At 63.8% G+C, this 56,149-nt stretch carries 53 protein-coding genes, 1 tRNA gene and 1 riboswitch (2 of these 55 cut by a window edge); of the genes, 21 read left to right on the forward strand and 33 right to left on the reverse strand.

The annotated features are described in order from the left end of the window. The 3 genes from dnaK to pabB form a co-directional block, all read left to right on the forward strand. A protein-coding gene (dnaK, locus tag F757_RS0112830) for a molecular chaperone DnaK (protein WP_027211737.1) crosses the window boundary here: on the forward strand, positions 1-27 show its final stretch. Its footprint begins 1,938 nt before the window's first position; only the last 27 of its 1,965 coding nucleotides appear in the window; the start codon falls outside the window, past its left edge; it ends in the stop codon at positions 25-27. A gap of 270 nt (positions 28-297) precedes the next feature. Continuing rightward, a complete protein-coding gene (gene dnaJ, locus F757_RS0112835) occupies positions 298-1,437 on the forward strand; it encodes a molecular chaperone DnaJ (RefSeq protein WP_025601559.1) in 1,140 nt (379 codons plus the stop codon). Between the two features lie 25 nt (positions 1,438-1,462). Then, the gene (gene pabB / locus F757_RS0112840) at positions 1,463-3,358 is read left to right on the forward strand and encodes an aminodeoxychorismate synthase component I (RefSeq protein ID WP_027211738.1); all 1,896 of its coding nucleotides are present in this window, start codon (positions 1,463-1,465) and stop codon (positions 3,356-3,358) included. A 223-nt stretch (positions 3,359-3,581) separates the two neighbouring features. On the opposite strand, the gene panB is transcribed toward pabB, so the two are convergent. The 7 genes from panB to F757_RS0112875 form a co-directional block, all read right to left on the reverse strand. Beyond that, on the reverse strand, positions 3,582-4,397 hold the full coding sequence (panB, locus tag F757_RS0112845; RefSeq protein ID WP_027211739.1) for a 3-methyl-2-oxobutanoate hydroxymethyltransferase: 816 nt from the start codon (positions 4,395-4,397) through the stop codon (positions 3,582-3,584). Positions 4,398-4,429: 32 nt separating this feature from the next. Further along, positions 4,430-5,110: a deoxynucleoside kinase gene (locus F757_RS0112850; protein ID WP_013338103.1), complete on the reverse strand. Its 681-nt coding sequence runs from the start codon at positions 5,108-5,110 to the stop codon at positions 4,430-4,432. After that, on the reverse strand, positions 5,107-5,640 hold the full coding sequence (gene folK / locus F757_RS0112855; protein WP_027211740.1) for a 2-amino-4-hydroxy-6-hydroxymethyldihydropteridine diphosphokinase: 534 nt from the start codon (positions 5,638-5,640) through the stop codon (positions 5,107-5,109). The genes F757_RS0112850 and folK overlap by 4 nt, the downstream gene beginning before the upstream one ends. Before the next feature lie 49 nt (positions 5,641-5,689). Continuing rightward, a complete protein-coding gene (gene pcnB, locus F757_RS0112860; RefSeq protein ID WP_027211741.1) occupies positions 5,690-7,288 on the reverse strand; it encodes a polynucleotide adenylyltransferase PcnB in 1,599 nt (532 codons plus the stop codon). Continuing rightward, positions 7,285-7,971, reverse strand: coding sequence for an HAD family hydrolase (locus tag F757_RS0112865; RefSeq protein WP_027211742.1), 687 nt, complete (start codon positions 7,969-7,971; stop codon positions 7,285-7,287). Before F757_RS0112865 ends, pcnB begins: the two co-directional genes overlap by 4 nt. Next, on the reverse strand, positions 7,964-8,707 hold the full coding sequence (gene hda / locus F757_RS0112870; protein WP_013338107.1) for a DnaA regulatory inactivator Hda: 744 nt from the start codon (positions 8,705-8,707) through the stop codon (positions 7,964-7,966). Before hda ends, F757_RS0112865 begins: the two co-directional genes overlap by 8 nt. 70 nt (positions 8,708-8,777) lie before the next feature. Further along, positions 8,778-9,854, reverse strand: coding sequence for an AI-2E family transporter (locus F757_RS0112875; RefSeq protein ID WP_027211743.1), 1,077 nt, complete (start codon positions 9,852-9,854; stop codon positions 8,778-8,780). Between the two features lie 148 nt (positions 9,855-10,002). On the opposite strand from F757_RS0112875, the gene purM reads away from it, so the two are divergent. Beyond that, positions 10,003-11,070, forward strand: coding sequence for a phosphoribosylformylglycinamidine cyclo-ligase (gene purM, locus F757_RS0112880; protein ID WP_013338109.1), 1,068 nt, complete (start codon positions 10,003-10,005; stop codon positions 11,068-11,070). A 205-nt stretch (positions 11,071-11,275) separates the two neighbouring features. Here the strand turns inward: purM and miaA are convergent, their stop codons facing one another. Beyond that, positions 11,276-12,229 carry a tRNA (adenosine(37)-N6)-dimethylallyltransferase MiaA gene (miaA, locus tag F757_RS0112885; RefSeq protein ID WP_027211744.1) on the reverse strand — a complete coding sequence of 318 codons (954 nt, stop codon included), beginning with the start codon at positions 12,227-12,229 and terminating at the stop codon, positions 11,276-11,278. A gap of 43 nt (positions 12,230-12,272) precedes the next feature. Beyond that, positions 12,273-14,345, reverse strand: a complete 2,073-nt coding sequence (mutL, locus tag F757_RS0112890) for a DNA mismatch repair endonuclease MutL (RefSeq protein WP_027211745.1) — start codon at positions 14,343-14,345, stop codon at positions 12,273-12,275. A gap of 194 nt (positions 14,346-14,539) precedes the next feature. Between mutL and F757_RS0112895 the strand changes: the two genes are divergently transcribed. After that, positions 14,540-15,205 (forward strand): DedA family protein, encoded by a 666-nt coding sequence (locus F757_RS0112895; protein ID WP_027211746.1) that lies wholly within the window; start codon positions 14,540-14,542, stop codon positions 15,203-15,205. A 114-nt stretch (positions 15,206-15,319) separates the two neighbouring features. Here the strand turns inward: F757_RS0112895 and F757_RS0112905 are convergent, their stop codons facing one another. The 10 genes from F757_RS0112905 to ydfG all read right to left on the reverse strand — a co-directional run bounded on the left by F757_RS0112905 (position 15,320) and on the right by ydfG (position 22,783). Then, complete coding sequence (locus F757_RS0112905; RefSeq protein WP_027211747.1) at positions 15,320-15,694, reverse strand: hypothetical protein; 375 nt, start codon at positions 15,692-15,694, stop codon at positions 15,320-15,322. Positions 15,695-16,038: 344 nt separating this feature from the next. Then, positions 16,039-16,114 (reverse strand) — tRNA-Lys (locus tag F757_RS0112910). A gap of 330 nt (positions 16,115-16,444) precedes the next feature. After that, positions 16,445-17,194, reverse strand: coding sequence for a tol-pal system protein YbgF (gene ybgF, locus F757_RS0112915; protein ID WP_027211748.1), 750 nt, complete (start codon positions 17,192-17,194; stop codon positions 16,445-16,447). A gap of 19 nt (positions 17,195-17,213) precedes the next feature. Continuing rightward, positions 17,214-17,723: a peptidoglycan-associated lipoprotein Pal gene (gene pal, locus F757_RS0112920; RefSeq protein WP_013338115.1), complete on the reverse strand. Its 510-nt coding sequence runs from the start codon at positions 17,721-17,723 to the stop codon at positions 17,214-17,216. Between the two features lie 31 nt (positions 17,724-17,754). Next, on the reverse strand, positions 17,755-19,047 hold the full coding sequence (gene tolB, locus F757_RS0112925) for a Tol-Pal system beta propeller repeat protein TolB (protein ID WP_013338116.1): 1,293 nt from the start codon (positions 19,045-19,047) through the stop codon (positions 17,755-17,757). A 137-nt stretch (positions 19,048-19,184) separates the two neighbouring features. After that, on the reverse strand, positions 19,185-20,213 hold the full coding sequence (gene tolA, locus F757_RS0112930; RefSeq protein ID WP_027211749.1) for a cell envelope integrity protein TolA: 1,029 nt from the start codon (positions 20,211-20,213) through the stop codon (positions 19,185-19,187). Beyond that, positions 20,210-20,656: a protein TolR gene (gene tolR, locus F757_RS0112935; protein ID WP_013338118.1), complete on the reverse strand. Its 447-nt coding sequence runs from the start codon at positions 20,654-20,656 to the stop codon at positions 20,210-20,212. Before tolR ends, tolA begins: the two co-directional genes overlap by 4 nt. A gap of 10 nt (positions 20,657-20,666) precedes the next feature. Next, a complete protein-coding gene (tolQ, locus tag F757_RS0112940; RefSeq protein WP_006047860.1) occupies positions 20,667-21,344 on the reverse strand; it encodes a protein TolQ in 678 nt (225 codons plus the stop codon). A 157-nt stretch (positions 21,345-21,501) separates the two neighbouring features. Beyond that, positions 21,502-21,978 carry a tol-pal system-associated acyl-CoA thioesterase gene (gene ybgC / locus F757_RS0112945; RefSeq protein ID WP_027211750.1) on the reverse strand — a complete coding sequence of 159 codons (477 nt, stop codon included), beginning with the start codon at positions 21,976-21,978 and terminating at the stop codon, positions 21,502-21,504. 58 nt (positions 21,979-22,036) lie between these two features. Beyond that, positions 22,037-22,783 carry a bifunctional NADP-dependent 3-hydroxy acid dehydrogenase/3-hydroxypropionate dehydrogenase YdfG gene (ydfG, locus tag F757_RS0112950; RefSeq protein ID WP_027211751.1) on the reverse strand — a complete coding sequence of 249 codons (747 nt, stop codon included), beginning with the start codon at positions 22,781-22,783 and terminating at the stop codon, positions 22,037-22,039. Positions 22,784-23,021: 238 nt separating this feature from the next. Then, positions 23,022-23,130, forward strand: a riboswitch (ZMP/ZTP riboswitch). A gap of 166 nt (positions 23,131-23,296) precedes the next feature. On the opposite strand from ydfG, the gene glyA reads away from it, so the two are divergent. The 7 genes from glyA to F757_RS0112985 all read left to right on the forward strand — a co-directional run bounded on the left by glyA (position 23,297) and on the right by F757_RS0112985 (position 28,205). Then, entirely contained in the window at positions 23,297-24,544 is a 1,248-nt protein-coding gene (glyA, locus tag F757_RS0112955; protein WP_027211752.1) for a serine hydroxymethyltransferase, read from the forward strand. Between the two features lie 6 nt (positions 24,545-24,550). Next, on the forward strand, positions 24,551-25,033 hold the full coding sequence (nrdR, locus tag F757_RS0112960; RefSeq protein ID WP_027211753.1) for a transcriptional regulator NrdR: 483 nt from the start codon (positions 24,551-24,553) through the stop codon (positions 25,031-25,033). Between the two features lie 205 nt (positions 25,034-25,238). Then, positions 25,239-25,799, forward strand: coding sequence for a GspH/FimT family pseudopilin (locus F757_RS0112965; RefSeq protein WP_027211754.1), 561 nt, complete (start codon positions 25,239-25,241; stop codon positions 25,797-25,799). 83 nt (positions 25,800-25,882) lie between these two features. Then, positions 25,883-26,320, forward strand: coding sequence for a type IV pilus modification PilV family protein (locus tag F757_RS0112970; RefSeq protein WP_035466750.1), 438 nt, complete (start codon positions 25,883-25,885; stop codon positions 26,318-26,320). Next, the gene (locus F757_RS0112975; RefSeq protein WP_027211756.1) at positions 26,317-27,129 is read left to right on the forward strand and encodes a PilW family protein; all 813 of its coding nucleotides are present in this window, start codon (positions 26,317-26,319) and stop codon (positions 27,127-27,129) included. Before F757_RS0112970 ends, F757_RS0112975 begins: the two co-directional genes overlap by 4 nt. A 119-nt stretch (positions 27,130-27,248) precedes the next feature. After that, positions 27,249-27,764: a pilus assembly PilX family protein gene (locus F757_RS0112980; RefSeq protein ID WP_232221400.1), complete on the forward strand. Its 516-nt coding sequence runs from the start codon at positions 27,249-27,251 to the stop codon at positions 27,762-27,764. 9 nt (positions 27,765-27,773) lie between these two features. Next, a complete protein-coding gene (locus tag F757_RS0112985; protein ID WP_027211758.1) occupies positions 27,774-28,205 on the forward strand; it encodes a type IV pilin protein in 432 nt (143 codons plus the stop codon). A gap of 31 nt (positions 28,206-28,236) precedes the next feature. Here F757_RS0112985 and F757_RS0112990 read toward each other — a convergent pair whose 3' ends face one another. From F757_RS0112990 to F757_RS0113000, 3 genes are all read right to left on the reverse strand, one after another. Beyond that, entirely contained in the window at positions 28,237-28,701 is a 465-nt protein-coding gene (locus F757_RS0112990; protein WP_013338127.1) for a DUF3318 domain-containing protein, read from the reverse strand. Between the two features lie 138 nt (positions 28,702-28,839). Then, a complete protein-coding gene (locus F757_RS0112995; RefSeq protein ID WP_027211759.1) occupies positions 28,840-29,226 on the reverse strand; it encodes a phage holin family protein in 387 nt (128 codons plus the stop codon). Between the two features lie 135 nt (positions 29,227-29,361). After that, a complete protein-coding gene (locus F757_RS0113000; protein ID WP_006047848.1) occupies positions 29,362-29,664 on the reverse strand; it encodes a DUF883 family protein in 303 nt (100 codons plus the stop codon). A 339-nt stretch (positions 29,665-30,003) separates the two neighbouring features. Here F757_RS0113000 and F757_RS0113005 point away from each other — a divergent pair, with 339 nt between their 5' ends. Further along, the gene (locus F757_RS0113005; protein ID WP_027211760.1) at positions 30,004-30,642 is read left to right on the forward strand and encodes a peroxiredoxin; all 639 of its coding nucleotides are present in this window, start codon (positions 30,004-30,006) and stop codon (positions 30,640-30,642) included. A gap of 131 nt (positions 30,643-30,773) precedes the next feature. Here F757_RS0113005 and F757_RS0113010 read toward each other — a convergent pair whose 3' ends face one another. Next, entirely contained in the window at positions 30,774-31,964 is a 1,191-nt protein-coding gene (locus F757_RS0113010) for an acyl-CoA dehydrogenase (protein WP_013587212.1), read from the reverse strand. Positions 31,965-32,057: 93 nt separating this feature from the next. Between F757_RS0113010 and F757_RS0113015 the strand changes: the two genes are divergently transcribed. Next, positions 32,058-32,843 carry an IclR family transcriptional regulator gene (locus tag F757_RS0113015; RefSeq protein WP_027211761.1) on the forward strand — a complete coding sequence of 262 codons (786 nt, stop codon included), beginning with the start codon at positions 32,058-32,060 and terminating at the stop codon, positions 32,841-32,843. Between the two features lie 272 nt (positions 32,844-33,115). Here the strand turns inward: F757_RS0113015 and F757_RS0113020 are convergent, their stop codons facing one another. Next, positions 33,116-33,949, reverse strand: coding sequence for an EAL domain-containing protein (locus F757_RS0113020; protein WP_027211762.1), 834 nt, complete (start codon positions 33,947-33,949; stop codon positions 33,116-33,118). Between the two features lie 251 nt (positions 33,950-34,200). On the opposite strand from F757_RS0113020, the gene F757_RS0113025 reads away from it, so the two are divergent. The 3 genes from F757_RS0113025 (at position 34,201) to fahA (ending at position 38,272) form a co-directional block, all read left to right on the forward strand. After that, the gene (locus F757_RS0113025) at positions 34,201-35,565 is read left to right on the forward strand and encodes an MFS transporter (RefSeq protein WP_027211763.1); all 1,365 of its coding nucleotides are present in this window, start codon (positions 34,201-34,203) and stop codon (positions 35,563-35,565) included. 62 nt (positions 35,566-35,627) lie between these two features. Then, a complete protein-coding gene (gene hmgA / locus F757_RS0113030) occupies positions 35,628-36,974 on the forward strand; it encodes a homogentisate 1,2-dioxygenase (protein ID WP_035466738.1) in 1,347 nt (448 codons plus the stop codon). Next, positions 36,971-38,272: a fumarylacetoacetase gene (fahA, locus tag F757_RS0113035; protein ID WP_027211765.1), complete on the forward strand. Its 1,302-nt coding sequence runs from the start codon at positions 36,971-36,973 to the stop codon at positions 38,270-38,272. Before hmgA ends, fahA begins: the two co-directional genes overlap by 4 nt. 60 nt (positions 38,273-38,332) lie before the next feature. Here fahA and F757_RS0113040 read toward each other — a convergent pair whose 3' ends face one another. Both F757_RS0113040 and F757_RS0113045 read right to left on the reverse strand, forming a co-directional pair. Beyond that, positions 38,333-39,499, reverse strand: coding sequence for an MFS transporter (locus F757_RS0113040; RefSeq protein ID WP_027211766.1), 1,167 nt, complete (start codon positions 39,497-39,499; stop codon positions 38,333-38,335). Positions 39,500-39,669: 170 nt separating this feature from the next. Continuing rightward, the gene (locus tag F757_RS0113045) at positions 39,670-40,494 is read right to left on the reverse strand and encodes a crotonase/enoyl-CoA hydratase family protein (protein WP_027211767.1); all 825 of its coding nucleotides are present in this window, start codon (positions 40,492-40,494) and stop codon (positions 39,670-39,672) included. 101 nt (positions 40,495-40,595) lie between these two features. Between F757_RS0113045 and F757_RS0113050 the strand changes: the two genes are divergently transcribed. Further along, positions 40,596-41,210 (forward strand): plasmid fertility inhibition factor family protein, encoded by a 615-nt coding sequence (locus F757_RS0113050; RefSeq protein WP_027211768.1) that lies wholly within the window; start codon positions 40,596-40,598, stop codon positions 41,208-41,210. A gap of 80 nt (positions 41,211-41,290) precedes the next feature. Here F757_RS0113050 and F757_RS0113055 read toward each other — a convergent pair whose 3' ends face one another. Beyond that, a complete protein-coding gene (locus tag F757_RS0113055) occupies positions 41,291-42,289 on the reverse strand; it encodes a 2-hydroxyacid dehydrogenase (RefSeq protein ID WP_027211769.1) in 999 nt (332 codons plus the stop codon). 814 nt (positions 42,290-43,103) lie between these two features. Here F757_RS0113055 and aspT point away from each other — a divergent pair. From aspT to F757_RS0113070, 3 genes are all read left to right on the forward strand, one after another. Beyond that, positions 43,104-44,786 carry an aspartate-alanine antiporter gene (gene aspT / locus F757_RS0113060; RefSeq protein ID WP_027211770.1) on the forward strand — a complete coding sequence of 561 codons (1,683 nt, stop codon included), beginning with the start codon at positions 43,104-43,106 and terminating at the stop codon, positions 44,784-44,786. A gap of 93 nt (positions 44,787-44,879) precedes the next feature. Continuing rightward, positions 44,880-46,544, forward strand: a complete 1,665-nt coding sequence (locus F757_RS0113065) for a bifunctional aspartate transaminase/aspartate 4-decarboxylase (RefSeq protein ID WP_027211771.1) — start codon at positions 44,880-44,882, stop codon at positions 46,542-46,544. 177 nt (positions 46,545-46,721) lie between these two features. After that, positions 46,722-47,945 (forward strand): pyridoxal-phosphate-dependent aminotransferase family protein, encoded by a 1,224-nt coding sequence (locus F757_RS0113070; RefSeq protein ID WP_027211772.1) that lies wholly within the window; start codon positions 46,722-46,724, stop codon positions 47,943-47,945. 186 nt (positions 47,946-48,131) lie between these two features. On the opposite strand, the gene tssH is transcribed toward F757_RS0113070, so the two are convergent. The 6 genes from tssH to tssC form a co-directional block, all read right to left on the reverse strand. Further along, positions 48,132-50,918, reverse strand: a complete 2,787-nt coding sequence (gene tssH / locus F757_RS0113075) for a type VI secretion system ATPase TssH (protein ID WP_027211773.1) — start codon at positions 50,916-50,918, stop codon at positions 48,132-48,134. Positions 50,919-51,175: 257 nt separating this feature from the next. Further along, positions 51,176-51,661, reverse strand: coding sequence for an Hcp family type VI secretion system effector (locus F757_RS0113080; RefSeq protein ID WP_013338144.1), 486 nt, complete (start codon positions 51,659-51,661; stop codon positions 51,176-51,178). Positions 51,662-51,674: 13 nt separating this feature from the next. Continuing rightward, positions 51,675-53,507, reverse strand: a complete 1,833-nt coding sequence (locus F757_RS0113085; protein ID WP_027211774.1) for an OmpA family protein — start codon at positions 53,505-53,507, stop codon at positions 51,675-51,677. Beyond that, positions 53,507-54,178 (reverse strand): DotU/TssL family secretion system protein, encoded by a 672-nt coding sequence (locus F757_RS0113090; protein ID WP_027211775.1) that lies wholly within the window; start codon positions 54,176-54,178, stop codon positions 53,507-53,509. Before F757_RS0113090 ends, F757_RS0113085 begins: the two co-directional genes overlap by 1 nt. Then, positions 54,175-55,521, reverse strand: coding sequence for a type VI secretion system baseplate subunit TssK (tssK, locus tag F757_RS0113095; protein WP_027211776.1), 1,347 nt, complete (start codon positions 55,519-55,521; stop codon positions 54,175-54,177). The genes F757_RS0113090 and tssK overlap by 4 nt, the downstream gene beginning before the upstream one ends. A 130-nt stretch (positions 55,522-55,651) precedes the next feature. Further along, positions 55,652-56,149: the final stretch of a type VI secretion system contractile sheath large subunit gene (gene tssC, locus F757_RS0113100; RefSeq protein WP_027211777.1), read on the reverse strand. It continues 1,056 nt past the right edge of the window; 498 of the gene's 1,554 nt are visible here — the last part of the coding sequence; its start codon lies beyond the right edge, outside the window — the gene reads right to left on this strand; it ends in the stop codon at positions 55,652-55,654.

Genomic DNA, 56,149 nt, shown 5'->3' on the forward strand with positions numbered 1-56,149 from the left:
GAGTTCAAGGAAGTCAAGAAGGACTAAAGCCAGGTCGCATTCCGACCGTAAAGCCGCACACGGGTCAAGTGTGCGGCCCGGCTGCACAAGGAACCGCGCCTCATCCGGCGCGGCAACGTGCAAGAGCGGTTATCACGCCTGGCGAGCCTTTTGGGCTCTCCGGGCACATTTGTTTTATGGAGGGCGTTGTTTTTGGCCGCATTCATGCGGCATGAAACAGCGGCCGGACGAGTCGTGAGACTCCAGCATTCAAGAGGAGCCACCGCGCGGCACTCTCGCGGGGGGCGTTGAACCGATATGGCGAAACGGGATTACTACGAGGTTCTGGGCGTCGCAAAGAACGCGAGCGACGACGAAATCAAGAAGGCTTATCGCAAACTCGCGATGAAGCACCACCCCGACCGCAATCCGGGCAACAAGGATGCGGAAGAGCATTTCAAGGAGGTGAAGGAAGCCTACGAAATGCTCTCGGACTCGCAAAAGCGTGCCGCATACGACCAGTATGGGCATGCGGGCGTCGATCCGAACATGGGCGGCGCCGGCGCGCAGGGCTTCGGCGGTTTTGCGGATGCATTCGGCGATATTTTCGGCGACATCTTCGGCCAGGCAGCCGGTGGCGCGGCACGCGGCGGCGGCCGTGCGGGCCCGCAGGTGTATCGCGGCGCCGACCTGCGCTACAGCATGGAAATCACGCTGGAGCAGGCGGCGCATGGATACGACACGCAAATCCGCGTGCCGAGCTGGGTCTCGTGCGAAGTCTGTCACGGCTCCGGCGCGAAGCCCGGTACCAAGCCGGAAACGTGTCCGACCTGTAGCGGCTCCGGCGCGGTGCGCATGTCGCAAGGTTTCTTCAGCATCCAGCAGACGTGTCCGAAGTGTCACGGCACCGGCACCTATATTCCTGAACCGTGTGCTCACTGCCACGGCGCGGGCAAGGTGAAGGAAACCAAGACGCTGGAAGTGAAGATTCCGGCAGGTATCGACGACGGCATGCGTATCCGTTCCGCCGGCAACGGCGAGCCGGGCATCAACGGCGGGCCGTCGGGCGATCTGTACGTCGAGATCCACATCAAGCAGCATTCGGTCTTCGAGCGCGACGGCGACGACCTGCATTGCCAGATGCCGATTCCGTTCACCACGGCGGCGTTAGGCGGCGAAATCGAAGTGCCCACGCTGGCGGGTCGCGCGAGCTTCACGGTGCCGGAAGGCACGCAGTCGGGCAAGACCTTCCGGTTGCGCGGCAAGGGCATCAAGGGTCTGCGTTCGAGCATTGCGGGCGATCTTTACGTGCACGTGCAGGTCGAAACGCCGGTCAAGCTGACGGAATCGCAGCGCGACCTGCTCAAGCAGTTCGAAAAAGCGTTGGTGGAAGGCGGCGCGCGGCATAGCCCGCAAAGCAAGAGCTGGTTCGACCGGGTGAAGAGCTTCTTCGATTAACTGCGGTTTGAAGTTGGCGGCAAGCATGACGGCAGATGAGCGCGGCGCGGTGTTTGCATTGCTGGATGACTGCGACGCGTCGGCGGCGCGCCGCTCGAGCCGTCTGTACACGGGTTTCGTGCATGAGCGCGTGTGTGCAGACGTCGCGCAGCTCGAGGCCGTATGCGAGGCCGCCCAAGCGGACGCGCGCTCGGGCCTCTTCGCCGTTGTGCTTGCCGACTATGAGTTCGGCCGGCATCTACTCGGCGGAGCATCCGCTCCGTCTTTGAAAACGCAGCATGGCAATGCCACGCTGCGTTTTTTGTTATTCGAGCGCTGCGAAAAGCTCTCCCGCGACGAGGTCGACGCGTGGCTCGTCCAGCAGGACGGCGGGCTTGCCGAACCGTCGGCGGCGGGTACGGCCAATGTGCGCGAAAGCGTGGAGCCGCAGGAGTTCAACGCGGCCATCGGCGCCATTCACGCGGCCTTGCGCGCGGGCGACTCGTATCAGGTCAACTACACATACCGGCTCAGCTTCGACGTGTTCGGTTCGCCTGCCGCGCTGTATCGGCGCTTGAGAGTGCGTCAGCCGGTTCGCTACGGCGCACTGATCGCGCTGCCCGGCGGCACGTGGGTGTTGTCGTGTTCGCCGGAGCTGTTCGTCGAAAAGCAGGATGCGACCTTGCGTGCGCGTCCGATGAAAGGCACGGCGCCCCGTTCCGCAGATCCGGCGACGGACCGTGCCGCTGCCGAGTTCCTGCGCAGCGATCCCAAGAATCGCGCTGAAAACGTGATGATCGTGGATCTGTTGCGTAACGATCTGTCGCGCGTCGCGCAGACCGGCACGGTTAAGGTGCCTGCGTTGTTTTCCGTCGAGCCCTATGCATCGGTCTGGCAGATGACGTCGACAGTGCAGGCCGCGCTGCGGCCCGGCACGTCGTTCGCCGCGATATTGCGCGCGCTCTTTCCATGCGGCTCGATCACCGGCGCGCCGAAGCATCGCACGATGCAGTTGATCGACGCGATCGAGAGCACACCGCGCGGGCTTTATACCGGAGCGATAGGCTGGCTCGACGCGGCGCCCGAGCCCGGGCAGGCAGGCGCTGGGGAGCAGGTTTGCGGCGACTTCTGCATGTCCGTTGCGATTCGCACGCTGACTTTGGAGCCCAGCGCGCAAAGCGGCTTGCTGCGCGGCACGATGGGCATAGGCGCGGGCATTGTGCTGGACAGCGTGGCCGAGGACGAATACGCGGAGTGTCGATTGAAAGCGCGCTTTCTGACCGGCGCCGAGCCCGGCTTCGAGCTTTTCGAAACCATGTACGCGACGCAGGAGGCAGGCGTGCGTCATCTGTCGCGCCATCTCGCAAGATTGTCGGCTAGCGCGGCGACCTTTGGCTTTGCATTCGACGAGCAAGCTGTTCGCGCGCAAATCGCGGAAAAATGCGCGTCTTTGTCGTCGCTCACGCCGCACCGGATGCGCCTCGCGCTAGGCAAGAGCGGCGCGACGCAAATCACGGCCGCGGTGTTGACGCCGTTGGCCGAGTCGAGCGTCGGCGTGTTGCTTGCAACCGAGCATGGCTTCGCGGCCCTGCAAGCCGGCGATCCGCTGCTGCGCCACAAGACCACGCGCCGCGCCGAATACGACCGCGGCTGGCGCGAAGCCGAGGCAAGAGGCGCCTTCGACACGCTGTTCTTCAACGAACGCGGTGAATTGACGGAGGGCGGCCGATCGAACGTATTCGTGAAGCTTGACGGACGCTGGTGGACGCCGCCGCTCGACTCGGGCGTGCTGCCGGGCGTGATGCGAGGCGTTCTCCTCGAGGAAGACACGAGCCTGCAAGCAGCTGAAAGAGTGCTGACACACGAGGACGTGTTGAATGCGCAAGCGCTAATGATCTGCAATGCGCTGCGTGGGGCAATGCCGGCGCGGCTTGTTCGTTAAAGCGCGGACCGGGCGGCAGCAGCTTGCATAACGAGACGGTGGAGCGATAAGTGCTCGATGCATGAGCGCCTGAACGCTGCGACCGCGGCGAGCACGCTTTTTAGCTCATCAACCCTGGGAGCATCCAGCCTGCACGTTCGCCACAGTCGCGGCTTGCGCGGCACGCCCGGCGCGCCGACCGACATCACGGCTCCCGGTCAATATCCGCGCCGCCGACCTGTGCTCAAAAAGTGTGCTCAGGCCCAGGAAACGTCCCATCCTTCACTGCGCGCACATAGGCTTCCACCGCCGCGAGGATGCTCGGCTGCCCGTGCATGAAGTCCTTCACGAAGCGCGGGCGCTTGCCCGGAAAAATCCCCAGCATGTCGTGCAACACGAGCACCTGACCCGAGCAATCGAGCCCCGCGCCGATGCCGATGGTCGGAATCCGCAACTGCTTCGTGACCTCGCTCGCGAGCAGCGTCGGTATTGCTTCCATCACGATGAGTTGGGCGCCGGCCGCCTGCATCGCCAGCGCGTCGCGCAGCAACTGGCTCGCACCCTGCTCGGTCTTGCCTTGCACCTTGAAGCCGCCGAACGCGTGGACCGACTGCGGCGTCAGGCCAACGTGCGCGCATACGGGAATCGAGCGTTCGACCAGAAAGCGCACGGTGTCGGCGAGCCACTCGCCGCCTTCGAGCTTCACCATCTGCGCGCCAGCGCGCATCAGTTCGACTGAACTTTTATAGGCTTCTTCAGGCGTGCCGTAAGTGCCGAACGGCAGATCGGCGACGATCAGCGCCGCGGGCCGCGCACGCGCCACACTGGCCGTGTGGTACGCAATGTCCGCGAGCGAAACCGGCAGCGTGGTGGTCTGCCCTTGCAACACATTGCCCAGCGAGTCGCCAATCAGGAGAACGTCGACGCCCGCGCGCTCGAGGAGCGCCGCGAAGCTCGCGTCGTAGCAGGTGAGCATGGCGATCTTCTCGCCGGCGTCGCGCATCGCCTGCAGTTTCGGCACGGTGATCGCGTTGCGGCTCGTTTCCTGCAAATAGGTCATGGTCAATCCGTTGAAAGAGAGGCATGCGCTGCTTAGAGCGACGTGCCTTTGACAAAGAATTCCTTGCGTCCGCGCATGGTTTCGATGCGTTCGGCGAGTAGCGCAAGGTCCGCGTCGGAGTCGAGCGGATTCAGATGTTCGGCATTGACCGTGAGCACCGGCGTGCGGTCGTAGTGGTAGAAAAACTGGTTATACGCGTCGCAGAGCGCATGCAGATATGCATCGGAAATCTGTAGCTCCATAGGCACCGCGCGCTTCTGGATTCGCGAGAACAGCACCTCGGGGCTCGCCTGCAGATACACGACGAAGTCCGGCGCTGGTGCGCTCACCTCGAGCCGCGCGGCAAGCGCCCGGTACAGATGCCACTCGTCTTCCTGCAGCGTAAGGCGCGCGAAGATGTCGTTCTTCTGCGTCATGAAATCCGCGATGAGCGGCGTGCCCTCCATATGCGCGGCACTGACTTCCTGCGCCTGTTGCGCGCGTTGCAACGCGAAATGAAGTTGGGCGGGCAGCGCATAACGCGCAGTGTCGCGATAAAAACGTTCGAGGAAAGGATTGTCCTGGGGCCGCTCGAACAATTCCTGCATCGACCAGCGTTGCGCGAGGCGCCGGGCAAGCGATGTCTTGCCGACGCCGATTGGCCCTTCAATCGCGAGATAGCCGAACGGAGGCCGCAATTGCGGCGCGGTCACGGTGAGAGGCGGTGAATTCATTCGCAGCGGCCCTTGCCGGCGTTGAGTGCGTTGAGCGTCAGGCACTGACAGGGCCCTTTGATTTTCTCGATGCGTTGCGCGCGCACGCCGTCGAGCAGCGCGTCGGCGCGCCCGTGCCGCGGAATGACGAGCGCGGCGTCGATTTCGACGAGCGGCACCAGTGCAAACGCGCGTTCCACGAGGCGGGGATGCGGAACGATCAGGTCGGCTTCGTCGATGGATTGATCGCCGTAGAGCAGGATGTCGAGATCGAGTGTTCGCGGTGCGTTGCGAAAGGGCCGCTCCCGGCCGAACTGATGCTCGATCTTATGGCACAGCGCGAGCAGATGCCGCACGGGCAGCGTCGTGTCGATCTTCACGACGCAGTTGAAATAGTCGTCGCCGCCCGCGTCGATCGGGGCAGTGCGATACAGGCTCGACTTGGCGAGCACGGTGATGGTGTGCTGTTGTGCGAGGCACACCACCGCGTCTTTCAGGGTCTGGCGCGCGTCCCCGAGATTCGCGCCGAGGCCGAGATAAGCAACCGTCATGGCATAACTTCCTGCAACTAACGTTCGACGGCTTCAGCGAAACGCTGCGTCAATCTTCGCGCGGGCTGTCGTGGCCCGCTTCGGTATCTGCGCGTTCGGCTGGCATGCCGTCCTCCATTCCGTCGCCCGATTTGCGGTTCCTGGCGCCACCGCCGCGCCGCCGTCGTTTTCTGGGGCTTCGGTCCTTCCCGCCTTGCGTGAGCAGTGCTTCACGCGCCGCGGCGTCTCCTTCTATGAACTCCGTCCACCACGCTCCGACCGACTCGTCGAGTTCGCCCGACTCGCAGCGCAACAGGAGGAAATCATACCCCGCTCTAAATCTTTGGTGTTCCAGCAGCTTCAGCGCGCTTCTTCCCGAGCGTTTCTCGAGGCGCAACTGCAAGCCCCAGATTTCGCGCATGTCCGACGAGAACCGCTTGTGGATGGCGAGTTTCTCGGTTTGCATGTCGAGCACTTCGTCCATCGCGCGATGCAGCGCGGGCACCGGATATTCGCCGTTCGCCTCGAACTTCTGCCAGCGCTGCTGTACGTCGTGCCACAAAAGTGTGGCGAAAAGAAAACCGGGCGACACCGGCTTGCCGGCACGCACGCGCGCGTCGGTATTGTTGAGCGCAAGCGTGATGAATTTTTCGCCAGTAGGCTGTTCGAGCACCACGTCGAGCAGGGGCAGGAGCCCGTGATGCAGACCTTCCTGACGCAAGCGCTTCAGGCACGCCAGAGCGTGACCGGACAGCATGAGCTTGAGCATCTCGTCGAACAGACGCGCCGCCGGCACGTTGTTGATCAGATCGGCCATGCTCGCGATCGGCTCGCGCGTCGCCCCGTCTATTTCAAAGTCGAGTTTGGCGGCAAAACGCACCACCCGCAGCATGCGCACCGGATCTTCGCGATAGCGCGTGGCCGGATCGCCGATCATGCGCAGCAGACGCGCGCGCACGTCGGCCATGCCGTTGTGATAGTCGAGCACGGTCTCCGTGGCCGGATCGTAATACATCGCGTTGATCGTGAAGTCGCGGCGCGTGGCGTCTTCGTGTTGCTCGCCCCACACGTTGTCGCGCAGCACGCGGCCGCTTGCGTCAACTGCGTGGGTGCGGCGGTCAAGTTCGTCGCGCTTCAGGCGCCGCGGCGGCGCAGCGTCCGCCGCAGGCGGATCGACCAGCGCGCGGAACGTCGAGGTTTCGATGATCTCCTGGCCGAACTGCACGTGTACGATCTGAAACCGCCGGCCGATGATGCGCGCGCGGCGGAACAGCTTCTGCACCTGTTCGGGCGTGGCGTCGGTCGCGACGTCGAAGTCTTTCGGCTTGATGCCAAGCAGCAGGTCGCGCACCGCACCGCCGACGATAAACGCCCGGTGCCCAGCCTGTTGGAGCCCTTCGGTCACCCGAATCGCGTTGCGCGAGATCAGCGCGGGGTCGATGCCGTGCACGTCGTGCGGAATGATGACCGGCACGTCCGGGTCGCGCACCGCCTTGGCGGGCGCGCCGCCGCGGGCCGGCTTGCGGCGCGCGCGGCCTGCACCGGCGGCGCCTGCTGCATTGCGTGCCGGTGCGCTGCCGGCTTCGTCTGCGTCGGCTTCAGCCGGCAGCGTGTCTTCGGCGGATGCTGTGTCCTGCCCGAATAGCTTGCGAATGAGTTTTTTGATCACGTGGGTTGAAAGAGTTCGAGGATGCGCCAGCCTTTGGCCTCTGCATGGGCACGCAATGTGTCGTCGGGATTGGTCGCGATCGGGTCGGTGACCTTTTCGAGCAGCGGAATGTCGTTGTGCGAATCGCTGTAGAAATAGCTGCGCTCGAAGTCGCTCCAGTTCTTGCCGAGCGACGCGAGCCATGCCTCGGTGCGCACGATCTTGCCTTCCTTGTAGCTCGGCGTGCCGGTGGGGCGGCCGGTGTAGGCAGAGTGCGGCTGGCCGTCGACGGTTTCGGCTTCGCAGGCGATCAGCGTGTCCACGCCGAATGCGCTTGCGATGGGACGGGTGATGAATTCGTTCGTGGCCGTGACCACGCAGCACAGGTCGCCGGCTTCGCGGTGTTGCTTGACCAGTTCGACGGCCGCAGGAAGGATGGCCGGGGTGATCACCTCATGCATGTACTGCGCGTGGAAGTCGGCGAGTTGCGCGCGCGTGTATTTGGCGAGCGGTGTGAGCATGGCGATCAGGTAGGCGTGAATGTCGAGCTTGCCGGCCTTGTAGTCGGCGTAAAAGCGGTCGTTTTCACGGGCGAAATTTTCGGCGTCGACCATGCCGTGTTTCACCATGAAGCGACCCCATTCGTGGTCGCTGTCCGTAGGAATGAGCGTGTGGTCGAGGTCGAAGAGTGCGAGATTAGCCATGGGGGTCTATTTTACTTGAAGCGGCGGACGACGCGGCGGGCGCCTCCTGGGCGGGAGAAGCCAGCATCGTGCGCAAAAGCGGCAGCGTGACCGCGCGCTTCTGTTCCAGCGAAAAACGGTCGAGTGCGTCGAGGAGCGCCATCAGGCTCGGCATGTCGCGGCGAAAATGCGTGAGCAGATAGGCGGGCACGTCGTCGGCGAGCATGATGCCGCGCTCGCGCGCCGCGCGCTTCAGTACCGCCGCCTTGGCCTCGTCGGGCAGCGGCGCGAGGTGGAACACGAGGCCCCAGCCGAGCCGCGTGCGCAGGTCCTCGCGCACCGTCATGCCGATGGGCGGCGCGTTGCCGGTGGCGACGAGCGCGCTCGTGGGGTGCGCGCGCACCTCGTTGAAGAGGTTGAACACGGCGATCTGCTGTGCGGCGGAAAGGGCGTCGCAATCGTCTATTGCATAGAGCGCCACGCGCGGATCGAAACCGAACGCGGCGAGGCTGCTTTGCGGACCCGCGAAACGCGCATGGCCCGGCGGCGCTTCATGCACCAGCGCCTGCAGCAGATGCGTGCGGCCGCTGCCCGCTTCGCCCCACACGTAAAAGGTCCGATCGGCGAGCGGCCCGGCGGCGAGCGCGCTGTCGAGCTCGCGCAGGCGCGTGACCAGTTCGGCGTTCGCGCCGGCGAAAAAATTGTCGAATGTCGATGGCGGCGGAGTGCCGAGATCGAGCGTCAGTTGACGAAGCACAGTAGGTTAATGCCGAAAGTAGGGCTCGCGCCGCGAGGCGCCGCACGAGCCGGAACAGCGAAGCAAAAAATCAGTTGTTGTACAGCGTGCTTTCCAGATAGCTTTGCCGCAGCTCGCGCACCGCCACCGAGAGAATCGCGCTTACCGGCAACGCGAGCAGCACGCCGAAAAAGCCGAACAACTGACCGAACGCGAGCAACGCGAAAATCACCGCGAGCGGATGCAGGCCGATGCGCTCGCCAACCAGACGCGGCGTGAGGAAAAAGCTCTCGACGATCTGCCCCACGCCGTAAATCAGCGCGACGGCGCCGAAGCCGTACCAGTTGCCGAACTGCAGCAACGCCGCGAGCAGCGCGAGCGCAAGGCCGGTTGCGAAGCCAACGTACGGAATGAACACCGCGAGCCCTGTGAAAATGCCCACCGGCAGCGCGATCTCGAAGCCGGCGATAGACAGCGCGGCCGCATAGAACACGGCCAGCACGCCCATTACAAGCAACTGGCCGCGCAAGTATTGCGAGAGCATCTGGTCCATGTCGCGCGCGAGTTGCAGCGTCTTGTCGAGCCAGCGCCGCGGCACCACGCTTTGCACGCGCAGCAGCATGCGGTTCCAGTCGTACAGCAGATAGAACAGCACGAGCGGCACCATGATCAGGTTGCCGATCACCGCCATCATGACGTTGCCGCTCGTCACGATGGAGGTCCACGCATAGCGCGCGACGGTCTGCGCGCTGCCTTCGAGCTGTCCCATCACGAGATCGCGCACGCTTGCGAAGTCGAGCGAATCCGCGAGGCCGAGCAGCGCGAGCTTGGGTTGCAGCCATGCATTGACATGGGTGAAGAGCAACGGCACCTGCTGGCGCAACTGCGGCCCTTCTTTCTGGATCACGGCGAACACCAGCAGCACGAGCAGCGTCATCAGCAGCGTGAACAGCAGCATCATCAGCAAGGCTGCGAGCGCGCGCGGTACGCGCCGGCGCACCATCCACGCGACGCCCGGCTGCAGGATGTACGCGAGAATCGCGCCGAGCAGAAAAGGCGTAAGAACCGGGCTGAGCAGCCACAGCAGAATGCCGACGCCGAGCGCAATGGCGAGCCAGATGAAGGCGCGGCGCTGCACCGGAGTCAGTATCGGGGCGTTCTGTTGCAAAGTTGTTTCCCTGGTGTCGTTGGAACCGGATGAGCAAATTCCAGCCAGCCGGCCCGCAACGCTGTATGGACCGCAGTCAGCGCCAAGCGCCAACTCTGGATCGGCATCGGGTAAAATCGCATTTTACCGACCTTCGAGCACTCCCCCCATGAATCAACCGAAATCCGCCCCGAATTCCACTGATTCGGCCCAAGGGTTGTCGTACCGCGACGCTGGCGTGGACATCGACGCGGGCGACGCGCTGGTCGACGCAATCAAGCCTTTCGCCAAAAAGACCATGCGCGACGGCGTGCTCGGCGGCATCGGCGGATTCGGCGCGCTGTTCGAGGTGCCGAAGCGGTACAAGGAGCCGGTGCTCGTGTCGGGCACGGACGGCGTGGGCACCAAGCTGCGCCTCGCGTTCCAGTTGAACAGGCACGACACCGTGGGCCAGGATCTGGTCGCGATGAGCGTGAACGACATTCTCGTGCAAGGCGCGGAGCCGCTCTTTTTCCTCGACTACTTCGCGTGCGGCAAGCTCGACGTGGGCACCGCAGCCACGGTCGTGAAGGGCATCGCGCAGGGTTGCGAGCTGGCGGGGTGCGCGCTGATCGGCGGCGAAACGGCTGAAATGCCGGGCATGTATCCGGACGGCGAATACGACCTGGCCGGCTTCGCAGTCGGCGCGGTGGAGAAAAGCAAGATTATCGACGGCAGCACGATTGCCCCGGGCGACGTAGTGCTGGGTCTCGCCTCGAGCGGCATCCATTCGAACGGTTTTTCGCTGGTGCGCAAGATTATCGAGCGCGCGCAGCCCGATCTGAACGCGGACTTCGACGGCCGTTCGCTTGCCGACGCACTGATGGCGCCCACGCATATCTACGTGAAGCCGCTGCTCGCGCTGATGCAGCAGATCGCCGTGAAGGGCATGGCGCACATCACGGGCGGCGGGTTGGTCGAAAACATTCCGCGCGTGCTGCGCGAGGGCTTGACGGCCGAGCTCGATCATCGCGGCTGGCCTCTGCCGCCGCTCTTTTCGTGGCTGCAGAAGCACGGCGGCGTGGCCGACGCGGAGATGCATCGCGTATTCAACTGCGGTATCGGCATGGCAGTCGTGGTATCGGCTGCGGATGCGGACGCCGCAATCGGTCTGTTGTCGGCCGCGGGCGAGCAGGTCTGGAAAATCGGCGTGATTCGCGAGAGCGCGGCTGGTGAAGCGCAGACGGTTGTCGTCTAACTGAGTTTTATGGGCGCCTGTGACACGCCCGTGTCATAGGCCCGTTCATAGGCGCGCTGTAAAGCGCCACAGCCTGCATGGCGTGAAGGTCGTCGTCGCCGTGCAGGCTTCCGGATTTTGGCCGCACGATCGCGCTAGCGGGTCGGGTATGGCCGCGTCGAGGAAGCCGGATCGCGTTCCATTGCACGATTGCGCTATCGCGGCATCAAGCCCCGATCAGTCTTTCGACTACCTCGAGCACCCGCGCCGTCGCCTGCGGGTCGCAGCAGTCCACCACCACCCGCTCATTCATGCCGCGCAGCCATGTGAGCTGCCGCTTGCACAATTGCCGGGTCGCAAACACGCCCTTGTCGCGCATGGTCGAATAGTCGACCACGCCGTCCAGATACTCCCAGACCTGCCGGTATCCGACGCAGCGCATCGACGGCATGTCCGGCGACAAGTCTCCGCGTGCGCGCAGCTGCACCACTTCATCGACGAAACCGTTGGCCAGCATGGCGTCGAAACGCTGTTCAATGCGCGCGTGCAGCACGCTCCGCTCGGACGGCTCAAGCGCAATCGGCACGAAGTGCCACTGGGCCGCAGCCTCATCGGTGCGGGCCGGGGCCGCGAGCAGTGCCGACATCGGTTCGCCGGTTAGCAGGAACACTTCGAGCGCGCGCTGGATGCGCTGCGAATCGTTAGGCGCGAGGCGCGCCGCGGTCGCCGGATCGACGGCCGCCAGCCGCGCATGCAGCGCGGGCCAGCCGTCGCGCGCGGCGTCGGCGTCGAGTTGCGCGCGCACGGTGGCATCGGCGGCGGGCAGGTCGTTGAGCCCTTGCGTCAGCGCCTTGTAGTACAGCATCGTGCCGCCGACGAGCAGCGGCAGCCGCCCGCGCGCGCTGATTTCGGCGCTCAGGCGCAACGCGTCGGCGCGAAATTGAGCGGCTGAATAGGCGTCGGCCGGATCGACAATATCGATCAGATGATGCGGCGCGACCGCGCGTTCCTCGGCGCTTGGCTTGGCGGTGCCGATGTCCATGTCGCGATAGACCAGCGCCGAATCGACGCTCACGATTTCGACCGGGTGCCTTGCCGCCAGCGCGAGTGCGGCCGCCGTCTTGCCGGACGCGGTCGGGCCGAGCAGACAGGGAACCGGTGTGGACTTGCGTGCGCTCATGAGGACGCCGCCGCTCGCGGCGCAGGTCGCGGAAAACGCACGGTCACTGTCCGCGCATGAACAGGCGGTCGAGATCGGCGAGCGTCAATTGATACCACGTGGGACGCCCGTGGTTGCATTGATCGGCGCGCTCGGTCGCCTCCATCTGACGCAGCAGCGCGTTCATCTCATCGAGCGTGAGACGACGGTTCGCGCGCACCGCGTGATGGCAGGCGAGCGTGCCGAGCAGTTCATGCTGACGCTCGGTCAACACGCGTGAGCCGCCGTACGCATGCAGATCCGACAGAACAGCGCGCGCCAACGCCTGCAGATCGGCGTCCTTGAGCAACGCGGGCACCGCGCGGATGGCAAGCGTGGTCGGCGACAGCACGGCGAGATCGAAGCCGAGTGCGTCGAGCGTGGCGCGCTCTTCTTCGACTGTGCCGATTTCCACCGCGTCGGCCTGCATGGTTTGCGGAATCAGCAGCGGCTGCACGGCAATCGAGCGATCGGCAAGCGCATTCTTGAACTGCTCGTAGAGAATGCGCTCGTGCGCTGCATGCATATCGACGATGACGAGGCCGTGCGCGTTCTGCGCGAGTACATAGATGCCGTGAATCTGGCCGAGCGCGAAACCGAGCGGCTGGTCGTCGGCGGGATTGAAGGCGGGCGGCGCGTAGGGCGCCGACGGGCTGTAGGGCGACGGGCCTTCGGCGGCGGAATCGCGCGCTTCGAAAAGCGTCGCAGCCTGCGGCGCGCCCGCCTGGGTGTCTTTGCGGCCGAACAGGGCGTCGTAGAAGGCAAGGGGCTGCGCGACCGGGAGCGTGCCTTGGGTCATGCGCGACTGGCGCAGCCACGTATTGCCCGGCTGCGACTGCGACCCGTTGAAGCCACCGGTTGCCGAACCGGCTGATGTGTTATGAGCGAAGCCGCCTGCGCTGCCCGCGCCATTCGCGGTGTTCATTGCTCCTGCTGCGCCCGATCCGACACCGGCCACTGGCGACGCGCCGAACGAGACCGCTCCGCCAGCGGAAGCCTGCAGATGCGCTGCGTGGCCGCCCGCGGTGGTCTCCGGCGACGCGCCCGCATGGCGCGCCAGCGCCCGCTGAACGGCGTGGAAGACGAACTGATGGATCGAGCGCGAGTCGCGAAAGCGCACTTCGATTTTCGACGGATGCACGTTCACGTCCACCGCTTCGGGCGGCAAATCGAGAAACAGCACATATGACGGGTAACGGTCGCCGTGCAGGACGTCTTCATAGGCGGCGCGCACCGCATGCGTGAGCAGCTTGTCGCGTACGAAGCGCCCGTTGACGAAGAAGTATTGCTGGTCCGAGCGCCCGCGGCTCGCGGTCGGCAGACCCGCGCAACCGTAGACGGCGAGCGGGCCGGCGGATTCGTCGAGCGGCAGATGAGCCGTCGCGAAAGTTTCGCCGAGAATCTTCGCGACCCGCACCGGCGGTTCGCTTGCGTTCCAATGCTCGACGGCCTTGCCGTTGTGCAGCACCGAAATCGCGACGTCCGGGCGCGCGAGCGCAGCGCGGCGGATCTGTTCGAGGCAATGACCAAGCTCCGTCTGTTCGCTCTTCAGGAATTTGCGGCGCGCCGGCGTATTGAAGTACAGCTCGCGGACTTCGATGGTCGTGCCTTGCGCGCCCGCTGCCGGGCTCAGAACACCGGTTTGCGCATCGACGCGCACCGCATGCGGCGCCTCGGCCGTGCGGCTCGTGATAGTCATTTGCGCGACCGACGCGATGGAAGCCAGCGCCTCGCCGCGAAACCCCAGCGTGGCGACCGCCTCCAGCTCGGCGAGCGAGCGGATCTTGCTCGTCGCGTGGCGCATCAGGGCGAGCGCCAGTTCGTTCTCAGGAATACCGCAGCCGTCGTCGGTCATCGAAATACGTTTGACGCCGCCTTCGTCGAGCAGGATGCGCAGCGTGCGCGCGCCCGCATCGAGCGCGTTCTCGAGCAACTCCTTGACGACCGAGGCGGGCCGCTCGACCACTTCGCCGGCGGCAATCTGACTGATGAGCTGATCAGGCAGCGGCTGGATTGCGCGCAGCGGCCGTGGGACTGGCGCGGCGGCAGCAGCGGTCGGGGCGTCGGCGCGGGCGGCCGTTTCGGAGAATTCGGACATGGCCAAATTATAGCGATTTGAGCGCAGCGGCCGCCAAATGGCGGAAACATGCCCGAGATTTTTCAGGCTCGCCCGGGCACTTTCGGTATCATGACGCGGTCAATTTGGGGCGTCAGGCGATGCCCGACGCTATCGCTCGCAGATCTTTGCCGAACGCCCCGCCGCAATCACTCTCGCTTCATAAAGGACGCTTTTTGGACACGCTGCTACATCTCGCCAACCTTGTGCTGCACATCGACAAATTCCTCGGAGAATTCATCCACGTGTACGGCGCCTGGGTTTATGCGGTGCTGTTCCTGATCGTTTTCTGCGAAACCGGGCTCGTGGTTCTGCCGTTTTTGCCTGGCGATTCGCTGCTGTTCATAGGCGGGGCATTCTGCGCGTCGGGACAGATGAGTCTGGGGCTGCTGATCTTGCTGCTGCTCGTTGCAGCCACCACCGGCAATACCGTCAACTATATGATCGGGCGAGCCATTGGTCCGAAGGTTTTCAACTCGCGCATTCCCATGCTGGAGCGTTTCCTGGACCGGCGCGCGCTGCAGAAAACGCACGACTTTTATGAAAAGCATGGCGGCAAGACCATCGTGCTCGCGCGCTTCATTCCGATCGTGCGGACGTTTGCCCCGTTCGTCGCAGGCGCTTCGGAAATGACGGTCAGCCGCTTTCAGCTTTTCAATATTGCTGGCGCGCTGTTCTGGGTGCTGCTGCTCGTGCTGCTTGGGTATTTCTTCGGCAACATCCCATTCATTCGCCAGTATTTGAATGTGATCGTGCTGGTCGGCATTGGTGCCGCGATTGTGCCGGTCGTGCTCGGCGCGTTGTGGAAGATGATGCGCAAGAACGCGTCAAAGCCAGGTTGAGAGGGAGGACGCGCGGTCTACTCGCCGCGTTGGCAGCATGAAGAAACGGCGTTGCGATTTTTTCGCGACGCCGTTTTTGTTTGCGGGCTTCGCACGCTCGAACGGCTGCGCCGCTCACATCGGCAAATGAGATTTCGAATAGGGCGATGTAGGGATGACGAGCCCTGCGCGCGGACTTGCTTTGGCCGACCGATTGCGGCGGCGCACGCTGTTCCAGGCGAAGGCCACAATGACAGTCAACGCGTAAGCCGCGGTGCGGGCGACAAACGCCGATTGCGTGCTGAACTGGCCGTAGCGCGTCCGGGCGTCGGCGAATACGAGAAAGGTGAGCGCGGCGTCCAGCAGCACCGCTGCGCATGCCAGCGCGGCAAACACGCGCGGACCGTTCAGCGCAACGCCAGGGATCAGCCGATTGCAGACATGGCACGCGATGAGCACGATCGCCAGCAATGCAAAATTCGAGACGATATCGAACAGAAAATTGGTCATATCCATGAAATGAAGGCGCCGCGCATTGCGGTGTTGCGGGAGCGTCTGCCCGCGCTGATGGACAGCGGCCGGGCCAGACGGCGGCGATCATTGCACGTCTTTATGTCTCAATAAATGCTCAGATTCGCAGTCCGTAGCGTTGTCGGAATGCGCGAAGTCGGGCGGGCGAAAGGGCGGGACTTGGTGCGGGAAATGTCCCAAAGCGCTGTCAGGTTTCGACTTTCTGGCTTATGGATTCTTGCTTGGAAGGGGCGTCGACAAAACGCGGATCCGTTGCAGACGGAAACCGCGACGCAAAAAGAAAAGGGCTTACGACGCTGACGCGTGTAAGCCCTCGAATCTTTTGGTAGGCCGTACGGGATTCGAACCTGTGACCAACGGATTAAAAGTCCGCTGCTCTACCAGCTGAGCTAACGACCCAAAAGAGAAGCGAAATTATAGCGACGGCCCTGCGGGGCTGTCAACCCATTGGGCGTATCCGGCAACGGCAGCACCCGCGGGAAGCAGTTCAGATAGTGAAAAGCCCGGGCACGGAGACCCGGGCTCTTCAGCGAGAGGCGCGCGTGACTATCTTGTCTGCACGTAGACACTGCGCGTTACTGCCAACTGCTAAACGCCACTAGTGAGCACGATTACGGGAACGCAACCACCGAACCGTAACTGCGCCAACACAAACAGCCAACGCAACCAGCCAACGCAATCAGCCAACACAGCGAACGCAACGAGCCAGCGGCCCCTGCAACCGCCAGCCTACTTGATCTGCGACAGCTTGCTTTGCGCCGACTGTGCAACGTTCGAGCCGCCATATTGCGCAACGATCTGCTCGAGCGTCTTCTTGGCCGCAGCCTTCTGGCCTTGCTCGATCTGATTGTTGGCAATTGCCAGCAATGCTTCCGGCGCCCGCGGATGCTGTGGATAATTCTTCACCACACCCTGCCAGGTCGCCGTCGAACCCTTGTAATCGCGCAATGCATACAGTGCATTGCCGAGCCAGTACTGCGCGGTCGGCTGATACGGGCTGTTCGGAAACTTCGCGATGAAGCTGCGGAATGATGCCGCAGCGCTCTTGAAGTCGCCATTGCGAAACTGCTGTGAAGCCGCGTTGAACGCATCGGTTTCGCCCGGCTGGACCTCGCCCTGGACGCCGTCCACCGTTTGTTGCTGCGGCTCGAACTTCTTCAGGCGCGTGTCCAGATCGGTGTAGTAGTCCTTCTGCTGTTTTTGCAGCGTGGCGAGCTGATTGCCCATGTCCTCGTTCTGCCCGCGCAGCGTCGCGACCTGCTGGTTGAGCTGGTCGAGACGGTTGGACTGATCGAGGATGGTGCGCTGGGCCGCCGACAACTGGCTCGACAGACTGTCAGTCTTCGCCCGCAGATCGAGAATGGCCTGGCGGGCCTGATCGTCGTCGAAGATGCCGGCATGCGCGGGCACAGCCACGAGGACCGTGCTCGCGACACAGGCCGCTGCGGCAAACCGCGGCCAGAGGAAACGATGCGTCATTCGGCTCATCACCCGTTACTTACTGTTGATACACGAGATCGGCGCGGCGGTTTTGTGCCCACGACGATTCGTCATGACCCGTGGCTTGCGGCTTTTCCTTGCCGAGGCTCACGGCTTCCATTTGCGAGTCCGTCACGCCCATCAGCGACAGCGAGCGACGCACGGCCTCAGCACGCTTCTGGCCGAGCGCCAGGTTGTATTCGCTGGTGCCGCGCTCGTCGGTGTTACCCTGGATCAGCACGTGGCGTTGCGGATGGCTCTTCAGGTATTGCGCGTGTTGTTGCAGCAGCGACTGGTAGTCGTCCTTCACCGAGTAGCTGTCGAAATCGAAGTAGATGCTGCGCTTCGCGAGCGGGCTGTTCGGGTCGTTCAGCGGGTCGACGTTCACTTGCGCGACATCGTTCGGGTTCGGCTGCGTGGAGACAGCGCCGCCCTTGTTAGCGTTTTCATCAAGCTTGACGCCCGAATGGCACGCGGCCAGTGCACCGACCATCAGAACTGCAAATGCGAAGCGAAGTTTGGACATCATTTTTTACTCTCCTTGTGTTATTGCATCAACGTTATTGCATGAATGGGCCCCAGGACGGCTCGCGTACGCTGCCCCCCTGCACTGACAGGACCTGCCGGGTGCGACCGTCGGTCGAAACCGCAGCCAATACGCCACGGCCGTTCACCTGAGTGGCGTAAAGAATGTACTGACCGTTCGCCGCAAAGCTCGGCGATTCGTCATGTGTCGTGTCCGTCAGGCCGGTGGCGGTTCCGCCTTGCAGGTCCTGGATATACAGCTTGAAGCCGCCGCCGACGCGCGAAATATACGCGAGTTGTTTGCCGTCGGGGCTCACGCGCGGGCTCGTGTTGTAGCTGCCGGTGAAGGTGACGCGCTGCGCGGCGCCGGCGCTTTCGCCCTGCGCCGACATCTTGTAGATCTGCGGCTGGCCGCCACGGTCGCTGGTGAAATAAATGGTCTGGCCGTCCGGCGAGAAAGTCGGCTCGGTGTCGATCGAGCTGCCCTGCGTGAGGCGGCGCAGGCCGCTGCCGTCCGCATTGACCGCAAAGATCTGGGTGTTGCCCGTACGCGAGAGCGCCACGGCGAGCGTGCGCCCGTCCGGCGACCATGCAGGCGCGCTGTTATTGCCCTTCTGATCCGCCACGACAATGCGGCGGCCCGTGGGCAGATCGTGAATGTAGACGATCGGTTTCTTCTTCTCGAACGAGACGTAAGCGACCTTGGTGCCGTCAGGCGACCAGGCCGGCGAGATGATCGGCTCAGGGCTGGAGAGTGCGATGTGCGCGTCCTGGCCGTCAGAATCCGAGATTTGCAACTGATAGCGGTTGCCCGTCTTGATGACGTACGACAGGCGCGTGGCGAACACGCCGCGGCCGCCCATCAGCTTCGCGTAGATGTAGTCGGCCACTTTATGTGCGCTCATGCGCAGGCCGCTCTCGGGGCTCACCAGCACGAGGCCGCCGAGGCTTTCGCCCTTGACCGTGTCGTACAGCTTGAAGCGCACTTCGTACTGGCCGTTCGGCAGGCGGTTCACACTGCCGGCGACGAACGCATTTGCGCCTTTCGCCTTCCAGCTGCCGAGGTCGACCGAAGCCGTTTCTGGCACGGGCGCAGAACCCGCGTCGATATTCGTGAATTTGCCGCTGCGTTGCAGATCCTGACGCACGATGGTGCTGACCTGCTGCGGCGAGTTCGCTTCATTGGCGAAATTCGCCGTTGCGATCGGAAACTGGGTGGACCCGACGCCCGTGACGAGCACGTTGAGTTGCGCGTTCGCGGCGCCGCCGACGGCGATCAGGCACGACGCTACAAGTGTCCGCAGGCCTAGCTTGGTCATCAAACTCATGCTGTATGGTTTCCCCAAAAACGGTTTTACTAAAGCTTCGCGACAGCAGACAGACCGGAAAAGAAGTATTTCGTTCCCAGGTGCGCCGCGCCGGGCGGGGCGCGGTGTCTGCCGTCAAGATACTGTCAGGCTTGCCATCAGCCTGCCGGCCGCAACGTGATCCGGAAGCTCGCCGGTGTCTTTCCGTCGATGTCCTGAGGCATTGGATCGGAGCGCTGAACTGCCCGCAGCGCCGCATCGTCCCAGGCCGAGTTGCCGCTGCTGTGCGCGATGGTTGCGCTCAACAGCGTGCCGGTCGGCGAGCAGCGAACTGCGATAACGGTCTCGAGGCCCTCCGTCTCGCCGCCCCACGTAATGTTCGGCCGCACTACACGGCGCACCTTGTCCGCATAACCGGGCGAAGCCGCGGTGCCGCCCGAGCCGCTGCCCGTGCCGCTCTTGCCGAGGCCATTGCCGGTGGAGCCCGGAGGTCCTGCCATGCCTTGCATCTGCGCGAGCCGCGCGCGACGTTCGGCGTCGAGCTTCTTCGCTTGCGCCGCGGCTTCGGCCTGAGCCTTGGCCTTTGCCGCCTTTTGGGCCTCCGCCTTTTTCTGCGCTTCGGCTTCAGCCTGCTTTTGCGCCTCGGCCTGCTTCTGCTGTTCGTCTTGCTGTTCCTTCAGTTGCTGCTTTTTCTGCTCGGCGAGCTGCTGTTGACGCAGCTTCTCCGCCTGTTGCTGTTGCTGTTGCTGTTGCTTCTGCTTTGCTGCCGCGGCCTTCTGTGCGGCCTGTTCGGCCGCAAGTTCCTGCTGACGCCTGGCTTCCGCTTCCTGCTGAGCTCGCAGCTTCTCCTGACGCTGCTGTTCGGCGAGTTGTGCCTCGCGCGCGGCTTCCTGTTGCTTGCGTTTCTTCTCTTGCAGCGCGATGTCGGCCTGTTCGTCGCGCACCGGTGGAGCAGGGGCGACCGGCACAGGCACCGGCGGTGGCGTGACGGGGCGCGGAATGGCGCTGTCCGGCACCTCCGTCCACAACTCGGCTTCCGCGCCCTCCGGCGTGCTGTTCTGCCACTGGATGCCGTGATACAGGAAGAACCCGAGCAGCGCATGCATCACCAGCGCGAACACAAAGGCTCGCCCGGTGCCGCGTTCACGCGGTGGCTGGAGCGGATATTCGGTGTTCTTACGGATCATTGCGATTTGACGAGCAATCCAACGCGTTTGACGCCTTGAGCCTTCAGCTCGGACATCACATTCATCACGGCTTCATATTTCACGGTCTTGTCGGCTGCGATCACGACGGGCTGGTCGGGATGCGACTGCGCGCGATCGGCGATGAAGCCGTTGAGGCCCGCTTTCGTCATGTCCTCCTGCTGCTGCGCGCCGGAGTCGTCCTTGTACTTGACGCTCATGTTGCCGTCCGCGCGGATGTTGACGATCACCGGCGGTGTTTGCTGCTGCGGCGCCGCGCCGCCGACGGTCGGCAGATTGACGATGGACGGCGCGACGAGCGGCGCGGTCACCATGAAGATGACGAGCAGCACGAGCATCACGTCGATATACGGCACGACGTTGATGTCGGACATTGCGCGGCGCGAGCGGCCGCCGCGCATGCTGGAGGAGCGAGAGCCTGCCATCGTGGACTCCTTAGTGCGCCTGGCGCTGCAGGATGTTCGAGAATTCTTCGATGAAGGTCTCGAAGCGGATCGCCAGACGGTCGATGTCGTGCGCGTAGCGGTTGTACGCGACCACGGCCGGAATCGCGGCGAACAGGCCGATGGCGGTGGCGGTCAGCGCCTCGGCAATACCTGGTGCGACGTTCGCGAGGGTTGCCTGCTGCACGTTGGCGAGTCCGCGAAACGCATTCATGATGCCCCACACGGTACCGAACAGACCGATATACGGGCTTACCGAACCCACTGACGCGAGAAACGCCAGGTTTGCTTCGAGCACGTCCATTTCACGCTGGAATGCCGCCCGCATTGCACGCCGGGCGCCGTCGAGAATAGCGCCTGGGTCGTTCAGCCGTTTTTCCTTGCCTTTGAGGAATTCGCGCATGCCGGATTCGAAAATACGCTCCAGCGCGCCGATGGTGTGGCGGTTGTTGGCAGCGCTCTGATAAAGCGCCTGCAAGTCGCCGCCCGACCAGAAATCGCGTTCGAAACGCTCAGTTTGCGCGCGGGCGCGGCGGATCGCAAACCACTTGCGGAAGATGAAAGTCCACGACAACAGGGACAACAACAGCAGGAGCGCCATGACGGCCTGCGCCAGCAGGCTCGCATTGAGTACGAGAGAAACGATCGACAGATCTTGTGTAGTGTTCATAAAGGTTCGTTTTAACGTCCCGAAAGGGGGCGTCCGGCTTTGCAAGGCCACACGAAGCTTGCCGTGAGCAAAACGGAAGCATCGGCTGTACTGCAAGCCGAACCATGCTTGGTGCTGCTTGATCGATGCGAGTTCACTGGCCCCGTAACAACGGGAGTCAGCCTGGGTTCGTTGACACGCCGCCGCTCGCGCCCGGTCCGCGCCGCAAGGCGGCGAGAACCGGCGGCGGGATCGGCGCGGGGCGCAACCCCGTGCGCCCTACGCAGCCGACCCGGACCGAGCCGGTAGCAAGCAATGTGCCGCCCCGCCAGGCTTCCTGCGCGAAGTCGACGGACGCTTTGCCGAGGCGCTCGATGCGGCTCACCACTTTGACAATGTCGTCAAGACGCGCGGGCGCCCGATAGTCGACAGCCGTGCTGCGGACAATGAAGATTGCGCCCGTTTCATCGGCAAGCCGGTTCTGGTCGATCCCGCAGGCGCGCAGCCATTCGGTGCGCGCCCGTTCAAAAAACTTCAGGTAGTTCGCGTAAAACACGATGCCGCCGGCGTCGGTATCTTCGTAATACACGCGGATGTCCCACGTGTGGCCGATTTCCGTGCCGGGCTGGCTTGTCGTCATATTCATGCGGCGCATTTTACCGGAACGCACACCGCGAGGTCTGTTTCAAGATGTGCGCGCGCTTGGGCGGGCTTCAGCCGCGATGAACGCTCAAACCGGCGAACGATTGCGCGACCGGCATCAGTTCGATCGTGTTGATGTTGACATGGGCTGGACGCGTGGCGATCCAGTAGATCGAGTCGGCGATGTCTTCGGCCGTGAGCGGCTGCACGTTTTCGTAAACCTTGCCGGCTTTTTCGTCGTCGCCGCGATAGCGCACGTTCGAGAACTCCGTGCCGCCGCACAGCCCTGGTTCGATGTCGGTCACGCGCAGCGCGGTGCCGGCCAGGTCGGCACGCAGATTCAGGCTGAACTGCCGCACGAAAGCTTTGGTCGCGCCGTAGACGTTGCCGCCGGGGTAGGGCCAGTGCCCGGCCACCGAGCCGAGGTTGAAGATATGACCGCGGTTGCGCTCCACCATGCCGGGCAACAGCGCATGCGTGACCTGAACAAGGCCGGTGCAGTTCGTTTCGATCATGGTCTGCCATTCGTCGAGGCTCGCCTTGTGAGCGGGCTCGACGCCGAGCGCGAGGCCGGCATTGTTGACCAGCACGTCGATGGCGGCGAATTCCGCGGGCAACGCTGCCGGGACCGCTTCTACGGCCGCGCGGTCCCGCACGTCGAGTTCGTACGGCAAAAGCGCGTCGCCCAGCTCGTCGGCGAGCGCTTGCAGACGGTCTTTGCGGCGTGCGGTGGCGACGACGCGGTGGCCGCCCTTTACGAAGGCACGAGCGATGGCGGCGCCGAATCCTGCGGACGCCCCGGTGACGAACACGATCATTGCAGTTCCCTGGTCGGTAGGAGAGAAAGGTCCCAAGCCTACTTCCAATGCGGCGCTGCGGCAAGGATGAACGAGTCGCAGAAGCCGCGTCGCGAGGCGCGCGCAAGCTCCGTGCGGCAGGCCCCCACGGGACGGTTCCGCACTGCCCGGGCCGCCGTCCAAAGCCCCTTGGGCGGCGGCCTGCGCGGCAGCGCAAAGCCGGTTGCCTATTCGATCCTCTTCCAATAAACTAACGCGCTCATCCCTGCGTAACTGGCGATAGAACCGATTCAACCAATCGGATTCAAGGTGGAAGAACCCACCGTGAAGCGCGGGGTGCCGTTTTGCCGTTCGCCTGGGCAGCCGTGATCCGCGCGCATTTATCTGCGCTGACGGTGGCTGGCCTGCCTCGCGTGTGCGGCGACTCTCCCCCCGCCACGTCACGGCTGGCCCAGCCGCCAGCAGCGCCGCGTACCCTCTACGCAAGATTCGGCGCAAGATCCGGTCAACCTGAACACATTCAACGGAATCCGTATGTTTGACAGAGCCCAAAGCACCATCGCCAACGTCGACCCTGAACTCTGGAAGGTGATCGAGCAGGAAAACCGCCGTCAGGAAGAGCACATCGAACTGATCGCGTCGGAAAACTACACGAGCCCGGCTGTGATGGCTGCGCAAGGCTCGCAACTCACCAACAAGTACGCCGAAGGGTATCCGGGCAAGCGCTACTACGGCGGCTGCGAATATGTCGACGTGGCCGAGCAGCTTGCTATCGACCGGGTCAAGCAACTGTTCGGCGCGGACGCGGCCAATGTGCAGCCGAACTCCGGCTCGCAGGCAAACCAGGGTGTGTTCTTCGCCATGCTCAAGCCGGGCGACACGATCATGGGCATGAGCCTCGCGCACGGCGGCCACCTGACTCACGGGTCGCCCGTCAACATGTCGGGCAAGTGGTTCAACGTGGTGAGCTACGGCCTGAACGAAGCCGAAGACATCGACTACGACGCTGCCGAAAAGCTGGCTCAGGAACACAAGCCGAAGATGATCGTCGCAGGCGCGTCGGCGTTTGCGCTGCGTATCGACTTCGAGCGTCTGTCGAAGATCGCCAAGTCGGTCGGTGCGTACTTCATGGTCGACATGGCGCACTACGCCGGCCTGATCGCCGCGGGCGTCTATCCGAACCCGGTGCCGCACGCCGACTTCGTCACCACCACCACGCACAAGAGCCTGCGCGGCCCGCGCGGCGGCGTGATCCTGATGAAGGCCGAGTTCGAAAAGCAGATCAACTCGGCAATTTTCCCGGGCATTCAGGGCGGCCCGCTCATGCACGTGATCGCCGGCAAGGCGGTGGCGTTCAAGGAAGCGCTGTCGCCGGAATTCAAGGTCTACCAGCAGCAGGTTGTCGAAAATGCACGCGTGCTCGCCGAGACGCTCGTCAAGCGTGGTCTGCGCATTGTCTCCGGCCGCACCGAGAGTCATGTGATGCTGGTCGACCTGCGTGCGAAGAAGATCACCGGCAAGGCCGCCGAGGCCGCGCTGGGCGCAGCGCATATCACGGTCAACAAGAACGCCATTCCGAACGACCCGGAAAAGCCGTTCGTGACGAGCGGTATCCGCCTCGGCTCGCCGGCCATGACCACGCGCGGCTTTGGCGTCAAGGAAGCGGAGCAGGTGGCCAACCTGATCGCGGACGTGCTGGACAACCCGGAAGACGCCGCCACGATCGAACGCGTGCGCGGGCAAGTCGCCGAGCTGACGCAGCGTTTCCCGGTCTACCGCTAAGCCGCCATGCATTGCCCTTTCTGCCGTCACGCCGATACGCAGGTCGTCGACTCGCGTGTCTCGGAAGACGGCGCGACGATTCGCCGGCGCCGCCGCTGCCCGGCCTGCGACAAGCGTTTCACGACGTATGAGCGGGTCGAGCTGGCGTTGCCGGCTGTCGTCAAGAAAGACGGCAGTCGCACCGAATTCGACCGCCGCAAGATCGTCGCGAGCATGCAACTGGCGCTGCGCAAGCGTCCGGTTGCAGCGGACGCGATCGACGCGGCCGTCGCCCGCATCGAGTATCAACTGCTCGGCAGCGGCGAGCGTGAAGTGCGCAGCGAGCGCCTCGGCGAACTCGTCATGAACGAGCTGCGCGCACTCGACACCATCGCTTACGTGCGTTTCGCCTCTGTTTACCGGCGCTTCGAAGACGTCTCCGAATTTGAGGACGTGATCGAAGAGTTCCGCCGCGCCGCCTCCCCTCCAAAGCCTTCCCGCAAACGCTGATTCGAAGCGTGCCGGCGCGCGCTTCGTACATGTCGTTGGTTGCCGCGAGGCCTGACGTTTCTGCATCTGCCGCTCCCCTTGTGTTTCGTCGCGTGAATTCTTGCGCGGGATAGCGCCTGAACGCCACCTGGCCATTCGGCCGATTGTTGAGCCGTCCGCGAGCCGCTAGATTGGCTGCATTCTTCGGCAACATTCAGGGGTGCAGATGAAACCACATGCGATCGCTTCGCCGCCGTGCGACGCCTTTACGCTTGTCGAAACGCTGGTCGTTGTCGCGCTGCTCGCGGTGATTCTCGTGATGGCGGCGCCGTCGTTCGTTGCATGGCGCGTGCGCGATCAGGTCGACGCCCGCGCGAAGGCGCTTGTCTCGACGCTCGCGTATGCCCGCAGCGAGGCATTGCGCCGTGGCGCTCGCGTGACCGTCTGCAGAACGGACGCCGCGCGGCACTGTCTGCCCGCCGGGCAACCGTGCGCCAATGCCATCAGCGACTGGTCGTGCGGCTGGGCTGTGCTCGCCGAGCGCGGCGGCACGTCGACGCTGTTGCGCGCGCATGGCTCGCTGGCAGCGGTGAGCATCGTCGGGGTTCAGACGAATCTGACGTTCACGCCGCCTGCCGGCCAACTCATCGGCACTTTCCGCAGTTTCGACATTGCGCCGCGAACGCCATCCAGAGCGACTCAGGGCGATAGATGGCGGCGCTGCATTCGTATCGCAGCGGGTGGTCGCACGCGCATCGTGGAAGGCGCATGTGGGGCGGCGTCATGAGCGTGCACATCAAACGGTCCGTGCGGTTTGTGAAGGCGCGGGGAAACCCGCTGCTGCGGCAGCCGCGGCTATGCGGAGAGGACATGATGCCGGGCGCGCGGACGCATCGCTTTCACGCGAGGCACCGCGGCAGTTCGCTGATCGAAGTGATGCTCGCCGTTGCGGTGATGGCCGCGAGCGCACTAGGGCTGATCGCCGGACAACTATGGACGGCGCGCGAGGCACGAGCCATGTCTATGCGCGAACACGCCGCATGGATTGCCGATTTGGTCGTCGAAGCGGTGTCTGCGTCCGCGTCCAGCGATTCCGCCTTGAACGCGTGGCGCTCGCGCGCCGCGACGCTGTTGCCGCAGGGCGACGCGTCAGTGATGGGTTCTGGAGGCGTCGCGGTGGCGCGGGTCACGTGGACGGTCTTGCGCAACATGCCGCGCGCCGACGACATGATGGACAAACCCGAGCCCTGTGGCGGAGTGGATGCCCCCGTGGGCTCGTCATGTGTCGCACTGGCATTCGTCAAATGATGTTGTCCGTGCCAGAGGGACGCGGCCATACGCTCATTGAGTTTGTGATCGCGGTGTCGCTCGGACTCGCGGTGACCGCGGGCGTCGTCTCGCTTTATTCGACGCAGCGAACGGCGTTCGACAACGCTAACAATGCATTGCGTATGCGCGACGCGGGCTTGACCGCGCTGACCGTGATCGGACAGCAGTTGCAGATGGCGGGCTTCGTGCCGGCCGGCGCCGCGCAATATCGCGCGCCCGCGCCATTGTTCGGTTGTTCGGGCGGCCATCCCGCAGGCACCGACGACAGCCGTCTGACGTGCGAAACATTGACCGGCAAATCAGACGGCGTCGCGGTGCGATATGTCGGTGACAGCGTGTCGACGTGGCCGTCGTCCACCGGACAGACAACGGACTGCCTCGGGCAGGCGGTGACGGGCACTAGCGCGCCGCTTGGCGATCGCGGCGTGCCGGTAGTTAATCGTTTCTATGCGAAGCCGAGCAGCTCGACCGGCGAGCCCGAGCTTTATTGCGAAGGAAACGGCAAGACGGGCTCCCCGCAGCCACTGGTTGAAGGTGTGGAACGCTTGCGGATCAGATACTGGCTCGCGGGCGCGTCGAGCGCAGTGGACGCGTCGGCGGTGACAGCGGAGCAATGGCCGATGGTTGCCGCGGTCGACCTATGTGTGCTGGTGCGCGGTGCGCCGCAGGGGCAGCACCCACGCTATACCGACTGCGACGGCGCGCCTGGCGTTGCGACGGATTCGCGGCCGCGGCAGGCGTTCTGGCGGCGCGTCGCGCTACGCAACTATGCGGAGGGCGTTTCGTGACCGTGAGACAAAGCAGGACACGGTGCTGCTGGGGCGGCGAGGCTTGTTGGAGCTATCAATCGCAAGGTGCTGGCGGAGCGGTCGCGTCCGCCGCCCCACACAAACATCAGCACAACCACATGCCCCACCCATCACCCCATCACCTTCACCAACACGGCGCCGTGCTCCCCATCGTCCTGCTCATTACAGCGATGCTCCTCGCGACCTCGGCCGCGTGGTTCGAGGCATCGCTCGCGGCAGCGCGTAGCGCGATCAATGTGCGCGAGTACTTGCAGGCCTTTCACGCCGCCGATTCGGCATTGACGTTATGTACCCGCAACGTCATCGCATCGACGGCCACGGGTGTGATCGCAGCCCAAGCTGCCGCCCGGGAGCCGACGCAATGGAAACTCGAAGCGGTATTTGAAGGCGCGGCCACGACGCCTGTCCCGCAATGGCCGGGGTCGCTGCGCCCGCCGCAATGCCTGATAGAAGAGTGGCGCCTCGCGGGCCGACAGGACGCGCGAGCGTATCTGCTCACGGCGCGTGGCTTCGGCAACAACAGGGACTCGCAGGTGTGGCTGCAGATGCAACTGGTTCTCGACGGCGACAGTGTTGAACGCCACTGGCGGCGCGTCGCTGCAAGGCCTTTTTAGGAGGTGGAGATGAGAAGGCTGTATCTGTGCGGATTCACCTTGCTCGAGCTGGTGATAACGCTCGCCATAGTCGCCGTACTTGCCGTGTTCGCCGTGCCTTCCTATCGTAGCCAGATCGCGCGAACTCACAGAGTCGACGCGGCATCGGCGCTCATGAGGGCAGCTCAATTCGTCGAGGGCGCGGCAAGCGGCGGCACTGTTGCGCTGCCGCCGGGCTTCGACCGGGCGCCGCAATCGGGCACGGCTGTGTATCACCTGCGCGTATTGCCCGCCGACGATAGCAACGGCGGCTATTCGATCGAAGCGGCCCCAGACGACGCTGGGCCCATGCGAGACGATTCGTGCGGCGTCTTTATTCTCGAGGCGACCGGGCTGCGAAGCAACAGGAACGGGCCGAACGGTTCTGCGCCGCTCGCCGCTGAATGCTGGGGGACGAGCTAACGCGTGCCGTGATCGACCGCCTGGGGCAACTTCAACCCTGATCGGGGGAGTCGACGGTAGCGCGCGAGGCGCCCTTGATCTGCTGCCACACGCGATACGCTTCCCACGCGGCGAACGCAAGGCTGCCCCACTTCAGTGCCGGTTTCGCACCGGCTGCGACTGTGGCACGCAGCGGTTTAGCAAGCACCAGTGAAGCGAGAGAACTGATGAGCGGGTATTGCTTGAGAAGAGCGCCGATCGTCCCAGCGTTCAGAAAGCTGGTTTTCGCGCCGCTGCCCATACGCAGTCCGCCGAAACCGGGCACGATGAACTTGAGCCAGCTAAAGTGCGTGACGGCCTCGCGCAGTTCCATCGTCGCCTGCGCGAATTCCATGCGTTCCACGTCCGCGCGCACGAGCAACAGTTCCTTGCGCAGTGCTCGCAGTTGCGGTGCGCTCAGGTCTCTCGCCGGCTGGCGCTTGTTACGGTATGCGGTATTCGAGTAGCTTTGGCTCATGGCGTGTGGGGCAGTGAGAGAGCAGGAACAGCGGTACGAACGGCTCGGGAACCCTCGCGACATCGCGACACAGTGTCCGCGGTCCGCAACGCTTCATGAACGGCGCGGCAACTCGTCGCGCTATGCGTGTTCACCGCGTTACGGTCTGCGAAATACGTCGCGGTCTTTCTCGAATTCGGCGATGGTGGCTTCGAAAACCATCGGCGCATTGCGCAGGCCGCTGCGCGCCTTGAGCGCGCACGTCAGTCCGGCAATCGCGTAAACGAGCGTGATGCCCGCGAGCGCCTGCCAACGGTAGGTGTCCCAGAACGCGATGGCGACGAGCGCGGTGAGTGCGATCAGGGCCATGGTGGTCAGCATCATCGCCGCGAGGCCGAGAAAGAGCACGCCGAGCAGGCGATCCTTTTCTTCGGCAAGCTCAATGCCGATCAGCTCAAGGCGCGTTTGCAGAATGGCCGACACCGAACTGATGATGCGGCGTAATGGACTATGTTGTTCGCGCTGCGATTGTGTGTCGATCGTCATGGCTGTGGGCGTTGCGCGGATTGGCCTAAGCGACGCGGAGCAAACGTGCGCGCCGGGCTAAGCGGACCGGCCGACATGCGCCGGTCAACTCTGTGAGATCGCATGCCGGATCTGACCTTCCGGCAGCGCGCAGTGTTACTTGCGGTTGATCAGGAGACCCAGCAGCACGCCGGCGCCCGCGGCAATGCCAATGGATGCCCAGGGATGCTCGTGCACGTAGTCGTCGGTCGCGCGAGCAGCCTTCTTGCCTTTTTCGACCACCACGACTTGCACGTCGGCAGCTTTTTCCCTGGCTTGCTTCAGGCGGGACAACGCCGTTTCGCGCAGTTCCGAGGCGCGCTCGCCCGTTGCGCTAGCGGCCTGTTTCAGCAGGTCTTCCGCGTCCGCGAGGACGGTTTTGATATCCGACATCAATCTCTCCTTATTGACTTCCGACATTGACAGCTCCCCCTTCGTCTCACGCCACGCGTGAATCGTAACCAAAGAAACGGCGACTGGCGAGCCTGCTGCCCGGTTGCACCAGGCGAACGCACGAACCGTTCCCGGCGAGGCGAACTTCTCTAACAGCAATGGCCTAACATCGAAGGCGATGTTAATGCATGATGGAGTTGATCTGTCCCGCAAAGTTTCCACTAAATCGGCGAAAATTACAAAACTGCATAAAGTAGTGAGCCGATGTTGGTTCGGCATACACGCTCGCTGCCGTATGCTTTATCGTTGCGGAACCCCGCGGGCAAAAGCCCGCGCCAGTTGTCCAGATAACCTAAGGAGATGCACATGAGTCTACGTCTTGGCGATATCGCACCGGATTTCGAGCAGGAGTCGAGTATCGGGCGCATCAGGTTTCATGAGTGGCTCGGGGATAGCTGGGGTGTGCTGTTCTCGCATCCCGCGGACTTCACGCCCGTCTGCACCACCGAACTCGGCCTGACCGCCAGGCTCGCCGAGGAATTCGAGAAGCGCAATGTCAAGACCATTGCGTTGTCGGTCGACAGTGCCGAGTCGCATAAGGAATGGATCAAGGACATCAATGAGACGCAGGCTGCCAATGTCGGATTTCCGATTCTGGCCGACGGCGATCGCAAAGTGTCTGAGTTGTACGACATGATTCACCCGAATGCGAACGAAACCCTCACGGTGCGCTCGCTGTTCGTGATCGATCCGAAGAAGAAAGTGCGTCTCATCATCACGTACCCGGCTAGCACCGGGCGCAACTTCGACGAAGTGCTGCGCGTGATCGATTCGCTGCAACTCACCGACAGCCACTCCGTGGCCACGCCCGGCAACTGGAAGCAGGGCGACGACGTGGTGATCGTGCCGTCACTGAAAGACGAAGAAGTGATCAAACAGAAGTTTCCGAAGGGCTACAAGGCATTGCGTCCCTATCTGCGCATGACGCCGCAGCCGAACAAGTAAGCTCGCGCTGAGCGCGTCGGAAATCGCGCGTCGCGCCAACGAAAAAGGCCGGTTCATTGTCAACCGGCCTTTTTTTTCGCTATGCCGAAGCGCCTATGCGCCGCGGGCAACTTCGCATTTCACGTTGAGATTCAGAAGAACGCCTGAATTCCCGTCTGCGCGCGGCCAAGAATCAGTGCGTGAATATCGTGTGTGCCTTCATAGGTGTTCACCACTTCCAGATTCACCAGGTGCCGCGCAATGCCGAACTCGTCCGAGATGCCGTTGCCGCCCAGCATGTCGCGCGCGAGCCGCGCAATGTCGAGCGCCTTGCCGCAAGAATTGCGCTTCATGATCGACGTGATTTCGACGGCCGCCGTGCCTTCGTCCTTCATGCGGCCGAGGCGTAGCACGCCTTGGAGGCCGAGCGTGATCTCGGTCTGCATGTCGGCGAGCTTCTTCTGGATCAACTGGTTGGCTGCGAGCGGCCGGCCGAACTGCTTGCGATCGAGCACATACTGACGCGCGGTATGCCAGCAGGCTTCCGCGGCGCCGAGGGCGCCCCACGCAATGCCATAGCGCGCCGAGTTCAGGCATGTGAACGGACCGCGCAGGCCGCTTACTTCCGGAAAGCGGTTTTCTTCCGGCACGAACACTTCGTCGAGCACGATCTCGCCTGTGATCGACGCGCGCAAGCCCACCTTGCTATGGATGGTCGGCGCGGAGAGACCCTTCCAGCCCTTTTCCAGAATGAAGCCGCGAATCGTGTCCTTGCCGTTCTCCTCGAGCTTCGCCCACACGACGAAGACATCGGCGATTGGCGAATTGGTGATCCACATTTTCGAGCCCGACAGCGAATAGCCGCCGTCCACCTTCTTTGCGCGCGTGACCATGCTGCCTGGATCCGAGCCGTGGTTTGGCTCGGTGAGCCCGAAGCAGCCGATCCATTCGCCGGTGGCGAGCTTCGGCAAGTACTTCTGCTTCTGCGCCTCGGAGCCGAATTCGTAGATGGGCACCATCACGAGCGAGGACTGCACCGACATCATCGAGCGGTAGCCGGAATCGACGCGCTCCACTTCCCGCGCAATCAGGCCATACGCTACATAGTTGAGCCCCGGCCCGCCGTATTGCTCGGGAATGGTCGGGCCGAGCAGGCCGAGTTCGCCCATTTCGCGAAAGATCTCTATGTCGGTCTTTTCATGCCGGAACGCTTCGAGCACGCGCGGCTGGAGCTTGTCTTGCGCATAGGCCGCGGCGGCGTCGCGCACCATGCGTTCGTCTTCGGTGAGCTGCTGATCGAGCAGCAAGGGGTCTTCCCAGTGAAACTGCGCGGCCTCGGCCATGACGTATCTCCTGATGCTTGCCTGATGCAGGCTTGACTTGAGTTCCGCTATGCGAAACAATGTTTTGCAAACGACACCCGAGTGTATCACCGCATGACGCCCGCAGCCACTTCCACTGAACCGCTCGACGAGCGTAAATTCGTCGTTGCCCTTGCTCGTGGGCTCGATCTGCTGCGCGCTTTCAGGCCTGGCGAGACCATGCTCGGCAACCGCGATTTCGTCGAACGCACAGGCTTGCCGAAGGCCACCGTCAATCGCCTCGCCTACACGCTGACGGTGCTCGGCTATCTCCGGCTCGACGAGTCGGTCGGCAAATACGCGCTGGACGCGGGCGTGCTGTCGCTTGGCTTCGCGCTGCTTTCGGGCACCGACACGCTGGAACTCGCGCGCCCGCACATGCGCACGTTCGCGCGGGAGGTGGGCGCAGCGGTCTCGCTTGGCTGCCGTGACGGCCTCGACATGATCTATCTGGACACGATTCGCAGCGAGACGGCGCTGACGCTCGGCCTCGCGCCCGGCTCCAAACTGTCGATGCTGACGAGTTCGATGGGTCGCGCCTATCTCGCCGTGCAGCCTGCGGACGTGCGCGACGCGTTGCTCGCGGAACTGAAGAAAGCGGCGGGCAGAGGCGCAGCCGCGCTCGTCGCCGACGCCGCGAAGGAAATCGCCGCGTTCGCGAAAGAGCGCTGCTGCTATTCGTTTCGCGCGTGGCACGACGATGTGAACGCCGTCGCGGTGCCGTTTCGCGAGCCGCGGGATAAGCGCTGGCTCGTACTGAGTTGCAGCGGGCCGGCTTCGTCGATGGGAGAAGAGGTGTTTCGCGAAAAAGTGGCGCCGCGGCTAAAGGCGCTCGCGCGGCGTCTGGGTGACGCGGGCTGACCACTGGCTGAACCACACCAGGCCGAGGACCGAACCGCCAGCGAAGCAGGGCCGAGTTAAAGCCTGAACGAAGCCTGACCGGAGCCTGCCCGAAGCCGAACCGAAGCCGAACCGAAGCCGAACCGAAGCCGAACCGAAGCCTGCCCGAAGCCGAACCGAAGCCGAACCGAAGCCGAACCGAAGCCGAACCGAAGCCGAACCGAAGCCTGCCCAAAGCCGAACTGAAGCCGAACCGAAGCCTAGGCCGAAACTAAGCCCACCCCAAGCCAACCTCAAGCCGCACGATCGTGATAATGCGCGTTGAAAAGCGGCCCTTGCACGAAGCGCACATCATATTGCTGCAGCGCTTCGAACTGTGCTGCGTCCATCACGTGGTTGAAGATCAGCGGGATGCGCAGCCGGCTTGCATAGCCGACTAGCGGTTTTACCGTTGCGTCGCGCAGCGCGCTTGCCGCATCCATCTTCAGAAAATCGAGCCGCGCCGTGTCCGACACGGAAAGAATCTGTCCCGCGTTGGACAGATTGCCGGCCACCTTGAAGCCATAGTGCTGATAGCTTTTGGTCAGATAGCCGAGAAACGTCTTGTGCGCGACGGCCGCCGCGGGCAGCTCGATCACTATCCTCGACGGATTCAGGCCGAACGACATCAGCACGCTCGAGAAGTGCCGCCCGTGGTCGTACTTCACGCTCTTCAATAGTCGCTCGTGCACGCGCAGAAACAGCAGGCCGTGCCGCTGCGCGCCAAAGAAATTGATCGCATGCAACGCGCGAGACATGCGGTCAAGCGCGACCAGTTCCTGGTCGTCGGCGATGCGGTCGAACGCTTCGAACAGGTCGAACGGCGCGGCGTCGAGCCGCTGTGTGACCGCCTGAAAGCCGAGTTCATCGCCGAAACGATCCACGTTTTGCACGTCCGACGAGAGCGACTGCGCCAGCGCGTGCACGCTGATGTCGAAGATGGGCTCGTAGGCGCTCGTCAATTCGAGCTCGGCAAAGCGGGCGACGGCAATGTCTGCGTGCGTGCCGCGCGCCATCGCCAGATGTTTGCCGAGAAAAGGATGCTCGGATGCGCGCGCAACGAGGTGGGGAATGGTCGGCGGAATCATTTAGGAGATTGGAGTACTTGGGCAGCGCGAGGGGCACTGGAACAGGGCACGAGCACCGCGTTCTCCGATGGTAGCAGTCCCCGCCCGAGCCACATGGACAAAATGCTTATAACCATATCCGCCGAAGGCCGTCTGTGCGGGCGTGGGGGCTTGTCGAACGCTCTCTTCAGGGTATACGTTAATTTCACTTAACGTAATTCGTTTTACCATGCGTAAATTCACAAAACCCCCACACTTTGGAGACAGCCCCAATGCGCGCCGAGCCGGCCCCAGCAAACGCCAACGTCATCGAGGTCGAGCGTGTGCTCGCCGAAACGCGTCATCCCGCGTTCCAGTTCATGCTGCTCGCGTTGTGCGGGCTCTGTCTCGTGATCGACGGTTTCGACGCACAGGCTATGGGCTACGTGGCTCCCAGCGTGATTGGCGAATGGCATGTGTCGAAGGCGGCGCTCGGCCCGGTTTTCAGCGCGAGCCTGCTCGGCATGCTGCTGGGGGCGCTGGGGCTATCCGTGCTGGCCGACCGTATCGGCCGTCGTCCAGTGCTGATCGGCGCGACATTTTTCTTCGCGCTGTCGATGCTCGCCACGCCCTTCGTCTCGACCATTCCCGCGCTGATCGCGCTGCGCTTCATCACCGGCCTGGGTCTCGGCTGCATCATGCCGAATGCGATGGCGCTGGTCGGCGAATTCTCGACGCCCGCGCATCGCGTGAAGCGCATGATGCTGGTGTCGTGCGGCTTCACCGTGGGCGCGGCGCTCGGCGGCTTTATCAGCGCCGCGCTGATTCCGGCCTATGGCTGGCGTGCGGTGTTCTGGGTCGGCGGCGTAGTGCCGTTGCTGCTCGCCGTCGCCATGCTTGCGCTGCTGCCGGAATCGCTGCAGTTTCTCGTGCTCAAGGGCCGCAGCGACCGTGCGCTGCGCTGGCTGGCGCGCTTCAATCCGCACCTGCGGATCGACGCCGACACGCGCGTCGTGGTGCGCGAGAAGGGCAACGACGGTGCGCCGGTGGCAGAGCTGTTCCGCGCGGGCCGCGCGCCGGTCACGCTGATTCTCTGGGCGATCAGCTTCATGAACCTGATCGATCTTTACTTTCTGTCGAACTGGCTGCCTACCGTCATGCGTGACGCCGGTTATTCGCCCAGCACGGCGGTGATCGTGGGCACCGTGTTGCAGACGGGCGGCGTGGTCGGCACGTTGCTGCTCGGCTGGTTCATCGAACGTTTCGGCTTTGTGCGCGTGCTGTTCGTCTGCTTCGCGGGGGCGGCGCTCGCCGTGGGCACCATCGGCACCGTCGCGCATGTATTGCCGTGGCTTTTGCTGGTGGTGTTCGCCGGCGGCTTTTGCGTGGTCGGCGGACAGCCGGCGGTGAACGCGCTGGCCGGGCACTTCTATCCCACCACGCTGCGCTCCACCGGCATTGGCTGGAGCCTTGGCATCGGGCGCATCGGTTCGGTGATCGGACCGCTCGTCGGCGGGCAGCTGATTGCGCTGAACTGGTCGAACGAATCGCTGTTTCATGCGGCCGCCGTGCCGGTGCTGTGTTCCGCGCTGCTGGTGGTCGCGCTTGCGGCGGCGACACGGCAACGCAGCCGCCCGTCCGAGCCGCAAACCGCGTGAGACATAAACCGCGTGAGACATAAACCGCGTGAGACATAAACCGCATCAACGGAGGACCTTGTATGCATACCCCAACCCGTGAGCCGAACACGCTGAGTTCGCGGCTCGAGATCGAGCCCGGCTACCAGTCCGGCTTTGCCAACGAATTCGCGACCGAGGCGCTGCCCGGCGCGCTGCCGGAAGGGCGTAACTCGCCGCAGCGTGTCGCCTATGGTTTGTACGCCGAACAGTTGTCGGGCACCGCGTTCACCGCGCCGCGCGGCCATAACCGGCGTTCGTGGCTGTACCGCATCCGTCCGGCAGCCGTGCACAAGCCGTTCACGCGCCTGCCTTCGGAGCGCATCGTCGCCAATTTCGCCGATGTACCGCCAACCCCGCCTGACCAGTTGCGCTGGGACCCGTTGCCCATGCCGACCGGGCCGACCGATTTTGTCGACGGCTGGGTGACGATGGCGGGCAACGGCGCGGCCGAATCGATGAGCGGCTGCGCGATTCACGTGTACGCCGCGAATCGCTCGATGACCGACCGCTTCTTCTACAACGCGGACGGCGAGCTGCTGATCGTGCCGCAGCAAGGGCGGCTCGAGATCGCCACCGAGCTGGGCCAGCTCGACGTTCAACCGTTCGAGATCGCGGTGATTCCGCGCGGCGTGCGCTTTGCCGTGAACCTGCCGGACAGCGCCGCACGTGGTTACATCTGCGAAAACTTCGGGGCGTTACTGCGCTTGCCTGACCTGGGTCCAATCGGCTCGAACGGTCTCGCCAATCCGCGCGACTTTCTCACGCCGCATGCCGCCTATGAGGACCGCGAAGGCAACTTCGAGCTGGTCGCGAAGATGAACGGCAATCTGTGGCGCGCGGACATTGGCCACTCGCCGCTCGACGTGGTGGCGTGGCACGGCAACTACGCGCCGTACAAATACGACCTGCGGCGCTTCAACACAATCGGCTCGATCAGCTTCGACCATCCCGATCCGTCGATCTTTCTCGTGCTGCAATCGCAAAGCGACACGCCGGGCGTCGACTCAATCGACTTCGTGATTTTTCCGCCCCGCTGGCTCGCCGCCGAAGATACGTTCCGCCCGCCGTGGTTCCATCGCAATGTGGCGAGCGAGTTCATGGGTCTCGTGCACGGCGTGTACGACGCGAAGGCCGAGGGCTTCATGCCGGGCGGCGCGAGCCTGCACAACTGCATGTCCGGCCACGGCCCCGACGCCGAGACCTTCGAGAAAGCGTCGCGCAGCGATACGTCGAAGCCCAACAAGGTGGGCGACACCATGGCCTTCATGTTCGAAACGCGCACGCTGATCAAGCCGACGCGCTTTGCGCTCGAAACCGCGCAACTTCAGGCGCATTACTACGAGTGCTGGCAGGGTCTCAAGAAACACTTCAATCCGGAGCAACGATGAGCGCAGTGAGCAGTCTTCAGGCAACGCTTGATCCGTTACGCAAGAGCTGGGTCGAGTCGGCCAACCAGCCGGGTCACGACTTTCCGATTCAGAACCTGCCGTTCGGCATCTTCAGCGATACCGGCAACGCCGCGCGCCGCGCGGGCGTGGCGATAGGCGATGAAATCGTCGATCTGGCCGCATTGCAGGCCGCAGGGCTGCTGAAGCTGCCATCGGGCGCCGACGTGTTTGCGCGCGATAGCCTGAACGACTTCATCTCGCTTGGCCGCGACGCGTGGCGCAGCGTGCGCATCCAGTTGAGCGACCTGCTTGCGCGGGAGACGGCCACCCTGCGTGACGACGCCGAGCTGCGCGGGAAAGCACTGGTGCGCGCGGCGCATGCGCAGCTTCATCTGCCGGTGCAGATCCCCGGCTACACCGACTTTTACTCGTCGAAAGAACATGCCACGAACGTCGGCTCCATGTTTCGCGATCCGAAGAGCGCGCTACTGCCGAACTGGTCCGAGATGCCGATTGGTTACAACGGGCGCGCGTCGTCGGTCGTGGTGAGCGGCACGCCGGTGCGTCGGCCCAATGGCCAACTGAAGTTGCCCGATCAGGAACGGCCGGTGTTCGGCGCGTGCCGCAAGCTCGATATCGAACTGGAGACTGGCTTTGTAATCGGCAGCGGCAACGCGTTGGGCGAGCCGATTGCGTGTGAGGACGCCGAAGCACACATCTTCGGCATGGTGCTGCTGAACGACTGGAGCGCGCGCGACATCCAGCAATGGGAATACGTGCCGCTCGGTCCGTTCAATGCGAAGACGTTCGCGACCACCATTTCGCCGTGGATCGTCACGCTCGATGCACTCGAGCCGTTTCGCGTCGCGCAGCCGGTGCAGCAGCCACAGCCGCTGGCGTACCTGCGGCATGACGGTCAGCATGCGTTCGACATCAACCTGGAAGTGAAACTGCGTCCGCAAGGCGCCAGTCAGGCGACAACGATCGCGCGGACCAACTTCAGGCATATGTACTGGACGATGGCGCAGCAGCTCGCCCATCACACGGTGTCGGGCTGCAACACGCGAGTGGGCGACCTGATGGGCTCGGGCACGATCAGCGGTCCGACGGAAGATTCATACGGCAGCCTGCTCGAACTGACGTGGAACGGCAAAAAGCCGCTCGAGCTGAAAGAGGGCGGCACGCGCAGCTTCATTGAAGACGGCGATGAATTGACGCTTGCGGGCTGGTGCCAGGGCGACGGTTATCGCGTGGGGTTCGGTACCTGCGTCGGCGAGATTCTCGCGGCGCACGAGTGATGAAGGCGCGCCGGCCGCATCAGGCCGGCCGGCGCGCGGCGAGGCGTTTTCGAACCGCGCTTACCCCGCCACGGCCATGCGCTGCGCGCGCCGGTCGATGGACACCGACCACAACGTCAGCGCCAGCGCGCCAACGGATGTCGCCACGCCGACCCACGGCAGCATGGTCAGCGGCGCGCCCGAGCCGATCGCCATGCCGCCCAGCCACGCGCCCATTGCATTGCCGAGGTTGAACGCACCCTGGTTCAACGTCGACGCGAGATTCGGCGCGTGGCTCGCGCGGTCGACAATCAGCATTTGCAGCGGCGGCACGATGGCGAACGCCAGAACGCCCCACGCGAAGATAGTGATCATCGCCGGGATTTCGGCGTGCATGGTGCCGGCGAAAATCGTCAGGATCACGACGATGGCGAACAGGAAGGCCACCAGCGAAGGCATGAGCCGCCAGTCGGCGAGCTTGCCGCCAAGCGTGCTGCCAACGGTCAGACCAAGGCCGAAGAGCAGCAGCACCAGCGTGACCGCGTGCGGCGTAAAGCCGGTCACGTCTTCGAGAATCGGCGTGATGTAGGTGAATGTCGAGAACAGGCTGGCCGATGCCAGCACGCTGATGCCGAGCACCATCAGCACTTGCGGATTCTTCAGCACGCTGAACTCGCGCACGAGGCTCGCCTTCTGCATCTCGATCTTTGCGGGCAGGCACACCGCCAACGCGGCGGCCGCGGCAATGCCGATGCCGGTCACGGCCCAGAAGGTCGCGCGCCAGCCGGCCGCCTGGCCGAGCGCGGTGCCGAGCGGCACACCCAGCACGTTGGCGAGCGTGAGGCCAGTGAACATCAGCGCGATGGCCTGCGCGCGGCGGTTCGGCGCGACGAGCCCGGCGGCCACCACCGAGCCGATTCCGAAGAACGCGCCGTGGCAAAAGGCGGTGACGATGCGCGCGGCCATGAGCACCGCATAGCCCGGCGCGAGCGCACACAGCAGATTGCCGACGATGAATACCCCGATCAGGCTCATCAACGCTTTCTTGCGCGGCATATTGGCGACCGCGATCGCCACGATCGGCGCGCCGATCGTCACGCCCAGCGCATAGGCCGAGACCAGCATGCCTGCCGCCGGAATGGAGACCGACAGGTCGCGCGCGACATTGGGCAGGAGCCCCATGATGACGAATTCAGTAGTGCCGATGCCAAAGGCGGCGACGGCAAGAGCAAGCAGGGGCAAAGGCATGTCGGTGGACTGTGAGTCGGCGCGGCGCAGGCGTCGCGCGGCCGGCGCGCGTCTTCGGGACGAGAGCGCATGCACCGGACGAGGCAAGGAAATCAGGGATTCTACCTAAGTCAAAACGATAGTGCTGAGCGCCGGGGAGTGCGGCTTTTGCGCCGAGCCCGAACTCAACGCTAGGCCCCGCCGTCCTGCGGACCCAGCGCTTTCCCGTGCCGGCCCGCGCCCCGGGCAAAACGCTCGGCGCCCGCGAAGCCCTCCTCGAATACCGCCTGATAGCCGCCCGCGCCCTCCCGCCGCAGGGCCTCCGCGAGATTTTCCAGCGGGCTGTTTTCCAGCGCCGAGCGGCGGTCGGCCAGCAGCGCCGCCTGCGGAAACGCGGCCAGTTCGGCCGCAAGTCGCTCCGCCGACGCGCGCGCCTCGCCGGTGCGGACCACGCGATTGGCCAGCCCGAAGGCGAGCGCCTCCTGCGCGCTCACCGCGCGTCCTGTGAGAATCAGGTCGAGCGCGCGCGACAGGCCGATCAGGCGGGGCAAGCGGATCGTCCCGCCGTCGATCAACGGAATGCCCACCCGGCGGCAGAACACGCCGAGCACCGCGTCCTCCTCGACGACTCGCAGGTCGCACATGGCCGCGAGTTCCAGCCCGCCCGCGACTGCATAGCCCGCAATCGCGGCGATGACCGGCTTCGCGAAATTCATGCGCGTCGGTCCCATCGGCCCTGAGCCGCCGCCGTCCGCGCTGATCTGGTTGCGGCGCGCTTCGTCGGCGAGCGCGCTCAGGTCGGCGCCCGCGCAGAAGGTGCCGCCCGCGCCGAACAGCACGGCCGCGCGCCACGCGGGCTCGGCCTCGAAGCACTGGAAGGCGGCGCTCAACGCATCGGCGACGTGGCGGTCTACTGCATTACGGCGCTCCGGACGCTCAAGCACGATCGTTGCTACGCCGTTATCGTGATTAGCCTCGATGCGCACATGCTGATTGAAATTTCGCGTGTCGGTCATCGTTGTGTCCTTGAAGGTCCGCGCCCGCCCGTTCCCTCGCCCCTCGTGGGATCGTGCGCTTTTGCAGCGCTCATGCAGAGCAGTTAATACCGTGGCTTGTCATGCTTCTTTCACAATCGACTCGTAGCGTTAGCGCTCTCTTAACGCGCTGGCGCACTGCTGCCAGCTTCTCGAGCCTGCCTTTGCCTTTGTCCAATTCATCGTCCGCGGATGCGCGGGCCTGCGTCGAAACAGTCTGGATAGTGCCGCTCGATCGGCATTCATGGTACGACCATGTGCGTCTGAAACGCGTCTTCGTCGCGGACGGTACGCGGCATCAGGTCGTGCTCGTCGACGCGCGCAAACTGCTCGCGTGCGCCGATCGCGACAACACCGATTATGTGCTGAAGCCCATTGCCGAATGGCATGCGGGAAAAGTGCGCGGCATTCGCGAGTTTCTCGATCCCGACAATCCGCGCGTTCCCCAAATGCCGTACGTGACCATCTCGACGCGCCGTGCGCCCGGCTTGCTCGGCTGGCTGGGCCTGCAACGCGAGGGTGTCGTGTCGTTTCGAAATGGCCAGCATCGCGCGCGCTATCTCGCTGAGGCCGGGGCGCGCTGGTTTCCCGTCGAAGTGCACGAGCGCGAGTCGGCATTGCTGCGTGAGTTGTGCGGCGCAGCGGACGACGCCCGCACGGCGATCCGTTGCGTTACGCCCGGTGGGGGTGGCGTGTAGCGGCTCGGCTCGCCGGGTGGGCCGACTGGGCCGAGTGGTGCGAGTTGGGCGAATGCGCGAGGCGCGCCGCAAACACGGATCTAACCGTTTGCGCGCACCGCATTGCGGGGTGTGCCGGCCTGCCACGCCGCGACGTTCGCGAGCGTGGTCTGCGCGATCTCGTTCATTGCCTCGCGTGTAAAGAACGCCTGGTGCGCGGTCACGATTACATTTGGGAACATCAGCAGACGGGCGAGCACGTCGTCTTGCAGCGGCAGATTCGAATGGTCCTCGAAGAACAGGCCGCCTTCTTCTTCGTAGACGTCGAGCCCCAGATGGCCAAGCTGGCCGTCCTTCAGCGCACCGACGAGCGCGTTGCTCTCGACAAGACCGCCGCGCCCGGTGTTGATCAGCATCGCACCACGCTTCATCCTGGCGAGCGCCGCCGCGTCGATCAGATGGTACGTAGACGGCACCAGCGGACAATGCAGGCTGACAATGTCCGATTCCGCGAGCAGCGTGTCCAGCGCGACGTAACGCGCGCCGAGCGCGAGCAGATCGTCGGCTGGCGTGCCTGGATCGTGCGCAAGCACGCGCATGCCGAAGCCCGCCATGATGCGTCCGAACACGCGGCCAATCATCCCGGTGCCGATTATGCCGACAGTCTTGCCGTGCAGATCGAAACCCAGCAGCCCGTGCAGCGAGAAATCGCCTTCACGCGTTCGCGCGACGGCGCGCGGAATGCGTCGGTTCAACGCGAGAATGAGGCCGACGGCATGCTCGGCAACCGCATGCGGCGAATAGGCCGGCACGCGAGCGACGGCAATGCCAAGGCGCTCGGCCGCCGCGAGGTCGACGTGATTGAAGCCAGCGGAGCGCAACGCGATCATGCGCGTGCCGCCCGCATGCAGGCGTTCCAGCACCGCAGCGTCGGCCAGGTCGTTGACGAACGGACACACCACGTCATAGCCGCGGGCGAGAACAGCGGTTTCACTATCCAGATGCGATTCCTGGAAATGCAGTTCATAGCGATGCGCCGCATTCGCTTCAGTGAAAGTTTCGACATCGTATTGGCGGCTGCTGAACAAAATCATGCGCATTGCCTACTCCTGAATATCGCGTACGGCCGCGCGGTCAATTCACGCTTAATGCGACGTGCGCCACAGCCCGGCGCGAACGAGTATAACGAAGTTATCGCAATCGTAATCTGACAAAGCGCATGAGAATGCGCTTTGCTTAGATCCACCTTTTGCGAAGTTCAAGGTTAATCGACGAAAAAAATAGCGTTGACAGGCATCCTAAACTTTCATAACTTAAAAAAGCTCGTGAACCGAATTCCAGCGCTGTGGCACTTGCGGTTCCGGTTGCGGTTTTCGCCTTCAGCGCTGCTCCCAGTTGGACCGTGAACGACAGCGACTTAGTGCCGCATTGCTGTTTCCCAACTACGTGTGGGATATGACGCTATTGATTTTTTTGGCGGGCAGTTGAGCCAGATCACTTATCGAGCGAAGGGTTACGCATCATTTGACTGCGCAGTCTGCTTGCGCAGATTGCGAACGAACGCGTGAATCAGTCATCCCACTATGATCGGAATTGCCGAAGACTCAACCGGAGATCGCACTATTTACGAGCCCTGCATTCGGAATCTGTTCGTTCTGTCTCCGCTTCGGTCGTGCCGACTATCTGGCGGGTATCGCCTTATTGGTCTTTATGCCGGCACTGACCAATGGCTCGCAATAACTTCGCCGATATCCGCCAGGCGCCACGCTCACTCACGCACCTTCCCGCCCTTTTCACCCACGTTGGGACCGGTCGCTGCCGGCCCCGCCGCCCATCCACGTTGAACGGTCCGCCTTGCCTCACGCGACCGCAGCGCCATGCAATGAGTAAGACTAACTATCGAGCGAGGGCATGATGGACTGGCTACATCACGTTTTTCAAAAATCACCGGAGATGGCGCTGTTTTTATCGCTGGCAGCCGGCTACTTCATCGGCCAGATCAACTTCGGCAAGTTCCAGCTGGGTGGCGTCGGCGGGTCGCTGCTTGCGGCGGTGGTCATCAGTCAGGCCGGTGTCACGATCGACAACGGTGTGAAAAGCGTCATGTTCGCCGTCTTCATCTACGCGGTCGGTTACGACTCCGGGCCGGGCTTTTTCAATTCGCTGAACCGCAAAACGCTACGTGAGATTGCGATGGCGGTGTTCCTCGCCGTCACCGCGTTGATTACCGTGGTGGTGTGCGCGAAGCTGTTCCATCTGAACAAGGGACTGGCGGCCGGCCTCGCGGGCGGCGCGCTCACGCAGTCCGCGATCATCGGCACTGCGGGCGACGCGATTGCGCGGCTCGGCCTGCCCGCCGACGAGGTCAAGGCGCTGCAGTCGGACGTGGCGATTGCCTACGCGGTGACATACGTGTTCGGTTCGCTCGGCGCGATTATCGTGTGCGTCAATATCCTGCCGAAGTTCATGGGGCAGAGCCTGCGCGACGCTTCCATCGAGGCAGAGCGCGAACTCATGTCGGGTGGAACGTCAGGCGGTCCGGGGCAGCTTCTCGCGCTGCCGGAACTGATTGGGCGCGCATACCGGATCGACGTCAGCGCAGGCAAGTCGGTCAAGCAGGTAGAGACGCTGCACCACGACCTGCTGACCATCGAGCGCATCAAGCGGGGCGGCCACCTGCTCGACCCGGCGCCGGACCTGATACTCCAGCCCGACGACGTGGTGCTGGTGGTGGGCCGCCGCGAAGCCGTGGTCGAGTTCGGCTCCAACGGCAGCGAGGTCGCCGACATCGGCGACGTGGGCGTGGTCATGCAAACACGCCAGGCCGTGTTCACGCGCAAGGGTATGAATCACACGACGATTGCCGCCGCGCGCGAGATCGTGGATCGCGACATGCGCCACGGCGTGTATATCCAGAGCGCGTCGCGCGCCGGCCAGCCGTTGCCGCTGCTACCCGAGACGAAGCTCGAACACGGCGACGTGATCACCTTCTACGGATCGCCGAAAGACACCCAACGCGCCGTCCAGGCCGCCGGTTACGAACTGCCCTACACCAACAAGACGGACTTCATCTACATGGGCGTGGGTCTCGTGCTTGGCTTGCTGATCGGGCTGATCGTTGTCAATGTCGGCGGCATTCCGCTCACCCTCGGCTCAGGCGGCGGCTGCCTGCTCGCTGGCCTGCTGTTCGGCTGGATGCGCGGCAAGCATCCCATGTACGGCGTGATGCCCACGGCGGCGTCGCAGTTGCTGAAGGACTTCGGGCTCGCGGCCTTCGTTGCCGTGGTCGGGCTGAATTCCGGCTTGCAGGCCGTGGTCACTGTGAAGCAGAGCGGTATGACGATCTTCCTGCTCGGTGTGTTCGTCACGCTGTTTCCTCTTCTGCTCACCATGCTGTTCGGCCGCTACGTGCTTCGCTACAACAACGCGGCCATCCTCGCGGGCGCGCTGACCGGCTCGCGCAGCGCCAATCCGGCATTCGGCGGCGTGCTCGACAAGGCGGAGAGCGCAGTGCCCACCGTGCCGTTCGCCATTACGTATGCGATTGCAAACGTCGCGTTGACCTTGCTCGGGCCGCTCGTAGTGGGGCTTGTCTAGCAACGCGCTTTACCGGTCTCTTTTTGCGCTGGCCGCAGCCTCACGCAGGCAACGCGCGGCGGCGCTTTCATCTGGCTCATTGGAGAACGCATCATGGCAAAGGAAAAGGGCGACAGCAAACGCGGCGATATGGCGCAAGCGGGTTTTGAGGCGCTCAGTCCGTTCGAGTTGAAGGACGAGCTCATCAAGGCCGCGGGCGGCGGCGTTGTCGAGCGCCCGGCCAACGTTGCAATGCTCAACGCGGGGCGCGGCAATCCGAACTTTCTCGCGACGGTTCCGCGTCATGGCTTCTGGCAACTCGGCCTCTTTGCGATGCGCGAGTCGGAGCGCTCGTTCGCCTACATGCCGGAAGGCGTCGGCGGGTTTCCACGGCGCGACGGGCTCGAGGAACGTTTCGATCTGTTCCTGCGCGAGAACAAGGGCGTGCCTGGCATCGACTTCCTGCGCGGGGCAGTGTCGTATGTGCGCGACCAGTTAGGACTGTCCGCCGGCGACTTCCTGTATGAAATGTGCGAGGGGATTCTGGCCTCGAACTACCCGGTGCCCGACCGGATGCTCAAGCTGTCCGAAATAATTGTCGGCCAGTACTTGCGGCGCGAGATGATCGGCGCCCATCCGTTCGTCGGCGAGTTCGACGTGTTCGCCGTCGAGGGCGGCACGGCGGCCATGACGTACATCTTCAACACGATGCGGGAGAATCACCTCATCAAGGCGGGCGACACGATCGCGCTCGGCATGCCGATCTTCACGCCGTACATCGAAATTCCTCGCCTGAACGACTACCAGTTGAACGTCGTGAATCTCGAGGCAGATGTCGCGAACGGCTGGCAATATTCGAAGGGCGAACTCGACAAGCTGCGCGATCCGAAAGTGAAAGCGTTCTTCCTCGTCAACCCGAGCAATCCGCCTTCGGTGAAGATCGACGACGAAAGCCTGCGCTACATTGCCGACATCGTGAAGGAACGGCCCGACCTGATTCTCCTGACCGACGACGTATATGGCACGTTCGCCGACGATTTCGTTTCGCTGTTCGCGCTCGCGCCGAAGAACACGATCCTCGTGTATTCGTATTCAAAGTACTTCGGCGCGACCGGCTGGCGTCTCGGCACCATCGCGACGCATCGCGACAATGTGCTAGACAGGTTGATTGCCGAGTTGCCGAAGGACGTGAAGAAGCAGTTGCACGAACGCTACGAGTCGATCACGACCGAGCCCGAAAAGCTCAAGTTCATCGACCGTCTGGTAGCCGACAGCCGGACCGTGGCGCTCAATCACACGGCGGGGCTGTCTACGCCGCAGCAGGTGCAGATGGTGCTGTTTTCGCTGTTCTCGCTGATGGACACGCCCGACGCCTACAAGAACGCGCTCAAGCGCCTGATCCGCAAGCGCAAGCAGGCGCTCTACGAAGAGGTCGGCATATCGTTCGCCGACGACGACCCGAACCAGGTGGATTACTACACGATCCTCGACGTGGAGTTCCTCGGCGAGCGGGCCTACGGGCGCGAGTTCGTCGACTGGCTGCTGAAGAACACCGAGCCGTCGGAGCTGCTATTTCGCCTTGCGCGGGAGGCGCGCGTCGTACTGTTGCCTGGACGAGGTTTCGGCACGCAGCATCCGTCGGGGCGCGTGTCGCTCGCCAACCTCAACGAGTCGGATTACCGGCAGATCGGGCGGGCGATGCGTCGGCTGATCGAGGAATACGTGGAGCGCTTCAATGCGGCAACCGGCAAGAAACTCGACAAGAACGCGGTGAAATGACGCCAACGAACGGTGCCGAGACCGCGTCGCCGCCGCACCGTTGCGCGAGGCAAGATCAAAAAACTTGCGCAATCGCGCGGATCGGTGAATGATCGAACGACGGCCTCGCCAGCGTGACTGCTCGCGAGGCCGTTGGCTGCTGTGCGTTCATCTTGCGTTTTCCTTCAAGTACCGATCATGCCGACTTCATCATCCAAGCTTACGTCCGTTGTTGTGCCTTGTCCGGTTGTCGAATCGCTCGACGCCATTCTTCCCGAAGAGCCGTTGCTGATGATGGGCGCCGGCCCCGTGCCGATTCCGGCCGCCGTCGCCAAGGCCAATACGATCGTGATCAATCACCTGGGCGCGACCATGGTGAAGGTGATCAGCCAGGTGAAGACGATGGCGCGCTACGTGTTCCAGACGCATTCGAAGTGGGTTCTGGGCGTCGCGGGACCGGGATCGGCCGCGATGGAAATGGCGATCTCCAATCTCGCGTGGGAAGGCACGCGCATGCTCAGCATCAAGAATGGCTTTTTCAGCGGACGGATGGCCGAGATGGGCCGCCGCGTCGGCGCGCGCGTGAGCACGCTGGAGGTGGCCGACCGGTCGGTGGCGAGTCTCGACGAGATTGCCGAAGCGATTCGCCGCGAGCGTCCGGAGATCGTCACGGTCGTGCAGGGCGAGACGTCGAACACGGTGTGGAATTATCAACTGAAGGACATTGCTGCGTTGGCGAAGGCGGCGGGCGCGCTCGTGATAGTCGACGCTGTGTGCACCTTGAGCACCATGCCGCTTGCGATGGACGCATGGGGTATCGACGCAGTCATCACCGGTGGACAGAAGGGCTTGTCGTCGATTCCCGGCGTGTCGCTCATTGCATTTTCCGATGCAGCCTGGGAACGCGTAAAGGGGCGCACGGCGCCGAACGCGCACTGGTGTCTCGATGCGTCGCTCGCTGAGAACTTCTGGCACAACGCGGGGTATCACTACACCGCGCCGGTCTCGGGCGTGCTCGCGTTGCACGAGGCGTTGCGGCTGGTGTGCGCGGAAACGCTGGAGAAGCGCTTTGCCCGGCACCAGAAATGTTCCGTGGCGTTGCAGGACGGCGTGACAGCACTCGGCTTGCAGTTGTATGCGCCGAAGGAGTGCCGGTTGAATTCGGTGGTGGGAATCGAGGTGCCGCCAGGTCTGAGTCCGGGCGATGTGTGCGCGCATATTTCGCGGCAACATCAGGTGGAAATTTCGGGGTCGTTCGGCTTGCCGATTGTACGGATCGGACAGATGGGCGAGCAGTGCCGCGAGCACAACCTGTTTCGCACTGTGCACGCGTTGGGGCGGACCATGGTGGACTTGGCCGTCAAGGTGGATCTGCCCGCCGGCGTCGCCGCACTGGAAAGGGCGTTGTCCGAAGGAAAGTAGGCTTTTGCCGGCCGGCCGCGCATGGCGGATGCGTTGCGCGGTTGAAGAGGCGCGGGTCTTTTCACCGTTCGTTCGCGGCGGCCGGCGCCTGATGGTTGCCCACGCCCGCATGCGCCGCAAACGATACGCGCGTTCAGGCGCGCTGCACATCCGCCTTCAGCATGTGGAGCCACGCCTGGCCGCGAGTCATGCCGCTGCCTGATGCGCCGCAGCGCAGTCGCTGTCGAAGTCGACGCTAATGCCTGTTTCGTCGGAATAGCTGAGTCTGATTCGCGACGGCAACTGATGGCTTGCAACGCGCTCGAGCAATTCGCGTGAAAGCACTGGAAGAATCTGCTGATCGAGCAGGCTGTCGATGTTGCGCGCGCCGGAGTCGGGCAACAGGCACGCACGCACGAGTTCGGCAACGAGCGCATCGTCGCAGACAAGCGGTACGTCAAAGCGCTTTTCGATGCGACGAGCAACCTTATCGAGTTTCATCTGCACGATTTGCGCGAGCGCTTCAGCCGTGAGAGGCCGGTACACGACGGTCTGAAAACGCGCCAGTAACGCCGGCTGAAAATGTTCGACCAGTTGCGGGCGAATTGCCTCCATGAGCATGGCGCTGGTCGGTTCGGCATGGTGTGCCGGTGCCTGGTTTGTGTCCGCTGCCGCATCTTCGTTCGAACTTTCCGACGCGCCCTCGACGGCGGCCATGATCTGCTCGCTGCCCAGGTTCGACGTCATCACGATGACGGTGTTGCGGAAGTCGATCACGCGGCCTTCGCCGTCGCGCATGAACCCGCGGTCGAACACCTGATAAAACAGATTCAGGACGTCGCGATGGGCCTTTTCCACCTCGTCCAGCAACACCACGCTATAAGGCCGTTGACGCACCGCTTCGGTTAGCACGCCGCCCCGCCCATAGCCGACGTAACCGGGCGGCGAGCCCTTCAGTTGCGAGACCGTGTGCGCTTCCTGGTACTCGGAGAGGTTGATCGTAATCAGCGCCCGTTCACCGCCGAACATCAGATCGGCCAAAGCCCGTGCCGTCTCCGTCTTGCCGACGCCCGAAGGCCCGACAAGCAGAAACACGCCGAGCGGCGCTTCGTCGGATTTCAAGCCGGCCTTGGCGGCGCGCAGCGTTTTGCCCAATGCGGCAAGCGCCTCCTGCTGGCCTACGACGCTGCCCGCAAGTCGCGCCTCCAGTTCCAGCAGGGTGGTCAGTTCGTCTTCGAGCAGGCTGCCGACCGGCACGCCGGTCCAGTCGGCAATGACGCGTGCGATCACGGCCTCGTCGACCTCGGCATGAATCAGCGCGCCGTTCGCGTCGCGGGCGAGGCGAGCATGCGCCGCGCGGATTCCCGGCTCGAGGTCGTGCCGCGCCGAGTCGTCGGGCGCGTCGCGCCACTGCGCGCGCAGCTCGGTGAGCGACGCAACTGCAGCCTTCTGTCCGGCATAGTCCGCGTTCAGTTCCTCCACCTCATGGGCGAGGGCCGAGAGGCGTGCGTCGATGCCGCGAAGCCGCTCGCTCATGTCGACCGATGTCGCGCCCTGGTCCTCGACTAGCGCGTCGCGCTCAACACGCAGCGCGGCCAGTTCCGCATGCCGCGCGGCAATTGCGACCGGCGTCGCGTCCATGCTCATGCGCACGCGCGCGGCCGCGGTGTCGATCAGATCGACAGCCTTGTCGGGCAGTTGCCGCCCGCTCAGATAGCGGCGCGACAGACGCACAGCCGCGCTGACGGCGGCGTCCGTGATATGCACGCCGTGGTGACGCGCGTAGCGTTCCTTCAGGCCACGCAGCATCAGGCATGCATTCTCGTCGTCGGGTTCGTCGACCTTCACCATCTGGAAACGGCGTTCGAGCGCTGCGTCGCGCTCGAAGTACTGCTTGTATTCGGACCAGGTGGTCGCGGCAATCGTGCGCAGCTCTCCGCGTGCGAGCGCCGGCTTGAGCAGATTGGCCGCGTCGCCGCTGCCTGCGGAGTTGCCGGCGCCGATCAATGTGTGCGCTTCGTCGATGAAAAGCAGGATCGGCGTGGGCGATTGCTGTACCGCCGTAATAACGTTCTTCAGACGCTGCTCGAACTCGCCTTTGACGCCCGCGCCCGCTTGCAGCAAGCCGAGGTCGAGCGTGAGCAGGCGCACGTCGCGGATCGCGCCGGGCACGTCGCCCTCGGCGATTTTCAGCGCAAGCCCCTCGACGAGTGCGGTCTTGCCCACCCCAGGCTCCCCGACCAGAATCGGATTGTTTTTGCGCCGGCGCGCGAGGATGTCGATCATTTGCCGGATCTCGACGTCGCGGCCGAACACGGGGTCGATTGCCCCTTCGCGCGCTTTCTGCGTTACGTCGAGAGTGAAGCGGTCCAGCGCCTCGGACACCGGCTTGGCGAGGCCGCCCGCGCGCGCGACGGCGGGAAAGAGATCGGAGTCGGGCTCTTCCGTGAGCGCGCTGTCCGATGTGTCGTGCGCGTTCGACACGTTGTCCGACTCCTGCGTGCACGGGTTGCTGGCCGGCGCTTCGACGGACGTCCAGTTGAGCTCGGGCATGAGGCGCTCGATCTGCACGGACGACAGCGAGAGCAGTGCCCAGGCGTCCGGTGCACGCAGCAGTTGCGGCATGTCCGCGAGCGCCGCCAGCAGATGCGCGGAGCGGATCAGCGGTGTTTGTGCTTCGAGCGACGCCCGCAGCCAGGCCGCTTCGAGCAGTTGCCCGAGCCGGGAGGACAAGCCGGGCTTGCCGCGCAGGTCGTGTGGCAAGCGGTCGATTGCACTTAGCAGGCCGTTCCAGACTCCGTCCACGTCGAGCGTGTAGCGGCGCATGATTGCCACGATGTCCCCATCGCCCAGTTCGAGCAGCTTGATCAACCAGTGTTCGACTTCGATGTCACGATGGGCACGCGTCGCGCACAGACTCGCGGCGTCGGCGAGCGCGCGGGCGCAGTGATCGTTGAGGCGGCGCAGATACGGAGAGAGGTCGCGATGAGTCATGGCGGCAAGCGGCTAGTGAGGCGGCGAGTGAGAGGCAATGAAAGAACGATCAGCAAGCGATAGCAGAGCCATACGAGCGTGACGCAAGCGCGCTCGGCTGTGCCGGTACGCGCGTGCCGCCCCGCGATGGCCGCTCAATGGCTGTCGACGACGGTCCTATGACGATCCCATCACGGTCCAATGGCTGACGAGAGCCGGTCCGAACCGCCGATGAGCGGACGGACCGGCGCCCGGTTAGCGCAGGGCGCAGCGCGGCATCAGGAGCGTTCGTTCCAGGTGTCGGTATGGATGATGTTGCCGTCCTTGTACGACCAAGTGATCTTCTCGTAGCGCAGTTGAACGTCTTCGAGATGATTGTGCTTTTCGAACTCCGGGTTCTTGATGTCGTGCATCTTCGGGTTCACCGCGACGACCTTCACGTTGTCGAGCTTGGTGTTGAAATACTCTTTCTCTTTGCCCGCGTCGTCGATCTTGTACCACTTGATCTCGATCGACTTGAGCGTCTGACCGCTGGTGACGGCCTTGTACAGATACGGCGACGAGGCGTCCGTCTCCTTCGTGAAGGTGATCGGCAGGTGTACGCGCGTGCCGGTCAGCTTGCCGGTGTTCGAATCGGTCGGAATACTGACGCCATGCTGAAGCGCTACCACTTCGACGCTGCCTTCGCGACCCTGAACGGTGACCGAACCCTTGATGTCGGCGCCGCCATCGTCCTTGATCCACATGTATGCCGGAATTGCCATTTTCTTCTTCCTTTTACTCCAGTGAACAGGCCATGTGGCCTTGGGGGATGGAACGGCTATTGCCGTTCCTGCTTTCCTCAAACGTGTCCCGGCAATCCGGGACCAGTGTGATTTCGACCCGGCGATTGGCCGCGCGACCTGCCTCTGTCGTGTTGGGCGCCTTCGGGCGCGTGTCGCCATAGCCCTGAATGGCGAAACGCGTCGACGCAATGCCCGATGCGTCCGCCAGCCAGTCGCGCACGGAGGCCGCGCGCGCCTCCGAGAGTTTCAGATTGCTGGCCGGGGTGCCGAGGGAATCGGTATGGCCTGCCACCAGTACGCGCTTGTCCGGATGCGCCTTGATCATTTCGAGAGCGCCGATCAGCACACGGTTGGAACCAGGGTTCAGCACCGCGCTGCCGAAACGGAACAACGACATGCTGTCCAGTTCGATGGTGGGTGGCGGAACGGGCGCAGGGGGCGGCGGCTGATAGCTGGCAATCAGCGCGTTGACCGGTTGCTGCAGCGGGGCTCCGCGATACAGGCCCAGTCCGAGGCGGGGCGGTACGCCGAGGCTCGCATAGCGTTCGAGCTCGTCGCGGTCCCGCTTGACGGCTTTGAGCGCGTCGACGCGGGCGGCGTCTTGGGCGGGCGCAATCGCCCGGTAGCGGGCCATATCGCCGACAATCCGTTCCACCAGCGCCCGGTTCTGCCAGGCCGATGCCGCCGCGGCCGCGCAAAAGCAGGCAGTGAGGCACACGAACGCATGCGCGAGTGCGCGCGGCAACGCGCGTCTTGCTGGCTGAGGCTCGATGCCGCGAATCAACGGTTCGGGCAGCGGGTATGAGGTGAGCGTGGGCGGCTGCGGCGTGTCCGATTGAACCGCTCGCGCTGCTTGTGGGTGTGCCGCGCTCGCACGCCGCGCGCCACCGTCTGCGCGGGCGAGTGGCAACTCGGTGATGCCGGTGACGAATTGGCCGAACAGAGAGTCAGCGGCAGGTCGTCCATCCACTGCCGTGACGCCCAGCGCGGCAAGTCGCAACGCGCCACGTTGAGCATTGGCGAACGCCGGCACGACAGCGTGGCTCGCCCAGCGCACGATGGCGTCGAGTCGCGCGGCTCGGTGCGCGCGCAACTCACGTTCCTGCGCGATTTCCGGACTGGCCATGTGCGTGTACTGGGCGAGTCTTGCTGCGATCAGGTCGACGAGCGCTTCCGGCTGCATTCCTTGTGCGCCGGAGACGCCGAACCACGGCGCGTCCTCTTTCGAGAGTCCCGTTTCGCGCGCATAGAGCGCAACGCATACGGGCAGCGCATAGCCAACCGCGCGGCTTGCTTCACCGATTGCCGAGCACCAGCGCCTGAGCGCGGCCTGCAAGGTAAGAGTGCCAGTGGCCTCGTCGACTGCCAGCAGATACGCGATGGCGTCGGGCCTCTGGCCGTCACGCCAGCGCTTGAGCGCATCGGCCAGATACATGAGTCGCGCCGGGTCCTCGTTGCGTACCCAGATGACGGAGTCCGTCATGCGAACGAGCGCGGAGCCAAACAGACGATCCAGTTCGCCGCTGTTGTCGCCCACGGCGATCACCAGCGGCGTGTTGTGTTTCAGTTCGGCAGGCAGCGAGCCGAGCGCTGTATCGGCGGCGTCCAGCACATGGCGGGTCGCCTCGCGGCGGGCGCGTACGCGCCTCGTTGCGAGCATGACGGCAACGAGCGTGCCGAAAACCACGAGTGCAGCGAAGACCGCGTTCCACCCGGCGGACAGGGGCGAAGACAGTGCGAGCCAGATCAGCGCCAGCAGCGCGACCCACACGAAGAGCGTGCGGTATGGATAACCACTCGGGTAACCAGTCAAACGCGGCTCCATCAATGTGCTATCCGGGCGACGGAGGCGCTGAGCCACTGATCGAGCGCGACGTACACGAAGGCGGCGACGACGCACGCGCCGATGACCCACGTCAGCGGCGTAAGCCGCTCGGACCAGCGCGTCGAGCCGGGCGCTTTGATGACGATGGAGCCGGACGTGTCCTCAGCACGGCCGAGCCGTTCGCCGAGCGCCTTGACGAGCGCAGCGCGGGCCTCGCGGCCGGCCAATGCGAATTTGCCCGTGAACCCCAGGTCCAGCACCGCGCAGAAAATTGCCAGCAGTGGCAGCACCGGTTGCGGCTCAGCCAGACGGTGCTCGATACGTGCAATCAGTTCATGCCCCGCCTCGTTGCTGTGGAATTCGTCGACCTGCAGCGGCAGACGCTCCCACGCGTCGCGATCCTCGCCCCGCAGATTGCTCAACGCTGTTTCGTCGAGCAGCGCGCATTGGGCATAAGCGGCGTCTTCAATTACGCCTTGCGGATGCCCCGCGGATTGCATCTCCTCGCGCAGCCTGCGCACCTGCTGCTTGCATTTGTCGCGAAAGGCGCTGAACGACTGCGGCGCGGGATCGGCAGCCAGCAGCGCGACTGTCAGCGCCGTGTCGCGCAACGCCACGGGTAACCGCGAAGGCAGCGGCGTGGCCGCGCGGCTTGTCGAGGGGTGCGTCATGTCGGCAGCACCGCGTAAAGTTCCAGCGACACGTCGGGCATGGAGGCCGGGATGTAGAACTGGCACGCGCGCGCATCCACCATACGTTTGAACGCGGGGTGGGCGCCGTCGAGCGCGAAATATTGATTCTCGATCCGCACAGGAATGGCGGCGGGAAGCCGCGACATGCTGCGCAATGGAATGCCGGAGAGCGCCGAGTTGACGATCTGCTCGACCTCGTCTGGCGCGCCGGCCTTGCACAAACGCGGCAACTGTTCGAGCAGCGCGTGCGCGGGCAGCGCGGAGCGGACCGACAGGTAGTAGTCCGCGCCTTCGACGAGCCGCTCGTCGTTGATCTTGCCGAGCCACGCCGTGTCACGAATACGTTCGAGGGCGATCGGCACGACGCGCGAGGGGATCACCGTATCGAGCAGCGTCCGGATCAGCGACTCGAGTTCCGCAAAGACCGGCTCCGGCGCGCGGTGCGCGTACGGCGGAATAGCCCTCAGCGTTTCTGTAGTCGAGAACGTCAGCAGGGAGCCGGCCAGTCGCGCCAGCACGCTATACAGGCGCTCGGGGTGCTGGTCTGGCGCCTGGCACAGGCGTGCAAGATCAGGCCACGTGCTGTTCACGCTATGCAGCAGCCAGAAGAGCGACACGTCGGCGACCGCGTAGTCGGCGATCTGGTCGGAGCGCTCGCGCCGGCGCACGGCGAGACTTGCGCTTTTCGCACTCAGGATTTCGGATAACCGGTTCATGCGGCTCGTCAACTGGCCGCTCGCGGACAGCACGAGGCACGGCGGGACGAATGCTGCGTCGATCTCGAAGCGGCCCTGCGCATTGCGCACGATCCTGCCGATCGGGCACGTCACATAGCCGCCTGGCTCCTCGAAGTCGAACAACAGCGCAAGCGAGTGACGCTCGACGCTGATTTCCTCCTTGCCCTCGCCGTTGAGATCTGCCACTTGCAGAAATTCCCGCGTGTAGCGGCGCGGACGGGCCGGCTTCTCACCAGCTTCGACGCAGTTTCCACCCTGCGGGTCGACGAGCGGCAGGGCTGCAAGCACGACGACCGCTTCCGTATGCGCAGGCACTTCGCCTAGATCGCGCGGCGATGGCAGTCGGTCGGCGGATTCTGTATCGAACAGGGTACCGTCGGGCAGGCGCAGGTCCAGCAACGCCAGCTGCAGACGATCGATCGACAACGCCTGCGTGTCGAAAGCCACCCGGCTCACTCCCCACGGGTCGGGACTGCCGATGCGCGCCGTACGCTCGTCGGCGTACCGCTCCCACAGCGCCTGTTGCTGGAAATGCTGCGGCGTCATGAAAATGCCCGGCGCCCACAGCGGTCTTGTAATCTTCATCGTTATGGTTGATGCCTGAAACGTCCCTCAAGCAAATCCCCTGGGACACGGTTTCGCATACGAATGCGCACCGCGCGGCACGTGTTGCGCGCCGCGCGGGAACTACCGAACCAGCTCTTGCAGTCGGTCTCTAGTTCTTTGCCTTGGGCATTTGCGAGACCAGCGAGAGATTGATGTCCATGCCTTCGATCTGGAAGTGCGGCACGATGAATAGCTTGACGCGGAAGAAGCCCGGGTTGTCCTCTATGTCCTCGACAATGACCTTTGCTTCGCGCAGCGGGTGCGATGCCTGCAGGTCATCGCCCGGATCGGTCATTTCAGTGACGAGGGACTTGACCCACGTGTTCAGTTCCAGCTCGAGCAAGCGACGATCTTTTGTCGTGCCGATGTTCTCGCGCTGAATCAGCTTCAGATAGTGCGCGATTCGCGAGAGCAGGAAGATGTACGGCAGACGCGCATTGACGCGGCTGTTCGCCGTGGCTTCTTTGGTGTCGTACACCGCCGGCTTCTGCGCCGAGTGTGCCGAGAAGAAGCACGCGAAGTCGTGATTCTTGTAGTACGACAGCGGAATGAAACCGAGATTGGAGAACTCGAACTCGCGCGTTTCGGGAATCAGCACTTCGCTCGG

Origin of the sequence: Burkholderia sp. WSM2232, from assembly GCF_000472545.1 — a bacterium.
Classification (GTDB): Bacteria; Pseudomonadota; Gammaproteobacteria; order Burkholderiales; family Burkholderiaceae; genus Paraburkholderia.

What these genes read in the sequence shown, in the direction of transcription:
- ybgC (WP_027211750.1), bottom strand. Translation starts at nt 21,978, where the DNA reads ATGCGCCGCATGAATATGACGACAAGCCAGCCCGGCACGGAAATCGGC.
- F757_RS0112995 (WP_027211759.1), bottom strand. Translation starts at nt 29,226, where the DNA reads ATGACGATCGACACACAATCGCAGCGCGAACAACATAGTCCATTACGC.
- pabB (WP_027211738.1), top strand. Translation starts at nt 1,463, where the DNA reads ATGACGGCAGATGAGCGCGGCGCGGTGTTTGCATTGCTGGATGACTGC.
- F757_RS0113050 (WP_027211768.1), top strand. Translation starts at nt 40,596, where the DNA reads ATGCTTCTTTCACAATCGACTCGTAGCGTTAGCGCTCTCTTAACGCGC.
- F757_RS0112970 (WP_035466750.1), top strand. Translation starts at nt 25,883, where the DNA reads ATGATGCCGGGCGCGCGGACGCATCGCTTTCACGCGAGGCACCGCGGC.
- F757_RS0113070 (WP_027211772.1), top strand. Translation starts at nt 46,722, where the DNA reads ATGCCGACTTCATCATCCAAGCTTACGTCCGTTGTTGTGCCTTGTCCG.
- tssK (WP_027211776.1), bottom strand. Translation starts at nt 55,521, where the DNA reads ATGAAGATTACAAGACCGCTGTGGGCGCCGGGCATTTTCATGACGCCG.
- nrdR (WP_027211753.1), top strand. Translation starts at nt 24,551, where the DNA reads ATGCATTGCCCTTTCTGCCGTCACGCCGATACGCAGGTCGTCGACTCG.
- dnaJ (WP_025601559.1), top strand. Translation starts at nt 298, where the DNA reads ATGGCGAAACGGGATTACTACGAGGTTCTGGGCGTCGCAAAGAACGCG.
- F757_RS0112965 (WP_027211754.1), top strand. Translation starts at nt 25,239, where the DNA reads ATGAAACCACATGCGATCGCTTCGCCGCCGTGCGACGCCTTTACGCTT.
- F757_RS0113045 (WP_027211767.1), bottom strand. Translation starts at nt 40,494, where the DNA reads ATGACCGACACGCGAAATTTCAATCAGCATGTGCGCATCGAGGCTAAT.
- F757_RS0113080 (WP_013338144.1), bottom strand. Translation starts at nt 51,661, where the DNA reads ATGGCAATTCCGGCATACATGTGGATCAAGGACGATGGCGGCGCCGAC.
- F757_RS0112865 (WP_027211742.1), bottom strand. Translation starts at nt 7,971, where the DNA reads ATGGCTAATCTCGCACTCTTCGACCTCGACCACACGCTCATTCCTACG.
- F757_RS0113010 (WP_013587212.1), bottom strand. Translation starts at nt 31,964, where the DNA reads ATGGCCGAGGCCGCGCAGTTTCACTGGGAAGACCCCTTGCTGCTCGAT.
- fahA (WP_027211765.1), top strand. Translation starts at nt 36,971, where the DNA reads ATGAGCGCAGTGAGCAGTCTTCAGGCAACGCTTGATCCGTTACGCAAG.
- ybgF (WP_027211748.1), bottom strand. Translation starts at nt 17,194, where the DNA reads ATGACGCATCGTTTCCTCTGGCCGCGGTTTGCCGCAGCGGCCTGTGTC.
- F757_RS0113065 (WP_027211771.1), top strand. Translation starts at nt 44,880, where the DNA reads ATGGCAAAGGAAAAGGGCGACAGCAAACGCGGCGATATGGCGCAAGCG.
- F757_RS0112850 (WP_013338103.1), bottom strand. Translation starts at nt 5,110, where the DNA reads ATGAATTCACCGCCTCTCACCGTGACCGCGCCGCAATTGCGGCCTCCG.
- glyA (WP_027211752.1), top strand. Translation starts at nt 23,297, where the DNA reads ATGTTTGACAGAGCCCAAAGCACCATCGCCAACGTCGACCCTGAACTC.
- aspT (WP_027211770.1), top strand. Translation starts at nt 43,104, where the DNA reads ATGGACTGGCTACATCACGTTTTTCAAAAATCACCGGAGATGGCGCTG.
- tolR (WP_013338118.1), bottom strand. Translation starts at nt 20,656, where the DNA reads ATGGCAGGCTCTCGCTCCTCCAGCATGCGCGGCGGCCGCTCGCGCCGC.
- F757_RS0113025 (WP_027211763.1), top strand. Translation starts at nt 34,201, where the DNA reads ATGCGCGCCGAGCCGGCCCCAGCAAACGCCAACGTCATCGAGGTCGAG.
- F757_RS0113090 (WP_027211775.1), bottom strand. Translation starts at nt 54,178, where the DNA reads ATGACGCACCCCTCGACAAGCCGCGCGGCCACGCCGCTGCCTTCGCGG.
- F757_RS0113020 (WP_027211762.1), bottom strand. Translation starts at nt 33,949, where the DNA reads ATGATTCCGCCGACCATTCCCCACCTCGTTGCGCGCGCATCCGAGCAT.
- folK (WP_027211740.1), bottom strand. Translation starts at nt 5,640, where the DNA reads ATGACGGTTGCTTATCTCGGCCTCGGCGCGAATCTCGGGGACGCGCGC.
- hmgA (WP_035466738.1), top strand. Translation starts at nt 35,628, where the DNA reads ATGCATACCCCAACCCGTGAGCCGAACACGCTGAGTTCGCGGCTCGAG.
- F757_RS0112905 (WP_027211747.1), bottom strand. Translation starts at nt 15,694, where the DNA reads ATGACCAATTTTCTGTTCGATATCGTCTCGAATTTTGCATTGCTGGCG.
- panB (WP_027211739.1), bottom strand. Translation starts at nt 4,397, where the DNA reads ATGACCTATTTGCAGGAAACGAGCCGCAACGCGATCACCGTGCCGAAA.
- mutL (WP_027211745.1), bottom strand. Translation starts at nt 14,345, where the DNA reads ATGTCCGAATTCTCCGAAACGGCCGCCCGCGCCGACGCCCCGACCGCT.
- tolB (WP_013338116.1), bottom strand. Translation starts at nt 19,047, where the DNA reads ATGAGTTTGATGACCAAGCTAGGCCTGCGGACACTTGTAGCGTCGTGC.
- miaA (WP_027211744.1), bottom strand. Translation starts at nt 12,229, where the DNA reads ATGAGCGCACGCAAGTCCACACCGGTTCCCTGTCTGCTCGGCCCGACC.
- F757_RS0112985 (WP_027211758.1), top strand. Translation starts at nt 27,774, where the DNA reads ATGAGAAGGCTGTATCTGTGCGGATTCACCTTGCTCGAGCTGGTGATA.
- F757_RS0112990 (WP_013338127.1), bottom strand. Translation starts at nt 28,701, where the DNA reads ATGAGCCAAAGCTACTCGAATACCGCATACCGTAACAAGCGCCAGCCG.
- ydfG (WP_027211751.1), bottom strand. Translation starts at nt 22,783, where the DNA reads ATGATCGTGTTCGTCACCGGGGCGTCCGCAGGATTCGGCGCCGCCATC.
- F757_RS0113005 (WP_027211760.1), top strand. Translation starts at nt 30,004, where the DNA reads ATGAGTCTACGTCTTGGCGATATCGCACCGGATTTCGAGCAGGAGTCG.
- purM (WP_013338109.1), top strand. Translation starts at nt 10,003, where the DNA reads ATGAATCAACCGAAATCCGCCCCGAATTCCACTGATTCGGCCCAAGGG.
- F757_RS0113000 (WP_006047848.1), bottom strand. Translation starts at nt 29,664, where the DNA reads ATGTCGGAAGTCAATAAGGAGAGATTGATGTCGGATATCAAAACCGTC.
- F757_RS0113055 (WP_027211769.1), bottom strand. Translation starts at nt 42,289, where the DNA reads ATGCGCATGATTTTGTTCAGCAGCCGCCAATACGATGTCGAAACTTTC.
- tssH (WP_027211773.1), bottom strand. Translation starts at nt 50,918, where the DNA reads ATGACTCATCGCGACCTCTCTCCGTATCTGCGCCGCCTCAACGATCAC.
- F757_RS0113015 (WP_027211761.1), top strand. Translation starts at nt 32,058, where the DNA reads ATGACGCCCGCAGCCACTTCCACTGAACCGCTCGACGAGCGTAAATTC.
- pal (WP_013338115.1), bottom strand. Translation starts at nt 17,723, where the DNA reads ATGATGTCCAAACTTCGCTTCGCATTTGCAGTTCTGATGGTCGGTGCA.
- F757_RS0112980 (WP_232221400.1), top strand. Translation starts at nt 27,249, where the DNA reads ATGCCCCACCCATCACCCCATCACCTTCACCAACACGGCGCCGTGCTC.
- F757_RS0113085 (WP_027211774.1), bottom strand. Translation starts at nt 53,507, where the DNA reads ATGGAGCCGCGTTTGACTGGTTACCCGAGTGGTTATCCATACCGCACG.
- F757_RS0112975 (WP_027211756.1), top strand. Translation starts at nt 26,317, where the DNA reads ATGATGTTGTCCGTGCCAGAGGGACGCGGCCATACGCTCATTGAGTTT.
- F757_RS0113040 (WP_027211766.1), bottom strand. Translation starts at nt 39,499, where the DNA reads ATGCCTTTGCCCCTGCTTGCTCTTGCCGTCGCCGCCTTTGGCATCGGC.
- tolQ (WP_006047860.1), bottom strand. Translation starts at nt 21,344, where the DNA reads ATGAACACTACACAAGATCTGTCGATCGTTTCTCTCGTACTCAATGCG.
- tolA (WP_027211749.1), bottom strand. Translation starts at nt 20,213, where the DNA reads ATGATCCGTAAGAACACCGAATATCCGCTCCAGCCACCGCGTGAACGC.